This window comes from Streptomyces sp. NPDC012935 (assembly GCF_042900345.1).
Taxonomy (GTDB): Bacteria; Actinomycetota; Actinomycetes; order Streptomycetales; family Streptomycetaceae; genus Streptomyces.
This window is the reverse complement of the sequence record NZ_JBIBBC010000008.1, coordinates 226,745-282,425: the sequence shown is the minus strand read 5'-3', so window position 1 is coordinate 282,425 and position 55,681 is coordinate 226,745. Positions and strand designations below refer to the sequence as shown.

General features: G+C 71.1%; 53 protein-coding genes and 3 tRNA genes (1 of these 56 only partly in view). 25 read left to right on the top strand and 31 right to left on the bottom strand.

All coding sequences use genetic code 11. The features are described 5' to 3' along the window. Positions 1-42: 42 nt before the first annotated feature. Positions 43-564, top strand: coding sequence for a hypothetical protein (locus ACFY5C_RS21630; RefSeq protein ID WP_389446503.1), 522 nt, complete (start codon positions 43-45; stop codon positions 562-564). A gap of 22 nt (positions 565-586) precedes the next feature. On the opposite strand, the gene ACFY5C_RS21625 is transcribed toward ACFY5C_RS21630, so the two are convergent. Continuing rightward, on the bottom strand, positions 587-1,456 hold the full coding sequence (locus ACFY5C_RS21625) for a spermidine synthase (RefSeq protein ID WP_389446501.1): 870 nt from the start codon (positions 1,454-1,456) through the stop codon (positions 587-589). Positions 1,457-1,502: 46 nt separating this feature from the next. Continuing rightward, on the bottom strand, positions 1,503-1,943 hold the full coding sequence (locus ACFY5C_RS21620; protein ID WP_328427460.1) for a hypothetical protein: 441 nt from the start codon (positions 1,941-1,943) through the stop codon (positions 1,503-1,505). Positions 1,944-2,235: 292 nt separating this feature from the next. Between ACFY5C_RS21620 and ACFY5C_RS21615 the strand changes: the two genes are divergently transcribed. Continuing rightward, positions 2,236-3,741, top strand: a complete 1,506-nt coding sequence (locus tag ACFY5C_RS21615) for a hypothetical protein (RefSeq protein WP_389446499.1) — start codon at positions 2,236-2,238, stop codon at positions 3,739-3,741. 54 nt (positions 3,742-3,795) lie between these two features. On the opposite strand, the gene ACFY5C_RS21610 is transcribed toward ACFY5C_RS21615, so the two are convergent. Next, positions 3,796-4,392, bottom strand: a complete 597-nt coding sequence (locus ACFY5C_RS21610) for a histidine phosphatase family protein (RefSeq protein ID WP_389446497.1) — start codon at positions 4,390-4,392, stop codon at positions 3,796-3,798. Positions 4,393-4,578: 186 nt separating this feature from the next. On the opposite strand from ACFY5C_RS21610, the gene ACFY5C_RS21605 reads away from it, so the two are divergent. From ACFY5C_RS21605 to ACFY5C_RS21575, 7 genes are all read left to right on the top strand, one after another. Beyond that, entirely contained in the window at positions 4,579-5,604 is a 1,026-nt protein-coding gene (locus ACFY5C_RS21605) for a phosphatase PAP2 family protein (RefSeq protein WP_389446496.1), read from the top strand. Beyond that, positions 5,555-6,793: a hypothetical protein gene (locus ACFY5C_RS21600; protein ID WP_389446494.1), complete on the top strand. Its 1,239-nt coding sequence runs from the start codon at positions 5,555-5,557 to the stop codon at positions 6,791-6,793. Before ACFY5C_RS21605 ends, ACFY5C_RS21600 begins: the two co-directional genes overlap by 50 nt. After that, positions 6,784-8,388 (top strand): hypothetical protein, encoded by a 1,605-nt coding sequence (locus tag ACFY5C_RS21595; RefSeq protein ID WP_389446492.1) that lies wholly within the window; start codon positions 6,784-6,786, stop codon positions 8,386-8,388. Before ACFY5C_RS21600 ends, ACFY5C_RS21595 begins: the two co-directional genes overlap by 10 nt. Next, complete coding sequence (locus tag ACFY5C_RS21590; RefSeq protein ID WP_389446490.1) at positions 8,385-9,722, top strand: AAA domain-containing protein; 1,338 nt, start codon at positions 8,385-8,387, stop codon at positions 9,720-9,722. The genes ACFY5C_RS21595 and ACFY5C_RS21590 overlap by 4 nt, the downstream gene beginning before the upstream one ends. A 151-nt stretch (positions 9,723-9,873) precedes the next feature. Continuing rightward, positions 9,874-10,239 carry a hypothetical protein gene (locus ACFY5C_RS21585; protein WP_389446488.1) on the top strand — a complete coding sequence of 122 codons (366 nt, stop codon included), beginning with the start codon at positions 9,874-9,876 and terminating at the stop codon, positions 10,237-10,239. A 187-nt stretch (positions 10,240-10,426) separates the two neighbouring features. After that, entirely contained in the window at positions 10,427-11,002 is a 576-nt protein-coding gene (locus ACFY5C_RS21580) for a bifunctional DNA primase/polymerase (RefSeq protein ID WP_389446486.1), read from the top strand. Further along, positions 10,993-11,066 (top strand) — tRNA-Lys (locus tag ACFY5C_RS21575). Before ACFY5C_RS21580 ends, ACFY5C_RS21575 begins: the two co-directional genes overlap by 10 nt. 358 nt (positions 11,067-11,424) lie before the next feature. On the opposite strand, the gene ACFY5C_RS21570 is transcribed toward ACFY5C_RS21575, so the two are convergent. Beyond that, positions 11,425-12,870 carry a M6 family metalloprotease domain-containing protein gene (locus ACFY5C_RS21570; protein WP_389446484.1) on the bottom strand — a complete coding sequence of 482 codons (1,446 nt, stop codon included), beginning with the start codon at positions 12,868-12,870 and terminating at the stop codon, positions 11,425-11,427. A 384-nt stretch (positions 12,871-13,254) separates the two neighbouring features. Between ACFY5C_RS21570 and ACFY5C_RS21565 the strand changes: the two genes are divergently transcribed. After that, a complete protein-coding gene (locus tag ACFY5C_RS21565) occupies positions 13,255-15,084 on the top strand; it encodes a putative bifunctional diguanylate cyclase/phosphodiesterase (protein ID WP_389446482.1) in 1,830 nt (609 codons plus the stop codon). A 9-nt stretch (positions 15,085-15,093) separates the two neighbouring features. On the opposite strand, the gene ACFY5C_RS21560 is transcribed toward ACFY5C_RS21565, so the two are convergent. From ACFY5C_RS21560 to ACFY5C_RS21550, 3 genes are all read right to left on the bottom strand, one after another. Beyond that, on the bottom strand, positions 15,094-16,203 hold the full coding sequence (locus ACFY5C_RS21560; protein WP_389446480.1) for an LLM class flavin-dependent oxidoreductase: 1,110 nt from the start codon (positions 16,201-16,203) through the stop codon (positions 15,094-15,096). Between the two features lie 221 nt (positions 16,204-16,424). After that, a complete protein-coding gene (locus ACFY5C_RS21555; protein ID WP_389446479.1) occupies positions 16,425-17,156 on the bottom strand; it encodes a decarboxylase in 732 nt (243 codons plus the stop codon). A gap of 26 nt (positions 17,157-17,182) precedes the next feature. Next, positions 17,183-17,974, bottom strand: coding sequence for an aspartate/glutamate racemase family protein (locus tag ACFY5C_RS21550; RefSeq protein WP_389446694.1), 792 nt, complete (start codon positions 17,972-17,974; stop codon positions 17,183-17,185). A gap of 181 nt (positions 17,975-18,155) precedes the next feature. On the opposite strand from ACFY5C_RS21550, the gene ACFY5C_RS21545 reads away from it, so the two are divergent. Together ACFY5C_RS21545 and ACFY5C_RS21540 are read left to right on the top strand one after the other, a co-directional pair. Beyond that, a complete protein-coding gene (locus tag ACFY5C_RS21545; RefSeq protein ID WP_389446477.1) occupies positions 18,156-19,151 on the top strand; it encodes a D-2-hydroxyacid dehydrogenase in 996 nt (331 codons plus the stop codon). A 23-nt stretch (positions 19,152-19,174) separates the two neighbouring features. Then, a complete protein-coding gene (locus ACFY5C_RS21540; RefSeq protein ID WP_389446476.1) occupies positions 19,175-20,575 on the top strand; it encodes an amidase in 1,401 nt (466 codons plus the stop codon). Here the strand turns inward: ACFY5C_RS21540 and ACFY5C_RS21535 are convergent. Next, a complete protein-coding gene (locus ACFY5C_RS21535) occupies positions 20,556-21,050 on the bottom strand; it encodes a DUF3830 family protein (protein ID WP_389446474.1) in 495 nt (164 codons plus the stop codon). The genes ACFY5C_RS21540 and ACFY5C_RS21535 overlap by 20 nt on opposite strands. Positions 21,051-21,097: 47 nt before the next feature. Between ACFY5C_RS21535 and ehuB the strand changes: the two genes are divergently transcribed. The 6 genes from ehuB to ACFY5C_RS21505 all read left to right on the top strand — a co-directional run bounded on the left by ehuB (position 21,098) and on the right by ACFY5C_RS21505 (position 25,274). After that, positions 21,098-22,027: an ectoine/hydroxyectoine ABC transporter substrate-binding protein EhuB gene (gene ehuB, locus ACFY5C_RS21530; RefSeq protein ID WP_389446472.1), complete on the top strand. Its 930-nt coding sequence runs from the start codon at positions 21,098-21,100 to the stop codon at positions 22,025-22,027. Further along, positions 22,024-22,743 carry an ectoine/hydroxyectoine ABC transporter permease subunit EhuC gene (gene ehuC / locus ACFY5C_RS21525; protein WP_383239146.1) on the top strand — a complete coding sequence of 240 codons (720 nt, stop codon included), beginning with the start codon at positions 22,024-22,026 and terminating at the stop codon, positions 22,741-22,743. The genes ehuB and ehuC overlap by 4 nt, the downstream gene beginning before the upstream one ends. After that, on the top strand, positions 22,743-23,393 hold the full coding sequence (gene ehuD, locus ACFY5C_RS21520; protein ID WP_389446470.1) for an ectoine/hydroxyectoine ABC transporter permease subunit EhuD: 651 nt from the start codon (positions 22,743-22,745) through the stop codon (positions 23,391-23,393). The genes ehuC and ehuD overlap by 1 nt, the downstream gene beginning before the upstream one ends. A gap of 10 nt (positions 23,394-23,403) precedes the next feature. Then, complete coding sequence (ehuA, locus tag ACFY5C_RS21515) at positions 23,404-24,180, top strand: ectoine/hydroxyectoine ABC transporter ATP-binding protein EhuA (RefSeq protein WP_389446468.1); 777 nt, start codon at positions 23,404-23,406, stop codon at positions 24,178-24,180. Positions 24,181-24,353: 173 nt separating this feature from the next. Next, positions 24,354-25,112, top strand: a complete 759-nt coding sequence (locus ACFY5C_RS21510) for an IclR family transcriptional regulator (protein WP_389446466.1) — start codon at positions 24,354-24,356, stop codon at positions 25,110-25,112. Between the two features lie 88 nt (positions 25,113-25,200). Further along, positions 25,201-25,274 (top strand) — tRNA-Lys (locus tag ACFY5C_RS21505). Here ACFY5C_RS21505 and ACFY5C_RS21500 read toward each other — a convergent pair. The 5 genes from ACFY5C_RS21500 to ACFY5C_RS21480 all read right to left on the bottom strand — a co-directional run bounded on the left by ACFY5C_RS21500 (position 25,240) and on the right by ACFY5C_RS21480 (position 30,958). Next, complete coding sequence (locus tag ACFY5C_RS21500) at positions 25,240-26,892, bottom strand: long-chain-fatty-acid--CoA ligase (RefSeq protein ID WP_389446465.1); 1,653 nt, start codon at positions 26,890-26,892, stop codon at positions 25,240-25,242. The genes ACFY5C_RS21505 and ACFY5C_RS21500 overlap by 35 nt on opposite strands. 45 nt (positions 26,893-26,937) lie before the next feature. Then, complete coding sequence (locus ACFY5C_RS21495) at positions 26,938-27,453, bottom strand: hypothetical protein (RefSeq protein ID WP_389446464.1); 516 nt, start codon at positions 27,451-27,453, stop codon at positions 26,938-26,940. A 96-nt stretch (positions 27,454-27,549) separates the two neighbouring features. Continuing rightward, the gene (locus ACFY5C_RS21490) at positions 27,550-28,155 is read right to left on the bottom strand and encodes a lytic polysaccharide monooxygenase (protein ID WP_389446463.1); all 606 of its coding nucleotides are present in this window, start codon (positions 28,153-28,155) and stop codon (positions 27,550-27,552) included. Between the two features lie 133 nt (positions 28,156-28,288). Further along, a complete protein-coding gene (locus ACFY5C_RS21485) occupies positions 28,289-29,431 on the bottom strand; it encodes an SPFH domain-containing protein (RefSeq protein ID WP_389446462.1) in 1,143 nt (380 codons plus the stop codon). Positions 29,432-29,488: 57 nt separating this feature from the next. Beyond that, positions 29,489-30,958 (bottom strand): peptidoglycan-binding protein, encoded by a 1,470-nt coding sequence (locus tag ACFY5C_RS21480; RefSeq protein WP_389446461.1) that lies wholly within the window; start codon positions 30,956-30,958, stop codon positions 29,489-29,491. A 184-nt stretch (positions 30,959-31,142) separates the two neighbouring features. On the opposite strand from ACFY5C_RS21480, the gene ACFY5C_RS21475 reads away from it, so the two are divergent. The 4 genes from ACFY5C_RS21475 to ACFY5C_RS21460 all read left to right on the top strand — a co-directional run bounded on the left by ACFY5C_RS21475 (position 31,143) and on the right by ACFY5C_RS21460 (position 36,321). After that, positions 31,143-31,216, top strand: a tRNA-Lys gene (locus ACFY5C_RS21475). A 132-nt stretch (positions 31,217-31,348) separates the two neighbouring features. Continuing rightward, positions 31,349-32,065: a FadR/GntR family transcriptional regulator gene (locus ACFY5C_RS21470; protein ID WP_389446460.1), complete on the top strand. Its 717-nt coding sequence runs from the start codon at positions 31,349-31,351 to the stop codon at positions 32,063-32,065. Between the two features lie 324 nt (positions 32,066-32,389). Then, positions 32,390-34,387: a glycosyltransferase family 2 protein gene (locus ACFY5C_RS21465; RefSeq protein WP_389446459.1), complete on the top strand. Its 1,998-nt coding sequence runs from the start codon at positions 32,390-32,392 to the stop codon at positions 34,385-34,387. Then, entirely contained in the window at positions 34,384-36,321 is a 1,938-nt protein-coding gene (locus ACFY5C_RS21460; protein ID WP_389446458.1) for a galactose oxidase-like domain-containing protein, read from the top strand. Before ACFY5C_RS21465 ends, ACFY5C_RS21460 begins: the two co-directional genes overlap by 4 nt. A 58-nt stretch (positions 36,322-36,379) precedes the next feature. On the opposite strand, the gene ACFY5C_RS21455 is transcribed toward ACFY5C_RS21460, so the two are convergent. Beyond that, positions 36,380-37,411 carry a glycoside hydrolase family 6 protein gene (locus ACFY5C_RS21455; RefSeq protein ID WP_389446457.1) on the bottom strand — a complete coding sequence of 344 codons (1,032 nt, stop codon included), beginning with the start codon at positions 37,409-37,411 and terminating at the stop codon, positions 36,380-36,382. Positions 37,412-37,572: 161 nt separating this feature from the next. Here ACFY5C_RS21455 and ACFY5C_RS21450 point away from each other — a divergent pair, with 161 nt between their 5' ends. Further along, complete coding sequence (locus ACFY5C_RS21450) at positions 37,573-38,352, top strand: GAF and ANTAR domain-containing protein (RefSeq protein WP_389446456.1); 780 nt, start codon at positions 37,573-37,575, stop codon at positions 38,350-38,352. Between the two features lie 222 nt (positions 38,353-38,574). Here ACFY5C_RS21450 and ACFY5C_RS21445 read toward each other — a convergent pair whose 3' ends face one another. The 13 genes from ACFY5C_RS21445 to ACFY5C_RS21385 all read right to left on the bottom strand — a co-directional run bounded on the left by ACFY5C_RS21445 (position 38,575) and on the right by ACFY5C_RS21385 (position 51,426). Beyond that, on the bottom strand, positions 38,575-39,240 hold the full coding sequence (locus ACFY5C_RS21445; protein WP_389446455.1) for a class F sortase: 666 nt from the start codon (positions 39,238-39,240) through the stop codon (positions 38,575-38,577). Between the two features lie 2 nt (positions 39,241-39,242). Further along, complete coding sequence (locus ACFY5C_RS21440; protein WP_389446454.1) at positions 39,243-39,797, bottom strand: hypothetical protein; 555 nt, start codon at positions 39,795-39,797, stop codon at positions 39,243-39,245. A gap of 113 nt (positions 39,798-39,910) precedes the next feature. Further along, positions 39,911-40,690, bottom strand: coding sequence for an HAD-IIA family hydrolase (locus tag ACFY5C_RS21435; protein ID WP_389446453.1), 780 nt, complete (start codon positions 40,688-40,690; stop codon positions 39,911-39,913). A gap of 75 nt (positions 40,691-40,765) precedes the next feature. Then, the gene (locus ACFY5C_RS21430; protein ID WP_389446451.1) at positions 40,766-42,298 is read right to left on the bottom strand and encodes an alkaline phosphatase family protein; all 1,533 of its coding nucleotides are present in this window, start codon (positions 42,296-42,298) and stop codon (positions 40,766-40,768) included. A gap of 103 nt (positions 42,299-42,401) precedes the next feature. Continuing rightward, a complete protein-coding gene (locus ACFY5C_RS21425) occupies positions 42,402-43,457 on the bottom strand; it encodes a 2-aminoethylphosphonate ABC transporter substrate-binding protein (RefSeq protein WP_389446449.1) in 1,056 nt (351 codons plus the stop codon). 69 nt (positions 43,458-43,526) lie between these two features. Next, positions 43,527-44,324: an ABC transporter permease gene (locus ACFY5C_RS21420; protein ID WP_389446447.1), complete on the bottom strand. Its 798-nt coding sequence runs from the start codon at positions 44,322-44,324 to the stop codon at positions 43,527-43,529. Continuing rightward, positions 44,311-45,207, bottom strand: coding sequence for a 2-aminoethylphosphonate ABC transporter permease subunit (locus tag ACFY5C_RS21415; RefSeq protein WP_389446445.1), 897 nt, complete (start codon positions 45,205-45,207; stop codon positions 44,311-44,313). Before ACFY5C_RS21415 ends, ACFY5C_RS21420 begins: the two co-directional genes overlap by 14 nt. Further along, the gene (locus ACFY5C_RS21410) at positions 45,200-46,258 is read right to left on the bottom strand and encodes an ABC transporter ATP-binding protein (RefSeq protein ID WP_389446443.1); all 1,059 of its coding nucleotides are present in this window, start codon (positions 46,256-46,258) and stop codon (positions 45,200-45,202) included. Before ACFY5C_RS21410 ends, ACFY5C_RS21415 begins: the two co-directional genes overlap by 8 nt. Beyond that, a complete protein-coding gene (locus tag ACFY5C_RS21405; RefSeq protein WP_389446441.1) occupies positions 46,255-46,950 on the bottom strand; it encodes a phosphonatase-like hydrolase in 696 nt (231 codons plus the stop codon). The genes ACFY5C_RS21410 and ACFY5C_RS21405 overlap by 4 nt, the downstream gene beginning before the upstream one ends. Beyond that, positions 46,947-48,071 carry a TIGR03364 family FAD-dependent oxidoreductase gene (locus tag ACFY5C_RS21400; RefSeq protein WP_389446440.1) on the bottom strand — a complete coding sequence of 375 codons (1,125 nt, stop codon included), beginning with the start codon at positions 48,069-48,071 and terminating at the stop codon, positions 46,947-46,949. The genes ACFY5C_RS21405 and ACFY5C_RS21400 overlap by 4 nt, the downstream gene beginning before the upstream one ends. Positions 48,072-48,212: 141 nt before the next feature. After that, the gene (locus ACFY5C_RS21395) at positions 48,213-48,968 is read right to left on the bottom strand and encodes a GntR family transcriptional regulator (protein ID WP_389446438.1); all 756 of its coding nucleotides are present in this window, start codon (positions 48,966-48,968) and stop codon (positions 48,213-48,215) included. Between the two features lie 31 nt (positions 48,969-48,999). Then, positions 49,000-49,890 (bottom strand): hypothetical protein, encoded by an 891-nt coding sequence (locus ACFY5C_RS21390; RefSeq protein WP_389446436.1) that lies wholly within the window; start codon positions 49,888-49,890, stop codon positions 49,000-49,002. Between the two features lie 294 nt (positions 49,891-50,184). Continuing rightward, positions 50,185-51,426: an ROK family protein gene (locus ACFY5C_RS21385; RefSeq protein ID WP_389446692.1), complete on the bottom strand. Its 1,242-nt coding sequence runs from the start codon at positions 51,424-51,426 to the stop codon at positions 50,185-50,187. A 92-nt stretch (positions 51,427-51,518) separates the two neighbouring features. Between ACFY5C_RS21385 and ACFY5C_RS21380 the strand changes: the two genes are divergently transcribed. Next, complete coding sequence (locus ACFY5C_RS21380) at positions 51,519-52,592, top strand: Gfo/Idh/MocA family oxidoreductase (RefSeq protein ID WP_389446434.1); 1,074 nt, start codon at positions 51,519-51,521, stop codon at positions 52,590-52,592. Beyond that, positions 52,592-53,107 (top strand): heme-degrading domain-containing protein, encoded by a 516-nt coding sequence (locus ACFY5C_RS21375; protein ID WP_389446432.1) that lies wholly within the window; start codon positions 52,592-52,594, stop codon positions 53,105-53,107. Before ACFY5C_RS21380 ends, ACFY5C_RS21375 begins: the two co-directional genes overlap by 1 nt. A 96-nt stretch (positions 53,108-53,203) precedes the next feature. Here ACFY5C_RS21375 and ACFY5C_RS21370 read toward each other — a convergent pair whose 3' ends face one another. From ACFY5C_RS21370 to ACFY5C_RS21355, 4 genes are all read right to left on the bottom strand, one after another. Further along, positions 53,204-54,061, bottom strand: a complete 858-nt coding sequence (locus ACFY5C_RS21370) for a fumarylacetoacetate hydrolase family protein (protein WP_389446431.1) — start codon at positions 54,059-54,061, stop codon at positions 53,204-53,206. A gap of 171 nt (positions 54,062-54,232) precedes the next feature. Further along, positions 54,233-54,946 (bottom strand): YidC/Oxa1 family membrane protein insertase, encoded by a 714-nt coding sequence (locus ACFY5C_RS21365; RefSeq protein WP_389446429.1) that lies wholly within the window; start codon positions 54,944-54,946, stop codon positions 54,233-54,235. A 117-nt stretch (positions 54,947-55,063) separates the two neighbouring features. Further along, the gene (locus ACFY5C_RS21360; RefSeq protein ID WP_389446427.1) at positions 55,064-55,375 is read right to left on the bottom strand and encodes a DUF6412 domain-containing protein; all 312 of its coding nucleotides are present in this window, start codon (positions 55,373-55,375) and stop codon (positions 55,064-55,066) included. Positions 55,376-55,498: 123 nt separating this feature from the next. After that, positions 55,499-55,681, bottom strand: partial view of a winged helix-turn-helix transcriptional regulator gene (locus tag ACFY5C_RS21355; protein WP_389446425.1) — the end only. 372 nt of this gene lie beyond the right edge of the window; only the last 183 of its 555 coding nucleotides appear in the window; its start codon lies beyond the right edge, outside the window — the gene reads right to left on this strand; its stop codon occupies positions 55,499-55,501.

Genomic DNA, 55,681 nt, shown 5'->3' with positions numbered 1-55,681 from the left:
CCGCGCGACACGTCCGGGACGCGTGAGGCAGTATGGCCCGCGATGCGCAGAGGACTCGTACACGTACTGGCTTGGTCGCTCGCCACGGGCGCGGCGGTCACGCTGTCGTGGTGGGGTGTCCACACGGTGATGGCCGGCACGGTGTACGACCGGCCGCGCGCCCTGCCCATCACGGCGGCCGAGGGGACGACCCAGGAGTCGAAGCCGCTGGCGTCGTCCACGAACCGGCCGACCCCCTCGGAGGGTCCCTCCAGTGCTTCGCCGAAGCCGACCGGGACGCCCCGCACGCCGGACCCGTCGAAGACACCGCCGAAGAGCACCAGCCCCTCCCCCACCACGTCCGGCCAGGTCAAGAGCTATGACACGGACGGCGGCCGCGCGGTCTTCGACATCGGCGAGACCTCCGCGACCCTCGTCTCGGCCACCCCGGGTGCGGGCTGGTCGATGCAGGTGTGGAAGACGGAGACGTGGATCCGGGTGGAGTTCGGCTCCGGCGCGGACCGGGTGTCGGTGTTCTGCACCTGGCACGACGGGCCACCGCGGGTGGAGATCGGAACCTACTGACTGCCCCTGCGCTGCCGCCGGCTCACCTGAAGACGGAGGCCGGCGGCGCCGGTGAGGCGACCGCCGCCGCGTCGGTGACGGCTGCGGCGCCGCCGGTGAAATCGGTGAGGGACCCGCCGTGTTCGACCCGGGCCGGATGCGGGTCGGAAGCGGCGAGGCGGGTCAGCTCGGCGATCGGGAGGGGCCGGTCGGCGGCGACGAGAACCGCGTTGCCGAAACGTTTGCCGCGCAGCACCGCCGGGTCGGCGACCAGCGCGCACTCGGCGAACCGGGCGGCGGCGGTGGCGATCTGGCCGCGCAGATGCGCGAGCGGCGGCCCGTCGGCGAGGTTGGCGGTGTAGACGCCGCCGGGTCCGAGGACCCTGCGTACCTCGTCGAGGAACTCCGTCGAGGTCAGGTGGGCTGGGGTGCGGGCCCCGCTGAACACGTCGGCGATGACGAGGTCGGCCCACCCGTCGGGCACCTTGGCGAGCCCGTCCCGGGCGTCCACCGACCGCACCCGGATCCTGGCGTTCGGATCCAACGGCAGCTCCCGCCTGACCAGTTGGACGAGGGCACCGTCCCGCTCGACGACCTGCTGGGTGGAGCGGGGGCGGGTGGCGGCGACGTAGCGGGCGAGCGTGAGGGCGCCGCCACCGAGGTGCACGGCCTGCACGGGTTTGCCGGGTGGGGCCACGAGGTCGATGACGTGCCCGAAGCGGCGCTGGTATTCGAAGGAGAGGTAGGCGGGGTCGTCGAGATCGACGTGCGACTGCGGAGCGCCGTCGATGAGGAGCGTCCAGGCCCGGGCACGGTCCGGGTCGGGGATCAGCTCGGCGAGCCCGCCGTCGACCTGTTCGACGACGGCATCGGCTGCGGCCGACCGGCGCCGGGCTTTCCTGGGCTTCCTCATTGGGCCATTGTCGCAAGTGGGCGGCGGTGCCGCCCGGGCAGCCGCGTCAGCTGCAGTTGTCCGCCGCCTCGATCAACCGCGCGGCCTCCCCCAGTGCCTTGCGCAGCACCGCGGGATCCGTCGCCAGGTCGGCGTCCCCGGGCGGCAGGAGCCAGTCCGAGCCCTCGACGGGCGGCTCGGGGTTCAGGTTCAGGCTCATCCCGCGGCCGTCGGTCTCCGTACAGGTGCTCCCGGGCACGTCCCAGGCGGCCGCCGTGCCCGGCGGGACCACGAAGCCCAGCGTGTCGCAGTCGTCGTCGTGCAGGACGGGACCCACCGCCTCCCCGGTCGCGCCCCGCCGCAGGATGTCGACCGCCTCCAGGCCCTGTCGCGCCGGAACCGTGACCACGTCGCAGCCCGCCTCCGGCGGCTCGCTGCACTGTGCGGTCGGCGCGTGCCCCACCGTCGTCGACGGCGTATGCGGAGCGATGCTCTGGCTGGTCTCCATCCCGACCTCCACCACGGAACCCCTTTTGCAGTCCGAAGAGTTCAACGCGGCACGACGTCAACGGCTACGGCGGAAGTCCGCCGCAAAGGATGGCAGTTCATGGCGGATCCTGCATGAGATATCCGTTTTGTAGCCAAACACTGCGTGGCGACTCCGCTACAGCAGGTACGTTCATGCCCGCTGGAAGCAAGGGCACCACACGGATATTCGGCACAGATACCCGGTACGGACATTCCGTTCAACTCGCCTCGATTCCGGCATGGTTCGACGGTTCGCACGAGAGGACCCGGCCATGGCGTCGTCAGAGCTGACCTCGTCCCAGTCCCCCAGGCCGCCACGGCCGAATCTCGCGTTCCGGCAGTTGCGCGGACAGCGCTCGCCGGCCGAGTTCGCCGCGGCGGTACGACGGGCCGCGCGCGAGATCGGCGAGCGGGTCAGCTGTGACGCGCGTTACGTCGGGCGGGTCGAGGCAGGCGAGATCCGCTGCCCCAACTACGCGTACGAACGGGTGTTCCTGCACATGTTCCCCGGCCGCACGCTCACCGACCTCGGCTTCGCGCCCCGCTCGTCCGTACGCGGACGCCGGGCGCACGTGGACGAGGACGCGCCCCTCGTGCACATCACGAGCCCGGTGTGCGCCACCCGTGAGACGTGGGGGGCCGACGAGCCGTATGACCAGAAGGACTCGCTGAACCCGCAGGACCCGCACGACCCGTATGCCGCCTACGCCGCATGCGGAGCACAGCAGAACCACGAGAACGACGAGATCCACGAGGAGAGCGACGTGCTGCGTCGCGCATTCATGACCGGCGGGGGCGCCACGATGGCCGCCGCCTCGCTGGGCCCCCTGGGGCTCACCTTCGACGCCGCGGCCGCGCAGCGTCCCCTCAGACGTGTCGGGGGCCGCGAGGCGGACGCGCTGGAGGAGGCCGTACGCCGCATCCGGCTGCTCGACGACCGGCACGGGGCCGACGGCCTCTACCGGCGCGCGGCCGCTCCGCTGCGTGCCGCGTACGAACTGCTCGATGCCGGTACGACCCGGCAGGCAACCGGCGAACGGCTCCATTCGGGCGCCGGTGAACTGGCCATCTCGGTGGGGTGGCTGGCGCACGACTCGGGGCGGTTCGACGACGCGCGCTCGCACTACGCGGAGGCGTTGGCCACGGCCCGGATGGCGGGCGACCCGGCGCTGGAGGCGCACGCCTTCTGCAACACCTCGTTCCTCGCGCGCGACGCGGGCCGGCCGCGGGAGGCCGTGCGGGCGGCGCAGGCCGCGCAACGCGTCGCGCGGCCCCTGGGATCCTCGCGCCTGATGTCCCTGCTGGCGCTGCGCGAGGCCGGCGGCTGGGCGGGACTCGCCGACCGCACCGGCTGCGAACAGGCCCTCGCCCGTGCGCAGGCCCTCTACGACCGGGGCCGCTCGGACGCCGACCCCGAGTGGATGAGCTTCTACGGAGAGGCCGAGCTGGAGATCCTGGAGGCGCAGTGCTGGTCGATGCTGGGCAACTGGCAGCGGGCGGCACGGCACGCGGGGCGGGCGGCCCAGCTCCAGGACCCGCACTTCACGCGCAACATCGCCCTCTACACGGCGGAACTGGCGGACGATCTGGCCCGTGGGGGCCGCCCCGATGAGGCCGCGACAGCCGGGATGCGCGTGCTGGACCTCTTGGACCAGGTGCAGTCGTCGCGGGTGCAGACGATGCTGGCGGGGACGGCGCGGGTGCTGCTGCCGCACCGCCGGGCGCGTGGGGTGTCGGCGTTCCTGGAACGCCACGCGAGCGTGCCGCGCACGGCGTGACGGCCCGCGGGGTACGCCGCCGGGTAGCGCCCTATCCGGGCCGCCGGGAGCGCCCTATCCGGCCAGATGCCCCGAGTCGTTCCAGCTCTCGATCGCCGGCTCCCCGTAAGCCCACCCGAGCACCGACAGCGACGTCGGGTTCAGCCGTATCCGTGCCGCGAAGTCCAGCGGCAGCCCCAGCCAGCGCGCGCCTATGGAACGCAGGATGTGCCCGTGCGCGAAGACCAGCACGTCACGGTCCTCCTCGCGCGCCCATGCCACCACCTCGTCGGCCCGGGCCGTCACCTCGGCCAGGGTCTCGCCCTCGGGCACGCCGTCGCGCCAGATGAGCCAGCCGGGGCGGACGGCCTGGATGTCCGCCGGCGTCATGCCCTCGTAGGCGCCGTAGTCCCATTCCAGGAGCGTGTCCCAGGTACGCGCGCGTTCCCCGAAGCCGGCGAGTTCGCACGTCTCACGCGCGCGTGACAGCGGGCTGGTGCGGATCTCGACACCCGCCAGCCCGTCGTACGGCGACCCGTGCAGGCGTTCGCCGAGCAGCTTCGCGCCCTGGCGGCCCTCCTCCAGGAGCGGCACGTCGGTCCTGCCCGTGTGCTTGCCGGACAGCGACCACGCCGTCTGTCCGTGCCGGGCGAGCAGGATGCGCGGTGCCATGAACGGGGCCTTTCCCGGGAGGAACGAGAGGCGGAACCCCTCCATCATCGCGCACGCTGTGCCGGGGCAACCCGGTGGGCGATCTCTGCGTCTTGAGGGCCGGGGCGCCCGAAGGGGGCTCGCGCATACACCGTAAAGTGGTACGACCGGTCAACCGGGCGCTGACAAGAAGGGGGAGGCGATCGGATGCCACACGCCGAAATAGCTGGCGTGGAGGCGACGCCGCGGACCCGCCTGCGCTGGTGGACCGAGCTGCCGCTGATATTGCTGGTCTACGCCTGCTACTCGGCGGGCCGGCTGCTCGCCCGGGGCGACGTCTCGCACGCCGTCGACCACGGCCTGGCGATCCTGGACATCGAGAAGGCGCTGTACCTGAACGCGGAGCACCCGCTCAACCGCCTCTTCACGCGCGAGCCGTGGATCGGCGTCCCGGCGGACTTCTGGTACGCGTCGCTGCACTACCTGGTCACGCCCGTGCTGCTGGTCTGGATCTTCAGGTCCCGCACCGTGCACTACCGCGCGGCCCGCACCTGGCTGATGACGTCGACCTTCATAGGCCTGATCGGCTTCACGCTGCTGCCCACCTGCCCGCCCCGGCTGCTCGACGGGCGCTACGGCTTCGTGGACACCATGGCGCAGTACAGCTCGTACGGCTGGTGGGGCGGCGAGGCGAGCGCGCCCAAGGGCCTCGGCGGCATGACGAACCAGTACGCGGCCATGCCGAGCCTGCACGTCGGCTGGGCGCTGTGGTGCGGGGTGATGCTGTGGCGGTACGGCGGGACGCGCCTCACGAAGGTCGCGGCCGTCGCCTACCCCCTGATCACGACGATCGTGGTGATGGGCACCGCCAACCACTACTTCCTCGACGCGGTGGCGGGCGCCGCCGTCATGGGCGCCGGGCTGCTGCTGACGCCGTACGTCATGCGGACCGCGGACCGGGTCCGGGCGCGCTTCGGGGCGGTGGCCGCACCTGTCGCGACAGCCCCCGTCGGCACGGTCACGACGGCGGCCGACGCCCTGGTCCCGAGCCGCGCCGGTGCCACGGTCACGAGCGGCTCTGCCGACGCTTCTTCCTCAATTGTCAGTGGCGGATGCCAGACTTCCGCGGGTGAGCGAATTCCACGGCAGCGCGAGTCCCGGTTCGGAGTCGGAGCCGAGCCGAGTGCCTCTCCCCAGGACGCGGGGGACGGCGCTCCGGCACCGGCTCGCTGAGCTGCGCGGTCCCGATGTCCCGGCCAAGGCGTTGGACGCGCGCGCCCTGGCCGCCCTCGCCGCCAACCCCGGCTGCAAGCGCAGAGCGATCCTGGACGGCGCCGGGGTGAACAAGGCCGCGCTGGCGAGCGCACTGGGCTCGCCGGCGGTCTTCGGGCAGTCACAGTTCGCCTTCACACGCGGCAACGCCTTCGAGGCCAAGGTCAAGGCGGACGGCGGCGCCGAGCTGCTGCGCCTTGTCCACGAGAAGCTGGACCGCGCTGCCGAACCGCCCGCCCACGCGCACGTGCCCGAGCTCGTCGCGTCCGGCCCCGAGGGCCGCACGGCCCGTACGGCACTGGCGCTGCGCGAGGCCACCGAGGCCCGCGGCGAGTGGACCCTGCTGGACCACCCGATGCTCGCGCTGGACGTCGCCGGGTCGCCCGCCTTCCTGGAGCCGGACGCGGTCGTCGTGCACCCGGACGGCAGCTGGACGGTCGTGGAGATCAAGTCGTTCCCGATGCTGGACGGTTCGGCGGACCCGGCGAAAGTGGGTGCGGCCGCGCGGCAGGCGGCGGTGTACGTACTGGCGCTCGAGCAGATCGCCGGCCGGCTCGGCGCGGAGCCGGCGGGTGAAGTCGAGGCCGACGCGCCCCACAGGCGGAGCGCCTCGGACAGCGCCCCCGCCCCGCGCGTGCGCCACCGGATCCTGCTCGTCTGCCCGAAGGACTTCTCCAACCTCCCCACCGCCTCGGCCGTCGACGTCCGCAAGCAGCGCGCGGTGACCTCCCGCCAGCTGGCCCGCCTCACCCGCATCGAGGACATCGCCGACATGCTCCCGGCCGGCACCTGCTTCTCCCCCGAGCTGCCCGAGACCGATCTGACAACCGCCGTCGAGTCGGTCCCGGCGACCTACGCGCCCGAGTGCCTGTCCGCCTGCGAGCTGGCCTTCCACTGCCGCGCCCGCTCGCGCGCGGCCGGCGCGGTGACGTCGCTGGGCCGGTCGCTGCGTGCCGAGCTGGGTGACCTGACGACGGTCGACGACGTCCTGTCGGCGGCCCGCGGCGAGTCCGGCGACCCGGACGACCCGGCGGTGGCGGCCCTGCGCAGGGCCGCGCGGCTGCGTGCCGAGGCCCTCGGTCGCGACGCCCGGGACCTCGGTCAGGATGCCGGCACCGCCGGCGAGGAGGCGGTGGCCGCGTGTCACTGATCTCCACCCTCGCCCGCCTCGAAGCCGTCAGCACGGGCCGCGCCCAGCCGGCCGCCACCGTCCGCCACCGGCGCCTGTCCGAGCGGCCCTTGGTCTTCGTGCCCCTGACCACCGCCGGTGAGGCAGGCGCCCCGCTCGGCGCACTCGTCGGCACGGACCGGGACGCCCCGCACCTGCTGGTCGTACCGCAGCCACGCGACCGGGACCTCAGGTTCGCCTTCCTGTCCGAGCTGGCGGACGTCGTCCTGCCGTACATCGACGCCTTCGCCGCGGACGTCGAGGCCGCCGAGCGGGGCGAGACCGATCCGGAGACCGGCAAGCGCGTCAAGGTCGAGGTCGAACTGTGTGCGGACGCCCCGCAGTTGATCGTGCCGAGCCGCGCGGGCGTCGACTTCGTCCGGCTCCTCGGCCGCTCCATGCGTTTCAGGCGTACGGCGGAACAGGACCCGGAGACCCCCTATCCCGCGCCCCCGCGCGTGCCGTTGCTCGGCCGCTGGCTGACCCACTTCGGCGAGCGGGCCCGGGTGCCCGGCTCCTCGCTGCTGCTGGCCATGACGGACGTACTGACCCGGCACTGGGCGACCGGCCAGTCCACCCTGGAGGACCAGCACCTGGGCGCCCTGCTGGCGTGGATCGCCCCGCCGGAGGGTGAGACGGGCGCCGAGGCGGCACTGCGGGCGGAGCTCGCACGGGACCGCGACGGCCAACTGCTGTGCCCGCCCGCCGGTCCCGCCACCGACCCGGCCTTCGACAACAAACTGCTCGCCCCCGCCATCGAGCGCTACGACCGCGCGCGTACCGCCCTCGCCGCCGCCGAGGACGGACTGGAGGCCGACGACCGGCTCGGGGATCTGACCGCCGCCGAGCGGGAGATCCGTGCCCTCGTCGCGAGCCGGACCCGGCCCACCTGGGACGCGGTGTGGCGGGGCATCGACCTGATGCGCGAACTGCCCGAGGCCGGGCGGGTCGAGGAGCGGTGGACCCGGGACCGCTGGTCGTTCACCGGCCACCGCGACCGTGTCGTGGCCGGCGAGCCGCCGCAGCCGCGCCGCGACGACGCGGTCACCGCCGCCAACAAGCTCGCCGCGCGCGAGCGCGAACAGGCCCGGCTGGAGGCGCAGGAGGCGCTCGACGACCCACTGGTGATGGCGGGGCGGCGGCTGGCCGGGGAGGCGTTCGCGGGCGAGGTCACCGATGTCGTCATGGCGTACAGCGAGGGCAAGCGGCCGAGTCCGCGCCCCCTGGTCACCGTTCGCACGGATGACCGGCCGCATTTGGGCGAGCGCGCGAAGGTGTTCCGGTCGCTGAGTGGGAAGCCTCAGTCGGCGGAGTTCGTCGGCTACGAGGGGGACTTCGGGGATGACGGCGCGCTGATGGTGCTGCGGGTGCTGGACAAGATGGGCCGCGGCAAAGAACCGGAGGAGGGGTCGGTGCCGGAGAAGGGCGACCTGGTCTGCTTCACGCTGTTCGAGCACGAACAGCGCGGCGGCGCGAAGCTGCCCGACCCGGAGGAGACGCCGTGGACGCACGGCGGGCCGCCCGGGGAGCAGGTCTCCGAGGCCGCCGATCCGCTGACCCAGGAGGACGTCCTGTGACGGCCGTGTTCGACCCCGGCGCCGCGGCGACCGAGGCCACCGACGCGATCCTCCACGACACGCTGCACGGCACCGCGCGCGGTGTCGTCGTCGACTCCCCGCCCGGCGCCGGCAAGTCCACGCTCGTCGTCCGCGCAGCCCTCGAACTCGCCGACGCCGGACGCCCGCTGATGGTCGTCGCGCAGACCAACGCCCAGGTCGACGACCTGGTGCTCAGGCTCGCCGAGAAGAACCCCGAGCTTCCGGTGGGGCGTCTGCACAGCAGCGACGCCGACCCGTACGACAAGGCGCTGGACGACCTGCCGAACGTACGCAAGTCGGCGAAGGCGGGCGACCTGAGCGGCCTGTCGGTCGTCATCTCGACGGCGGCCAAGTGGGCGCACGTCAAGGTCGACGAGCCCTGGCGGCACGCGATCGTCGACGAGGCGTACCAGATGCGCTCGGACTCGCTGCTCGCGGTGGCCGGCCTCTTCGAACGGGCACTGTTCGTCGGCGACCCGGGGCAGCTGGACCCCTTCTCCATCGTCGGCAGCGAGCAGTGGGCGGGCCTGTCGTACGACCCCTCGGGGTCCGCCGTGACGACCCTTCTGGCCCACAATCCGGAACTGCCCCAGCACCGTCTGCCGGTCTCCTGGCGCCTCCCGGCCTCCGCCGCCCCCCTGGTCTCCGACGCCTTCTACCCGTACACCCCCTTCCGCAGCGGCACGGACCACGGCGCCCGCAGCCTGGGCTTCGCGGTCCCGTCGGACGGGTCGGGCCCGGACCGGGTGATCGACGAGGCGGCCCAGTCGGGCTGGGGCCTGCTGGAGCTGCCCGCCCGGCACACCCCGCGCACGGACCCCGAAGCGGTACGGGCGGTCGCGACGGTCGTACGGCGCCTCCTCGACCGGGGCGGCGCGGCGACGTCGGAACGCTCGCCGGATCCCACGCCCCTCACCGCCGACCGGATCGCGGTCGGCACGGCCCACCGGGACCAGGCGGCGGCGGTCCGGGCGGCACTGACCGAGCTGGGGGTGACGGACGTCACCGTGGACACGGCGAATCGCCTCCAGGGCCGTGAGTACGACGTGACCGTGGTCCTCCACCCGCTCTCCGGCCGCCCCGACGCCACCGCCTTCCACCTGGAAACGGGCCGCCTGTGCGTCCTGGCCTCCCGCCACCGCCACGCGTGCATCGTGGTGTGCCGGGCGGGGGTGAGCGAACTGCTGGACGACTATCCGTCGACAGAACCGGTGCAGCTGGGGACGGTGGTGAAGTTTCCGGATGGCTGGGAGGCCAATCACGCGGTGCTGGCACGGCTGGCCGAGCATCGGGTGGCGTGGCGGACCGGGTAGAAACCGGCGACCGTCCCTCTGACCTGGGCCCGATGCCCACTTGCGTGGGCGCGGGACAATGGACGGTGGGCCGGTCCGCTGGGGACGCCTCCGCTTGCGGGGGAGGGGGACGGTGACCTTCGAGATCGGTGACGTACGAGGAGGACAAGACATGGCGGAGCCCACGCCGCGTCGGAACGAACCGCGGCTACGCCCCGCGCCCCTGCTCTTCGAGCCCGCGCAGGCAGCCTCCGACCCGGAGCACTTCTTCGACCTGGAGTCGATCGACGACCCGCGGGAGCTGCTGGCGCGGGCGACCGAGCTGACGCAGGCGTTCCGGGCGGCGACGGACCGTGCGATGGAGTTCCAGGCCATCGCGGCGGCCCAGCTGGCGGATCCCCGGCGCTTCGACCGGCTGACACCCGCCGACATCGCCGCGCAGGCCGAATGGACCGAGGACTACGCCAAGAAGATGGTCGAGTTCGGCAGGGATCTGATGCGGGGGGTCGAGGGACCGGGGCACGTCGACCCGGTGTGACCGACGGGACCGGTGTGACCGACAGGACCGGTGTGACCGACCGACAGGACCGGCGGGACCGACCCGGGCGTACACCCCCATGGCATATGCCAGGCGGGCGGGCAAGATACGCCCTGCCACCCCGCCCTGTCCTGGATTCCGGGAACTCTCGGGAAGCAAGCGCTCACCCTCGGTAGATGTATCTGCCATGAGCAGCGCACGCAACGCCCCGTTCTCGCCCGCCTCCCTCACCGCGGACGGCGCCGCCTGGCTCGCTTCCGCAGAACCGTATCCGCGCAGTACCCGGGCGCTCTGGGACGAGCAGCCGACAGCCCCCGTGGTCCTGGGCTGCGGTTCCGTCTTCGACGTCGTGAGCGCACCCGCGATCTTCGGCCGGCGCATGGTCGACCGGCTCTGGGAGGAAGGGCCGGGATCGGGACCGGTGGCGATGCTCCGGGGCCGGATGCTGCTGTTCGCCGCGCCCGGCACGGCCCAGCGGCTGCCCTCGCTGCTGCAATGGGAGGAGTTCGGCCGCGTGCGCGACGTCCCGCCCCTCCTGTGCCACGGCGCCGGAGACGCCGTGACCGTCCCGGGCGGGTACGGCAGCGACACCCCCTCCGGCTCCCGCTGGCTGGTCGCCCCCGACACCCGTGATCCCTGGCTGCCGGGCCCCGAGGTACTGCTCTGGGCAGCCGTGCGGGCGGCTCGCGCTGCCGTTCGGATATCGATTTTTCCCCACCCCGATCAGGGTGCTAAGGTCTACGACGTCAGCAGGCGCCGCTAGCTCAGTTGGTTAGAGCAGCTGACTCTTAATCAGCGGGTCCGGGGTTCGAGTCCCTGGCGGCGCACAGACAGTGAAGGCCCCTTGCGAAAGCGGGGGCCTTCTCCTTTGAGGAGAAATCTCCCGGTCCCGCAGGGGCGGCTGGGGGTCTGGGGGTCGTCCCCCGGGAAATGCAGCACCAGCGGGTCCGGGGTTCGAGTCCCCTGGCGGCGCACAGACAGTGAAAGCCCCTCGCGGAAGCGAGGGGCTTTTCGCGTGCCCCCCGCGCGCAACCCGCTCGCCGGGCGCACAACCGGCCGGTCCGGCACACAACCGGCCCACGGCACGGACTGCTACCGCCCCGGCACACCACCGGGCACCTGGCGTGCCCGTACCACCCCGGCGCACACCCGAGCGGCTGAGCGACCCGGCACTCGGCGCACGCGCTACCTGACCGTCGTGATCTTCACCGTCCACGCCCCCGCAGCCGTCCGCCCCTCCACGTCCACCCGCACGGCCTCCTCGCGCACCGTGAAGCTCTCACCGAGCCCCACCGGCGCGTCCGCGAGCGGCGGATACACGGACTCCTCCCAGCAGGCCTCACTGTGCGGATGGGCGTCGATCACCTCGACCGGCCCGCCCCCGGACTCGGTCTCGCTGCGCACCCGATACACCAGCACCCCCTGCCGGCAGCCCTGCACGTCATTGCCCACCGAGCCGCGCACCTCGAAGGCGAGGGCGCTCTCCGGCCCGGTGGGCACGACGGCGAGCTTGATGCCGCGGCCCAGCCCGAAGCCCGGGACGGCCGCCCCGGGCGAACTGCCATACGCACCGCCGTACGCACCGCCATACGCACCGCCATACGCACCGCCGTACCCCCCATACGTACCGAATGCCCCGTACGGGCCGGGTGCCCCGGCCGCCCCCGTCTGCGCCGGGACCCCGGGCCCCGCCGACAGCGGCTCCAGCGTCAGCCGCGTGGAGCCGGCGCCCTGCCCCTGCACGCACACCACCTGCCGCGGCTCCAGCCACCCGAGCTTCCACTTGTGCCAGCCGAACAGATCCGGCGCCATGCCGAACTGGCTGCCCATCAGGTCCCAGTCGCCGACGTGGGTGTCCCAGTCACCCTTGCCGTCCACCGGCCGGTGGTACAGGTCCGGCAGGTCGAAGACGTGCCCGGTCTCGTGGGCGAGGACCAGGCGGTCCGGTGGATGGTTCTCGAACACCGTGACGACGCGCCGGATGTCGGTGCCGTCGGCGTGCAGCGGGGTGTCCAGGTTGACGACTTTCGTGGCGTCGGAGTCGACGCCGGGCGCGTCCGGGTCGGCGACGAAGTAGACGATGTCGTAGCGGGAGAAGTCCACCTCCCGGTCCGCCACGGCGAGCGCGTCGCGCAGGTAGGCGGCCCGGTCGGTGACGCGCCAGTCACGCTGTATGGCGTACGCCGTCGACGGGCGTGGCATGCGGAGCCAGTGCCGGAGCGGATGCGGGCGCAGGGTGAATCTGCCGTAGGAGGCGCGTTCGAAGAAGCGGGTGGTGGCCGGGAAGTGGTCGGCCGTCAGTTCGGCGGGGGTCGTCAGGGGGGCCGAGTCCGGGAAGGACAGGAACACCATGACCGCGTCGAGTTCGCGGGTCGGGCGCGGATAGGCGGCGTTCCAGGTGTCCAGGCCCTCGGAGTGGTGGGCCGCGGTGCGCTTGAGGGCGCACGGCGCGGGGTCGAACGGTTCCGCGACCGAGGGGCCGGCCACCAGGGAGGTCGCGGCGAGCGCCGACATCGTCGTGAACACGGCGGCGGTGCTGCGCAGTCGGGGCCGGTCCCGCAGCAGGCCCAGCCCACGGAGCAGGGGGAACTGACGCGGCACGTGGACCTCCGGGAGCGGTTCGCGGGACACCGCACCCAGCCTGTGTCGGATTGTCGTACTACGTCCTGTTCAGCTGCACCAGATGGGTGAGAGGGACGAGGGATCGTCAGAACCGACACCCCCGAATCGCTCACGGAACGTCACAACTGGTCGGGGGTCCTAAGAAGCCGTCCACGTGCGGGCAGAAACGATCTGTCAGAAGCGCGCGTCACGCGGGAACACTGAACAGTAGGTGGAAGGCCCTCGGGCCAGCCTCTATGATCGGCACACTTTCCTGACACTTTCCTGCACGGACACGGCCCGGTGGCCGCCCCCAGGGCTCAGCTTCGCCCGAGCACGGGGGCACCCCCTTTCACCCGGCCGGCCATTCCGATGAGACCCATCCGAAGAACGAGTGCACTGCGGGAGCGAGCGGTGAGCGGAACGTCCGAAGGGCCGACGCCCGCGGCAGACCTCATCGGGGCAGCCGTGACAGAGAGTAACCAACAGCCATCCCCCGGTACTGCGGCGCCGCCCCACCCCGCCGCCTCCGCAGCCTTCTGCGCCGCCCCCCTGGCGATGGCCGTGGTAGACCGCGAGGGCCTGGTGACCGGCGCCAACCCGTCCTTCGCCGACCTGCTCGGCACGACCCCCGAGGATCTCGCCGGGGCGGTCGCCGCCGATCTGGTGGACCTCGCGTCCGACGCCCGCACCTGGCACACCTATCGCGAGGTGCTGCGCGGCCGGCAGGCCGAACTGAGCTGCACGCGCCGCATCAAGCACCCGGACGGAAGCTCCCTGTGGGCACAGGTCACGGTCGCGCCCCTGCCCGGCGCGGAGCCCGGCGGCGTCCTGTTCTCCGTCGCCGACATCAGCTCGCAGCGCGAACTCCAGGCGCGGCTGCGGCACTTGCAGATGCACGACCTGGTGACCCGGCTGCCCAACCGCACCCTGTTCTTCGAGCGGCTGACGGCCGCGCTGGAGGTGGAGTCGTACGACGAGAGCGGCACCACCGGCCGAATCGGCCTGTGCTACCTGGACCTTGACGGCTTCAAGGCGATCAACGACACCCTCGGCCACCGGGTCGGCGACAAGCTGCTGGCCGCCGTCGCCGAGCGGTTGACACACTGCGCCGAGGAAGCGGGACACACCAGGTCGATCCCACCCCTGGTGGCCCGGCTTGGCGGTGACGAATTCGCCCTGCTCGTCGAGGACTCGACAGGCACCGAGCAACTCGCCGACCTCGCCGAGTCCGTGCTCGAATCCCTGCGGGCCCCCTTCGAGATCTGCGGCCGGCGCCTGTCGGTGTCCGCCTCGATCGGCGTCGTGGAACGCCACGCGGCCGGCACCACCCCCACCGCCCTGATGCAGGCCGCCGACACGACGCTGTACTGGGCGAAGGCCGACGGCAAGGACCGCTGGACGCTCTTCGACCCCGAACGCAACGCCCACCGCATGACCCGCCAGGCCCTCGCCTCCACGCTCCGGCCGGCGATCGAGCGCGGTGAGTTCGCGCTGGAGTACCAGCCGTTGGTGAGCATGGACGACGGCCGGCTGCGCGGTGTCGAGGCGCTTGTCCGCTGGAATCATCCTCAGTTCGGCGTACTGGCGCCGAATCGGTTCATCGGACTGGCCGAGGAGGACGGCTCGATCGTGCCGCTCGGCCGCTGGATCCTGGAGACCGCCTGCCGCCAGGCCCAGTCGTGGCAGGAGGCCCATCCCGACGAGCCGCCCATCTTCGTGAGCGTGAACGTGGCCGTCCGCCAGGTCTGGGACTCCGACCTGGTGGCGGACGTGGCCCGGATCCTCGACGAGACCCGACTCGCCCCGCATCTGCTCCAGCTGGAGCTGACCGAGTCGGCGGTCATGGGGTCGGCGGGGCGCCCCCTCCAGGACCTCCAGGCCCTCAGCGACATGGGCGTACGCATCGCGATCGACGACTTCGGCACGGGCTACTCGAACCTCGCGTACCTCAGCCGGCTGCCGGTCTCCGTCCTGAAGCTGGACGGCTCCTTCGTACGGGGCTTCCAGTACGAGAGCGACAACAGCGCGGCCGTCCCCCCGAACCCTGCCGACGAGGTCGTGGTCGAGGCGATGATCCAGCTGGCCCACCGGCTCGGCCTGACGGTCACGGCGGAGTGCGTGGAGACGCTGGCGCAGGCCTCACGACTGCGGCGGATCGGCTGCGACACCGGCCAGGGGTGGCTGTACTCACGGCCGGTGTCGCCGGATCGTATCTCCGAGTTGCTGGGCGTACGGGTGTAGCTGATCGGGTCAGACGGTCGGCAACCCGTAGGCATCCGCGATGAGTTCGTACGAGCGCAGGCGTACGTCCATGCCGGGCGCGTTGCTCGTGATCATCAACTCGTCGGCGCCGGTGCGCTTTTGGAGGTCGTCGAGGCCGGAGCGGACCTCGTCGGGGGTGCCGTGGATGACGTTGGCGTTCCAGGAGTCGGCGAACTCGCGCTCCATCGGCGTGAATTCGTAGGCCTCGGCCTCCTCGGGCGCCGGGATGAGGCCGGGGCGGCCGGTGCGCAGGCGGACCATGCCGAGGGCGGCGGCCTCGACCTGCCGGCGGGCCTCCTTCTCCTCGTCGGTGGCGAGCGCGGAGACACCGATGAGGGCGTACGGGCGGTCGAGGACGGCCGAGGGCTGGAAGGACTCTCGGTACAGGTCCAGGGCCGGGATGGTGTTCCTGGCCGAGAAGTGGTGCGCGAAGGCGAAGGGCAGGCCGAGGACGGCGGCGAGGCGGGCGCTGAAGCCGGAGGAGCCGAGCAGCCAGATCGGGGGGCGGTGCGGGGACTGGACGCCGCCGGGTGACGTCGCCTGGACGGGGCCGGGGACGGCGTGGATGCGGCGGTAGGGGTGGCGGTCCGGGAAGTCGTCGTCGAGGAAGCGGGTGAGCTCCGCGAGCTGCTCGGGGAAGTCGTCGGCGCCCTCGTTCAGGTGATCGGTCCGGCGCAGGGCGGCTGCGGTGGCGCCGTCCGTGCCGGGGGCCCGGCCGAGGCCGAGGTCGATGCGGCCGGGGGCCATGGCCTCCAGGGTGCCGAACTGCTCCGCGATGATCAGCGGGGCGTGGTTCGGCAGCATCACGCCGCCCGAGCCGAGGCGGATGCGGGTGGTGTGGGCGGCCAGGTGGGCGAGGATCACCGCGGGGGAGGACGAGGCCACGCCCGGCATGGAGTGGTGTTCGGCGACCCAGTAGCGGTGGAAGCCCCGGGCCTCCGCGAGGCGGGACAGCTCGACGCTGGTGCGGAGGGCTTCGGTGGCCGTGTGACCGGAGCTGACCGTGACCAGGTCCAGTACGGAGAGGGGGACGGGGGCGGTGCCCTGTGCTGTGCCCCGGATCCCGTCTGCCGGGCCCCGGTTCTCGTCTGCCGCCACGTGTGCCTCCTGCGTTGTGCCGTGCGGTGTCCGTCCGGCATTAACAGGAGGGTGACTCCGGTTTATTCCCTCGCCCCCGCCGCCCCTTCCCGTGCCGCCCCTGGGGGCTGCCGCCCCCAGACCCCCGCTGTCGGCCTGAACGGCCTCGTCCGCTAACACCGGACGGGGCTGGATCGTGCCGGCCGGAGCCGGGGTCTGGGGCGGACGGAAGGGCGCGGGCGCTAGGCCTGCACGATCGGCTCCTTGGTGAACAGTGCACCCAGCGCCGGGGCGTTCACCCGGCGGGCCGTGAGCCGCAGGGCCTCCCAGACCGTGACCTGGTTGGCGGTGAGGACCGGCTTGGAGAGGTGCTGCTCCAGGGCCGGGATGTGGGACGCGGTGTGCAGGGCCGTGTCCGGGAGGAGGACCACCTCGGCGTCGGGATGGTCGGCCTCCTTCGCCAGGGCGAACACTTCCTTCTCGCCCCAGGTTCCGACCTCCGCCGCCGTGATGATGCCGGAACCCCGGACCGACACCACCTCCACATCCCCGGCACGCAAGAAGTCCGAGAAGAGACCGGCCACGTCGTCGGGGTACGTCGCGCCGATCGCCACCCGCCGCACCCCGAGCTCGTGTACCGCATGCGCGAAGGCGAAGGACGTCGACGACGCCGGCATGCCCGCCGCGACGGCCAGGGTGCGCACCTGCTCGTGGGCGCCCTCCCAGCCGTAGACGAAGCTGCCGCTCGTGCACGCCCACACGACCGCCTCGGCGCCCGTCAGCCGCAGCGCCTCCACACCTGCCGCGAGCCGCTCGGCCGAGCCCATCCGCAGCAGCGCGTCCACCCGGTGCGCGTCCTCGCCGATGTCGGTGTGCACCAGGTCGAGCCGGATGTCGCTGGCGATCAACTGCTCGATGCGTGGGTAGTCGTCCTCGGCGGAATGGCCCGGGTAGAGGAATCCGAGTGCCGTCATGTCAGCCTTCCTGCTGCTTGCTGCTCCTATTGCTGTTCCTGCTCTGGTACATCCGGTACTTCCGGAAGTGCCGCACCGCCACGCGCCGCCGGTTCGATCAGCGCCTGATACGGCCCCACCGCTCGGGTACCCAGTCGGCGCAGCGCAGCCCACATGGTCACCTGGTTGGCCGAGAGCACCGGGATGCGCAGCTCCGCCTCCAGCTGGGGGATCACGTCGTAGGTGGGGAGGTTGGTGCAGCTGATGAAGAGGGCGTCGGCGGCACGGCGTACGGCCTGGCGGGCCATGTCGGCCACATCGCGGTACGGCACCTTCCAGATGTGCCGGGTCAGTCCCATGAACGCGCAGCCCGTGACCACGGTCCCGGCCTCCGCGACGTACTCCTCCAGCGCCCGCGTCACCGACACGGTGTACGGCGTCACGAGCGCCACCCGCCGTACGCCGAGCTCGGCCAGTGCCTCCAGGAGCGCACCGGACGTGGTGATGGACGGCACCGCGCCCGCCCGGGTCATCGCCGCGCACATCGCCCTCTCGCCCGCGATGCCGCCGACGAAACTGCCGGAGGTGCAGGCGTAGGCGATGACCTCGGGGGCAATCGCGTTCAGAGTGCGCACACCCTCGCTCAGCGTCTCGTGCTCGCTGACCAGACGGGCCAGATCGAGGCTGACCTCGACCGGGACGAACGGTGTGCGGGTCAGATGCAGCGAGACCTCGTCCGGCACCCAGCGCCAGAGTTCCCGGTCCAGCGCGAAGTCGAAGGGGGCGACGACTCCGACCCCACGCTGGGGTCGAGGTCCGCCGAGGAAGGAGATGTCCAGGGAGCTCATTGCAGGCACCGCCCTCACTACGAGAAACAGGTGAGCAACGGACCGTACGCACGCCCGTGTTGACGAAGGTAGGTTCGGGTGCGAGCGTGGTCAAACCTCGCATGTCAGACGGCCATCCGATACAGCAGAACTCCGAGAACCGCCCCCGCAGACCCCGGAGAGACGACCCCGTATGACCGCACCCACCCCCGGTCCGACACCCGCCTCCGACTCCCGGTCCGACACCACTCCGACGCTCCTCGTCCTCGACGCCGAGCCCCTCCCCCGCCTCGGCCGCCTCACCGGTCGCGCCCGCGTCGAGCACGCGGACGAGTCGACCCTCGCCGACCGGCTGCCGCACGCCGACGTGCTGCTGGTCTGGGACTTCAGCTCCCACGCCGTACGGCACGCGTGGCCGGGTGAGGGGCCCCGGCCGCGCTGGGTGCACACCGCCAGCGCGGGTGTGGACCATCTGATGTGCCCGGAGCTCACCGAGTCCGACACTCTGGTCACCAACGCGCGCGGAATCTTCGACCAGCCGATCGCCGAGTACGTCGCCGCGCTGGTGCTGGCGATGGCGAAGGACCTGCCGAGAACCCTGGAGCTGCAGGGCGCCCGGGAGTGGCGGCACCGGGAGGGGCAGCGCGTCGCCGGCACACGCGCGTGTGTGGTGGGATCCGGCCCCATCGGCCGTGCGATCGCCCGCACGCTCAAGGCCCTCGACATCACCACGGCGCTGGTCGGCCGGACCCCGCGCACCGGTATCCACGGCCCCGACGACCTCGACCGGCTGATCGCCCGCGCCGACTGGGTGATCGCGGCCGCGCCGCTCACCGACCGGACGCACGGCATGTTCGACGCCCGCCGCTTCGGCGTCATGCAGCCCTCCGCCCGGTTCATCAACATCGGGCGCGGGCAGCTGGTGGTGGAGGACGCGCTGGCCGAGGCCCTCGCCAAGCGCTGGATCGCGGGTGCGGCGCTCGACGTCTTCGAGCATGAACCCCTCACCCCCGAGAGCCCGTTGTGGCAGCTCCCGAACCTGATCGTCTCGCCGCACATGAGCGGGGACACGATCGGCTGGCGGGATGAACTCGGGCTTCAGTTCGTGGAGTTGTACGAGCGGTGGGAAGCGGGCAGACCGCTGCTGAACGTGGTCGACAAGCAGCGCGGGTACGTACCCGGACGCTGATGTCTACGGCTGGAGGGCGACGCATGACGGATCTGACCGAACTGACCGCCGTACAACTCCTCGACGGCTACCGCAAAGGAGAGTTCAGTCCCGTCGACGCCACCCGCGCGACCCTGGAGCGGGCCGAACGGATCCAGCCGGAGGTCAACGCCTTTGTGCGGCTGACCGCCGAGGAGGCACTCGCACAGGCCGGCGCGTCGGCGGACCGTTGGCGGCGCGGCGAACCGGCCGGGCTGCTCGACGGCGTTCCGGTCACCGTGAAGGACATCCTGCTGATGCGCGGCGGACCGACGCTGAAGGGCTCGAGAACCATCTCCGAGGCGGGCAGCTGGGACGAGGACGCCCCCTCGGTGGCCCGGCTGCGCGCGCACGGCGCCGTCTTCCTCGGCAAGACGACGACCCCCGAGTTCGGCTGGAAGGGCGTCACCGACTCACCTCAGTCCGGCGTCACCCGCAACCCGTACGACCCGACCCGCACCGCGGGCGGCTCCAGCGGAGGCGCGGCGGCGGCCGTGGCGCTCGGGGCGGGGCCGCTCGCGCTGGGCACGGACGGGGGCGGCAGTGTCCGTATCCCGGCGGCGTTCTGCGGCATCTTCGGCCTGAAACCGACGTACGGCCGTGTCCCGCTGTACCCCGCGAGCGCCTTCGGGACTCTGGCGCACGTCGGCCCGATGACCCGCGACGCGGCCGACGCGGCCCTGCTCCTGGACGTCATCGGCACGCCCGACTCGCGCGACTGGTCGGCCCTTCCGTCGGCGCCGGGTTCCTTCGTGTCGGGCCTGGCCGGCGGGGTGCACGGGCTGCGGGTCGCCTACTCGCCCTCGCTCGGCGGCCAGGTGGCGGTGCGCCCTGCCGTCGCGGCGGCGGTACGGCGGGCGGTGCAGCGGCTGGCGGGGCTGGGGGCGTACGTCGAGGAGACCGACCCCGACTTCACCGACCCGGTGGACGCCTTCCACACCCTGTGGTTCACCGGAGCCGCCCGGGTGACCCAGCATCTGGGGCCGCACCAGCGCGAGTTGCTCGATCCGGGCCTGAAGGAGATCTGCGACGCGGGCTCGCGCCTCACCGCACTCGACTATCTGGCCGCGGTGGACGTCCGGATGGAACTGGGCCGCCGTATGGGCCACTTCCACGACACCTACGACCTCCTCGTCACCCCGACCCTCCCGCTCACGGCCTTCGAGGCGGGCGCCGAGGTCCCGAAGGGCTCGGGGCATCGCAGGTGGACGGGCTGGACGCCGTTCACGTACCCCTTCAACCTGACCCAGCAGCCGGCGGCCACCGTCCCCGTCGGCACCGACGGGGACGGCCTGCCGATCGGCCTGCAACTCGTGGCCGCCCGGCACCGGGACGATCTGGTGCTGCGGGCGGCTCACGCGCTGTACGAGACCGGCTGGGCCGGGCTCACGCCCTCCGGAAGCTGAGCGACTCCCCCAGCGCTCCCGAGCGCCACAGGTCGTTGCAGCCCTGGGCCATCTCCTCCAGACCCTCCACGATCTGGCCCCAGACGATGCCGGGCACCCAGCCCACGTCGCCGTTCAGGAGCAGGTTGTTGCGCTCGTAGAACAGGGCCAGGTCGACCACCGTCGTGCCGGGGCGGACCTCACGGTCGTAGCCGTAGGACTTGGTGCCCAGTTCCGTTCCGGCGAAGGCGAAATAGCACAGATCGCCCGGAATGGGGGTGACTGTCGGGTTTTCCAGCGGCGGCTCCGTTTCCGCGAAGGGCGGGAAGAGGGCGTAGATCTCGTTGCGGGCGTACTTGGCGTGGTAGACGTCGCCGGTCAGGGGCAGGGCGTCCCAGACGGCCGCGCAGGTGAGCGGGGCGCGATCGTCCAGGAGTTTGGCGGTGCAGTGAATGCCCCGCTTGACCAGCGACACCTCGATGAACCGTTCAGTCATGCATTCCAGGGTGCATACATCGCATGGTCTCGGGTAGCCGCGCGGCCATGGCTCCACCTATGGAACATGTCCGAACACAAGTCGAACACAGATCCGGGACCACACGCCGGTCGCTGCTCGCGGGGGTGGCGGCGCTCGGCGCGCTGGGCGCGGCCGGCTGCTCGCGTGTGGCAACGGCCTCCACCAAGGAAGGCGGCGAGCTGCTCGACCGGCTGCGCGCCGCCGGCGTCGTACGGCTCGGAATCGCGGGTGAGATTCCCTTCGGGTACATCGACAAGAACGGTGAACTCACCGGCGAGGCGCCCGAGCTGGCGAAGGTCATATTCAAGCGGCTCGGCGTGGACCGGGTGCAGCCCGTGCCCACCGAGTTCGGGTCGCTGATCCCCGGGCTGAACTCCCAGCAGTTCGACGCGGTCGCCGCCGGGATGTACGTCAATCCCGAGCGCTGTGAACAGGTCATCTTCTCCGACCCCGACTATCAGATGCTCGACTCCTTCATCGTGCGCAAGGGCAACCCGAAGGGCCTGCACAACTACAAGGACGTCGTCGAGAAGAAGGCCAAGTTCGCCACCGGGACCGGCTATGCCGAGATCCAGTACGCCGTCGAGGCGGGATACAAGGAGAGCGACATCCTCATCGTCCCGGACCAGGTCGCGGGGCTGAACGCGGTCGAGGCGGGACGCGTGGACGTCTTCGCCGGTACGGCGCTGACCACCCGTGAGGTCGTCAAGAAGTCGGCCAAGGCGGAGTCCACCAAGGCCTTCGCGCCCCTCGTCGGCGGCAAACCGCACGTCGACGGCGGCGCGTTCGCCTTCCGGCGGACCGAGACCACGCTGCGGGACGCCTTCAACGCCGAGCTGCACAAGCTGAAGAAGAGCGGCGAACTGTTCCGCATCCTCAAGCCCTTCGGCTTCACCGAGGCCGAGATGACCGACCTCACCGCGAAGGAGCTGTGCGGCGGAGGGAAGAGCGGATGACCTCGGGACTCTGGGAACTCGTACTCCAAGGAATCTGGATCACCGTCCAGCTGCTGGTGCTGAGCACGCTGGTGGCAACGGCGGTCGCGTTCGGGGTCGGCATGGCCCGCACACACCGGCTGTGGATAGTCCGCTTCCTCGCGGGCGTCTACACCGAGGTGTTCCGCGGGACCTCCGCCCTGATCATGATCTTCTGGGTGTTCTTCGTGCTGCCGGTCGCGTTCGGCTGGCAGTTGGTGCCGCTGTGGGCGGGCACGCTGGCACTCGGACTGACCTACGGGGCGTACGGCGCCGAGATCGTGCGCGGCGCTCTCAACTCCGTCGACCCGGCACAGCGTGAGGGCGGCATCGCGCTCAGCTTCACGCCGTGGCAGCGGATGCGGCTGATCCTGCTGCCGCAGGCGATACCGGAGATGATCCCCTCCTTCAACAACCTGCTGGTGGAGCTGCTCAAGGGCACCGCGCTGGTGTCCGTCATGGGCATGGGCGACCTGGCCTTCAGCGCCAACCTGGTGCGCCTCGCGCTCCAGGAGAGCGCGGAGATCTACACGTATGTCCTGGTGATCTACTTCGTCATCGCCTTCCTCCTCACGCGGGGGATGCGTGGACTGGAACGCAAGCTCAAGGCCGGTGTCGGCAAGTCCGTCGGGCGCACGCCCGACCAGGAGCTGCACCGTCCTGAGACGACCGGCGTCGGCGCGGGAGGTGCCCTCTGATGACCTGGGACTGGGGCGCTGTCGCCGACTTCATGCCGCGTTTCTGGGACGGACTGCTGCTCACCCTGCAGATCCTGGCCCTCGGCTCGCTGATCTCGTTCGCGCTGGGCCTGGTGTGGGCGCTGCTGATGCGCGCACCGAGCCGCTTCGTGCGCTGGCCGGTCGGGGCGGTCACGGAGTTCATCCGCAACACCCCGCTGCTGGTGCAGCTGTTCTTCCTCTTCTACGTGCTGCCCGAGTGGGGCATCACCGCCTCGGCGCTGACCACCGGCGTCTTCGCGATCGGGCTGCACTACTCGACGTACACGATGCAGGTCTACCGGGCCGGCATCGAGGCGGTGCCCGTCGGCCAGTGGGAGGCCGCGACGGCACTGAACCTGCCGGTGACCAGGACGTGGCGGGTGGTGATCCTCCCGCAGGCGATCCGCCGGGTCGTGCCCGCACTCGGCAACTACGTCATCGCGATGCTCAAGGACACCCCCATCCTGATGACGATCACGGTCATGGAGATGCTCGGTGAGGCGCGGCTGTTCGCGCAGGACACCTTCCAGTTCACCGAGCCCCTGACGGTCATCGGTGTGGCCTTCATCTTCATCGCCTACCCGGCCTCCCTTCTCGTACGAGCCCTGGAGCGACGCCTTGTCCGCTGACACCCCTCTGATGAAAGATCCCGACGCGAGCGCCAACCCGCCGGTGGACGGCAGCGAACTGATCCGCTTCGACCACGTCACCAAGCGCTTCGGGTCCAACACGGTCCTCGACGGTCTCGACTTCTCCGTCGAGTCCGGCAAGCACGTCACACTGATCGGCCCGTCCGGCTCCGGCAAGACGACGATCCTGCGGCTGCTGATGACCCTGCTCAAGCCGGACGAGGGCACCATCACGGTGGCCGGGGACAAGCTCTTCCCGGCACCCGAGAAGCAGGTCCGCGAGGTCCGCAAGAACATCGGGATGGTCTTCCAGCAGTTCAACCTCTTCCCGAACATGACCGTGCTGCGGAACATCACCGAGGCCCCGGTCACCGTCCTCGGCCTGCCCAAGGACGAGGCGGAGGCGCGCGCCCGCGAGCTGCTCGACCTGGTCGGCCTCGCCGACAAGTGCGACGCTCGCCCGACACAGCTGTCCGGCGGCCAGCAGCAGCGGGTGGCGATCGCACGGGCACTGGCGATGCGCCCGCAGGTGCTGCTGCTCGACGAGGTCACCTCCGCGCTGGACCCGGAGCTGGTCGCGGGCGTCCTCGACGTGCTGCGGGACATCGCCCGCACCACCGACATCACCATGCTCTGCGTGACCCACGAGATGAATTTCGCCCGGGACATCTCGGACCAGGTCCTGATGTTCGACTCCGGGCGGGTGATCGAGTCCGGCAGTCCGGAGAAGATCTTCAACGACCCCGAGAACGACCGCACGAGGGAGTTCCTCAGCGCTGTGCTGTGACTTCGGGACCGGCCATTGACGTGGGCATATGCCAGAGTGCTGGTACCGCGGTCGGGGGCGTCGCAATCTCGTCAACAACCGCTCACTACCAGCCTCTTGCCCGTTATCGTGAAGGAGATTGGCTGACCCGAACCCGGCCCAATGAGAAGCGACGTGCGACCGCAGGGGGAACCGTGGCGCTGCAGCACGAGCCGACGACGCCGTACCACTCGGCCCAGGACGCCCTGCGCGTCCTGGAGACCGTGGCGCGGCACAGCACCGGAGTCACCGACGCCGAGCTCGCGCGGCACACGGGTATCGGCCCCGAGCGCCTGACCGGCCTCCTGCTGATGCTGCGCCGCGAGGGCTACGTCGAGCAGGTAGCCGACGGGGCGTACGTCACGGGCGAGGCCCTGGCCCGCCTGGGCTCCGCGCAGGGCCGCGAGCAGGCCCTGCGCGAGAACCTCCAGCGCACCCTCGACCGGCTGCGCGACTCGGTCGGGGCCGCCGTCTACATCAGCCGGTACGTCGACGGCGAGATCAAGATCGACCAGTACGCGGCGGGACCGGCCACCCCCGTGGTCAACGAGTGGGTCGACTTCCGCTTCTCGGCCCACGCCACCGCGATCGGCAAGAGCCTGCTCGGCCAGCTCGACCACAACGGCCGGCGCGATCACCTCTCCCGCCACAAGATGGCCCGCCTCACCTCGCGCACGATCACCAGCGACCGGGTCCTGCTCTCCCGCCTGGAGTCCCAGCCGCCGACGGTGCCCCACCTAGACCTCCAGGAGTACGCGGTGGGCACGGTGTGCGCGGCGGTCCCGATCACGGCCGGGTCGTCGGTGGGCTGCCTGGCCCTCTCGCTCCCGCTCGAGCACGCCCACCGGCTGCGCCAGGCGGCGGACGCGCTGAACCGGAATGCGGCGCCGGTGCTGCTCAGCCTCGCCATCTGACGGTGGTCGGAAGCACCCCCGCGGACCAGGTAGTATTTTCTCCGTCGCCAGCCGCGGGAGCACAGTGAACGCGGTGGGCGCGAGTCATGCGCCGCTAGCTCAGTTGGTTAGAGCAGCTGACTCTTAATCAGCGGGTCCGGGGTTCGAGTCCCTGGCGGCGCACCGGTGAAGGGCCTCTCGTGGGAGCGGGAGGCCCTTCGGCGTCTTCCAGTCTCCGATACGTCCGTTCTCCGGGCGGCCGCCACCACACCGGGTCGGCGCACCGCACGCCTTCCCTCCGCAGACCCGCCCGGTGAATCTTGTTCGTGGCCGTGACCGGCATCCGCGCCACCACCCGCACGAACCGTGGCGCCATCTTGGTCCCGAGATCGGGCTGAGCGGCCAGAAAGTCCGCGAAGGTCACCGGATCGAAGGTGCCGGCGATCGTCGCCATCACCTGGTCCCCGGTCACCGGGTCGGGCACGGCGTACACGGCTACGGCGGACGCCCCCTCGTACCGCGCGAGGATGTTCTCGATCATCGCGGCGGCCAGGTTCTCGCTGTCGACGCGGATCCGGTCGTCCGTGCGGCCGGCGAAGTAGAGATAGCCGTCACGGTCCCGGTAGAACAGGTCGCCGGTCCAGTACCAGCCGTTCCGCCGCCGCTCGGCTTCCGCCTCGGGATTGCGCCAGTACCCCTCGAAGGGGTTCGGCGCCCGGTTCACCAGCTCTCCTATCGCCTCGTCGCCGTTCAGCAGCCGCCCGGCCGGATCGAAGACCGCGGGCGGGCACTCGTTTCGCGTCTCGGCGTCCAGTACGACGAGCCCGGCCCCCGCCCGGCCCACCGCCCCCTGGGGAGTCCCGGGCGCCCACGGGATCGCGGCCCCGCCCTCGGAGGAGCCGTAGCCCTCGACCAGTCGCACCCCGAACCGCCGCTCGAAAGCCGCCGCGTCCTGCGCCCCCGCCTCCGTCCCGAAGCCGAGCCGCAGCGGATTGTCCCGGTCGTCGGGGCGCGGCTCGGTGGCGAGGAGGTACTGGATCGCCCGGCCGACGTAGGTGAAGTACGTCGCCCGGTAGCGCCGGACGTCCGCGAGGAAGCTCGACGCCGAGAACCGGCGCCGCAGTGCCACGCCCGCGCCGGCCGCGAGGGCGGGCGCCCAGTCGGCGATCACGGCGTTGCCGTGGAACATCGGCATGCAGACGTAGTGCACGTCGTCGGGCCGGACGCGGAACTGGCCGGCCAGGGAGTACCCGGCCGCGGCCAGCCGTCCCTGGCTGCAGATCGCGGCCTTGGGGGCGCCGGTCGATCCTGACGTGAAATAGAGCAGGAGCCGGTCGTGCGGGGCGGCACGGGAGGGGTCGGGCCGGGCTTCGGCGTACGGGGCGAGCAGGGCGTCGTACTCGGGCGTCCCGGTCAGCAGCAGGCGTACGCCGGGCATCTCGAGGCCCTCCAGCAGAGGCAGATGGGCCTGCTCGGTGACCAGGACCCCGCACTCGGTGTGCAGGATGTCGCGGGCCAGTTCGGCGCCGCGGCGGGTGGGGTTGATCCCGGCGACGGCGGCCCCGGCGAGGGCGGCCGCGCTCAGCCACAGGGGGTACTCGGGGGTGTTGTCCAGCAGCACGCCGATGTGCGGCTCGGCGCCGTTCGGCAGCAGGTCGGTCAGGAGCGCCGCCCGGACGGCGGCCCCGGCCGCCATCTCGTGCTGCGTCAGCATCCCGCCCTCGAACCACAGCCCCGGCCGGTGGTCGTCCCAGCGCGCCGCCACGAGCTCCGCGACCGTGTGTCCTGTAGTGGACTCCATGGCGGCGCACGCTAATTGATGGTGCGTCAGATGTGGAGGGTCATGTCACGGCGTCATCGTGACGCCGTCGATGACGACCGTGTCCACCGGTTCGTCGGTGCCCTCACCGAAGCCGAACTCGTCGGACATCTGGTGGTACGTGACCATGAAGCCCACGCAGAACACCGCGGCCACACCGAGGAACGCCAGCACGCCGACGGTGGACGCGGCCAGCACGGCGCGGCGCGGCGCCTTGGCCGTGGCGACCACGTCGCGCCCTTCGGCGTAGTGGACGGTGACGATGTCGCCCTCGAGGACGGTCGCCGGGCCGTCCTCCTCCTCGAAGCGGACGACGCGGCCGTCGCGGGCGGTGAACTCGTAGACGTGGTGCAGCGTGGTGCTGACGGACGTGTCGCCGCTGCCGCCGTGGGTCGTCGTGAACATGCGCAGACAGCGCGCCTGGGCCGTCAGTCCGCTGTTCCAGGCACTACGGATCTGCAGCGAGCGGCGCACCACGCGGTACGCGCCGTAGAGCACGACGCCCAGAATGAGGCCGGGCACCAGGTAGAAGAACAGGTCCATAGCGCTTCCCCCGAGGTCAGGTACTGCTGGTGCGGTGAACCTACCCTCGGGGGAAGCACGTCTGTCTCAAGTAACGCTCAGAGATCCACGGCCGGATCAGAACGTGACGTCCGAGCAGGCGTAGAACGCGTTGCTCGTGTCGGCGATCGTCCACACCGCGAGGATGACGTGGTGGCCGCTCAGCCCGGACGGCAGCCTGCCACTGTGCGAGAGCGTGGACGGCGGCCGCTGCCCGTTGTACGGGACCGTGAAGAACGGCGTGAGGTTGAGGTCGGAGCGGGACAGGTTGTGGTTCTGGTTCCAGCCCGGCTTGGTGACGTAGTACCGGAAGTCGGTCGTGGCGTGCATGGCCGTGAACTGCCAGCGGAAGGTGTAGTTCTGACCGCCGGTCACCTTGGTGGTGGGCCAGGCGCCGCCGGACGGCGTCTTCGGCGCACTGAGCTGGCTGAACTGGCCCAGCCCGCCGTTGCATATCGACCCGTCGGCCGGGCCTGAGCCCGGGAATCCCTTGGGGCCCTCGACGCTCTGCGGCTCCCACTGGATGGAGCCGCAGTTGGTCACGGTGCCGTTCTGACAGAGCTTCTGGCGGCTGATGGGGAGGTCGGTGTAGCCGTGGCCGGACGCGCCTCCGGCGGAGAGCACGAGGGCTCCGGCCGTGGTGAGTCCGAGTGCGGCGGCGTACAGCTTGGTCTTTCTGCGCATGCTGCTGCTCCTGGGAACGTGGGGGAAGTTCGGCGAGCTTGCAGGTCTAGACCAAGTCCCAGATTATTGCTGACTGTTGAACATGTCCATACCAATCGACGAACATGTTCGACGTGCCGTCAGGTTCGCGCCGTCAGACCGCCGTCTCCCCTCGCCCGGCGCAGAACGCCACGGTCAAGTCCTTGACCAGCGCCTTGCGTTCGTAGTCGTCGAGTTCGACCAGGCCTCGCATGGTCAGCGTCGTCACCGTGTCCTCCACCGAGTCGACGACCGAGGTGAGCATGGTCGCCCGGGCCTGCGCGTCCAGCGCGGCGATACGGCGGCGGTGCATCGCGGCGGCGACCTCGGGGGCGTACTCCACCCGCACCGGCCGCACCGAGTACACCTCCAGCCCGACCGCGCCCGCGTCCCGCACGACCGTCCGGGTCAACGCGTCCGCGGTCACCTCGGCACAACCCCGCGTGGCGCCCGGCATCTCCACCGGCACCCGGGCGAGCGCCGCCTCCACGCACTCGCGCAGGTAGAGCTCGTGGTCCTCCACCCCGAGCGTCGCCCGTGCGGTGTCCTTCACCCGCCACACCACCAGGACGACCACCCGCAGCGCGACCCCGTTGCCGTCCGCCGCCTGCATCGTCTCGCTGCGCCAGTGCCGCAGCCGGACATCGACCCGGCGGCGCAGCAGCAGCGGGTTGACCCACAGCAGTCCGGTGCGCCGGACCGTGCCCTGGTAGCGGCCGAACAGCCCGAGCACCCAGGCCCGCCCGGTCCGCCCCCGCGCGAGCCCGCCCAGGCCGACGCACCCAAGGGCTCCGGCCCCCGCGTACGCCGCCCACTGCGCGGGCCCCAGCCCGGCCCCGGCTGACGCCGGCAACCGCAGCGCCTCCACCGCCAGCAGCGGCAGTACCCCGGCCCACCACGAGGTGGCCAGGCACCCGGCCGCCCCGCAGGCACCGGCGAGCACCCCCGCCGCCCCGGGCAGCACCCGTGCGGGCCGCTCCACCAGGTCCGGGTCGACCTCCGGAGCGGAACGCGGCTTCGGCTGCATCGGCCGGCGCAGCCGCGGCTGCTCCCCCGTACCCTGCCGGCGTGCCACGACAGTCGGCCTCAGCGGCACCGACACCGGGCCTGCCTCGTCGCGGAACAGCAGATGGACGGGGATCTCGGTGGTCACCTCGTTCTGGATCAGCCGCGCGGGCCGGACAGGCACGTCGGCCTGCACCTCGAGCCCCGCGGCGAGCCCCTCGGGTTCGGGCGTGTGAGAAGTGGTCGTGGTCATGCGTGCCTCCAGCCTCCGCGCCAGATGCGTCACAGCAGTGGTTGTCGGATCGCGGCGTTACGAGAAGAGCCGCCGCCAGGTCTCCGGCCCCGGAAGGCCGTCCGCCGCGCCGCCCCGCCAGCCCTGGGCACGCTGGAAGGCCTCGACGCCCCGCCGGTCCGCCTCGCCCCAGCGCGGTCCCGGCCCGGTCTTGTAGTGCTTGCCGAACCCCTTCTTCACCAACTGCCTGCCCAGCCGGGTGACGTACTCGTTGTCGGCGCCCGGCCGGAACATCGCCCGCCCCGGATAGCCCGGCACCCCGTGCGACGCCGGCTGCACGGGCCCGGCCGCCGCCCCGCCCGGCACGTCCTTGCCCCTGCCCGTCACCAGCAGCAGCCACGTCTGCGGCCCCGGCAGCCCGACCGCGTCCTGGCCCCGCCAGCCCTGCGCCTGCTGGAAGGCCTGCGTGGCCCTGCGGTCGGCGTCCGTCCAGCGCGGGCCGGGACCGGAGGTGTAGTACCGGCCGGCGCCGCGCTCGACGAGGAGGCGGCCCAGCCGCTCAACGTGCTTGTTGTTGGCCCCCGGGCCGAAATACGCCCGCCCGGGGTACGCCGTCGCGCTCTGCGGGGCCCCGGGCTTGGGGGTGACCGGCTGAGCGGCGGTCGGCTTCGCGGTGGCCGGCTCGGGGGTAGCCGGCTCGGGCGTGGCCGGTTCGGCGGTGTCCTGCTTCCCGGTGGCCGGCTTCGTGGTGGCCGGCTTCACGGTCTCCTTCTCCCCGGTCTCCTTCTCGCCGGTGGCCGGTGTCGTATCCGTCGTGGCGCTCTTGAGCCCCTTGTAGCGGTAGGGCACGTAACGGTCGGAGTTGCTCGAGTAGGCATACGGCGTGGTCTTCCGGCGGGCGTGCGGCGGTGTCGACTCGTAGGCGACGTAGTAGGTGTGCGTGTGGTCCGTCCAACCGCCGAAAATGACGACGTGCGAGCCTTTCTCGGGGTCCGCCGGATTGTGGAACAGCAGAATGTCGCCGGGCTGCAGGTCCTTCTTGGCGATGCGTACGCCGTACTCGTGAAGGCTGCCGGTCCATTCGTTTCCGGGGAGGTTCCAGGCCATCGAGACGAAGCCCGAGCAGTCCTGCCGGTATCCGTCCGACCAGTACTTGGACATGCTGTACGGAACCTTCGCGGCGACCCATTTCTTGGCCCGCGTGATGATCTCCGCGCGGGTGGTCTCGGGCGTCTTGATCGGGCCGGTCGGCGGGGCCGGCTGCCCACCCGGCCCGTGCAGCGGGGCCGGGGCTCCCTGGGGTGTAGGGGGCTCGTCAGCTGCGGGAACGCCCGGGCGTTCGGTGACGTGGGGGGCGGCGAGGGCCGGGGCCGTATGGCCTACGGCAAGGGTTGTGGAGGCGGCTGCGGCGAGGATCAGCGCCCGGTGGGCGGCAGGGTGGCGGCCGGTCGTGGAATGCGGCAGAACGCGTCTCCAGTGGACGCATCCCGGGCAGTCGCAGTCACTCGCAGGGTCGAATTCCTCGAATACCGGAGTCCGAGTCTCCATGCGATTCCCCTCACACTCCAGTTGGATATCTCCGCGGCAGTACACCCCGCCAGTCTCACAACTGTCTTCCGGACTCGCATGTTGACGGTCCGAATGGTTTACGGCCGCCCCGGCCACCCCAGGCCGCCCTGCACCCGCGGTCCGGACCACACCCGCAGGTCATGTAGAGTTACGCCGTCAGCAAGCGCCGCTAGCTCAGTTGGTTAGAGCAGCTGACTCTTAATCAGCGGGTCCGGGGTTCGAGTCCCTGGCGGCGCACAGACAGCCAAGGCCCTTCGCAAGCGCGGAGGGCCTTCGCCTTTGGGGCGGGCCCCTGGCGGTGCACAGGCAGTGGAAGCCCCTCGTGCAAGCGGGGGGCTCTTCCCGTGTTTGGCCGGATACTCTCTGGCCATGGCAGCGCGTGACCTCCAGGAGCGGATCAAGAAGCTCATCATCGACCGCCGGCTGGCCTCCGGGGCCCCGCTGCCGACGGAGCCCAAACTGATGGCTCATCTGGGTGCCAGCCGCAACTCCGTGCGCGAGGCGCTCAAGGGGTTGCAGGCGATGGGCATCGTCGAGATCCGGCACGGCTTCGGCACGTATGTCGGGACCATGTCGCTGGCGCCGATGATCGAGGGCCTCGCCTTCCGCACGGTCGCCGGGCACTACCGGGGCGAGGACACCCTGCTCCAGCTGGTGCAACTGCGCGAAGCAGTGGAGACGGGACTGGTGTCCCGGCTCGCGGGGCGGATCCCGGATGCCGACCTCATTGAACTGGATGCGCTCGTCGACCGTATGGAGGAGCAGGCCGCGCGCGGCGGTGACGGCATCGCCGAGACCGACCGGGCGTTTCACGCCACCCTCTACCGGGGGCTGGACAACGCGCTGCTGGGTGAGGTCATGGAGGCGTTCTGGGACGCCTTCCACCGCGTCCACACCGATCTCGGGGGTGCCCCGCAGGATCCGCTGGTCACGTGCCGGCAGCACCGGGAGATCGTGGACGCGGTGCGGTCGGGCGATGCGATACGGGCAGAGGGGGCCATACGGGAGCACTTCGGCAACATCCGCGCACGGGTATCCACGACGGGTACACAACACCCCCACAGGTGCCACAATGAACGCGTATGACCGGTAAACACCTCGTTTCGCATCTTGCGATCATGCGGAACGGCGTAGAACTCTGGTGATTGGTTTTTCAAGATGCTGCGGATACGCGGCAGTTGGGGGGCAAGGAGCCGGTTGCCGGTTTTCGCCGGGGGTAGGGGCCCCGTTCATGACCGCATGCCGAGGGGGGCATGATGCAACCGGAAGGTCGCTGTTCCATGTCTAAGGTGTGGAAGACGTGGTGACTGCGGCCCACCACTGATACGTCTGTGAAGGTCGAGGGGGACCGGAACAGTCGTCAAGGAACCGACAGACACGTGGGGTTACCCGCGTGTGGGGGGATGACTCATGACGTCGACGCCGACGGGCGCCCGGCAGAACTTCGACCCGTCTCAGACCACCCAGCTAAGGGTGCCTTCGCAAACCCGGACCGGCGCGTTCCGCCGGATCAAGAAGACGCTGCCGAAGTACGACTACGAGCACTACAGCCGGCTGGCCGGCCCCCTCACCCAGCCCGACCCGAACAAGCCGTACCGGGTCGAGTACCGCTCACTGATCTCGCAGGAGCCGCACCGGATCAGAGTCGCGCTCATGCTGGCGGCAGCTCCGCTGCTGTCGCTGGTCCTGCTGTTCTGGCTGCTGCAGCCCGAGCACTGGACCGAACGCGACTATCCCGCCTTCGACTTCCTGCCCGCGCTCGACATCGTGATGCTCGTCTCGATCGGTCTGATCGAGTTCTTCCGCTGCATGAACGTGCTGTCGAACGCGCACGCCACGCTGGTCGCCCGCGACCCGGTCCCGGTGGTTCCCGAGACCGGCACGAGAGTGGCCTTCCTGACCTCCTTCGTGCCCGGCAAGGAGCCGCTGGAGATGGTGACGAAGACCCTGGAGGCGGCCGTCAAGCTGCGCCACCGGGGCCTTCTGCACATCTGGCTGCTCGACGAGGGCGACGACCCGGAGGTCAAGGAGGTCTGCAAGCGGCTCGGCGTGCACCACTTCTCCCGCAAGGGCGTCGCCAAGTGGAACCAGGCCAAGGGCCCGCACCGCGCCAAGACCAAGCACGGCAACTACAACGCCTGGCTGGACGCGCACGGCGACGACTACGACTTCTTCGCCTCCGTCGACACCGACCACGTGCCGCTGCCGAACTACCTGGAGCGGATGCTCGGCTTCTTCCGCGACCCGAACATCGGCTTCGTCATCGGCCCGCAGGTGTACGGCAACTACGACAACTTCGTCACCAAGGCCGCCGAGTCACAGCAGTTCCTCTTCCACGCCCTCATCCAGCGCGCCGGCAACCGCTACGGCGCCCCGATGTTCGTGGGTACGTCGAACGCCGTACGCATCAAGGCGCTCAAGCAGATCGGCGGTCTGTACGACTCGATCACCGAGGACATGGCGACCGGTTTCGAGATCCACCGCCACAAGAACCCGGCGACGGGCAAGAAGTGGCGCTCGGTCTACACGCCGGACGTGCTGGCCGTCGGTGAGGGCCCCAGCGCCTGGACGGACTTCTTCACCCAGCAGATGCGCTGGTCGCGAGGGACGTACGAGACGATCCTCAAGCAGTACTGGAAGGGCTGGTACTCGCTGCCGCCGAGCAAGCTCTTCAACTACACGATGATGATCATCTTCTACCCGATGTCGGCCCTGAACTGGATCCTGGCGGCGCTGAGCTGTGCGCTGTTCCTGGGCTTGGGCGCCTCGGGTGTGAACATCGACCCGACGATCTGGCTGATGCTCTACGGCAACGCCTCCGCGCTCCAGATCGGCCTGTACGTCTGGAACCGCCGCCACAACGTCTCACCGCACGAGCCCGAGGGCTCCGGCGGTGTGGCCGGCATGGTGATGTCCGCGCTGTCGGCGCCGCTGTACGCGAAGGCGCTCATCGACTCCGCGCTGCGTAAGAAGAGCAAGTTCGTGGTCACCCCCAAGGGCGATTCCGCGAGCCCCGACCGGTGGTTCGGGACCTTCCGGTACCACTGGTACTTCATCGGGATCTTCGGCGCCTCGATCACCGCCGGTTTCGTGTACGGGCACGCGCACCCGGCGATGATCATCTGGGCGACGTTCGCCATGCTGATCACCGCGACGCCGATCTTCGCCTGGCGCTACATGCTGCGGCAGGAGAAGAAGAAGCCCGCCGAGGCGGTCCCGGCGCAGCCCGCGCCGGCCCAGGCCGCCCCGTATCAGCCGGAGACGCAACCGCTGCCCGCGCAGCACGCGTCCCCTGCCCCGCACGCGGCGCACGCGCCGCAGCACAAACCGAGTTGGGCCGCCTCCGGCAGCGGCACCGACCAGACCATGCAGATTGCCCTTGGTGGACTTGGGGGACGTAAGGAATGAACGACCGTGCAGGCCGCCGCCGCGCCCGTCGACTCGCGATAGGTACGGCGGTGGTGCTCGCGCTGGCCGGAATGAACGGGCCGTGGCTGTATCGCGTCGGCACCGAGAAATACCACCAGTACCAAATCAACAAGCCCGAGTACAAAGCCGAGAACGGCAAGTGGGAGATCGTCGAATTCCCCGAGGAGTACCGCCTCAACACGATCCACGCGGCGCTCCTGCACACCGGCAAGGTGCTGCTCATCGCGGGCTCGGGCAACAATCAGGACAACTTCGACGCGAAGAAGTACGACACCCGGATCTGGGACCCGGTCAAGGGCACGATCAAGAAGGTGCCGACGCCGAACGACCTGTTCTGCACCGGCCACACCCAGCTGTCCAACGGCAACCTGCTGATCGCGGGCGGTACGAAGCGGTACGAGAAGCTCAAGGGTGACGTCACCAAGGCCGGCGGCCTGATGATCGTCCACAACGAGAACCCGGACGAGCCGATCACGCTGCCCGCGGGCACCAAGTTCACCGGCAAGGAGAACGGCAAGACGTTCGTCTCCAAGGACCCGGTGCTGGTGCCGCGCGCGAAGAAGGTCTTCGACAAGGCGACCGGCGAGTTCCTGCGCAACGACCCCGGTCTCGGCCGGATCTACGTCGAGGCGCAGAAGAAGGGCGCCAAGCACGAGACCGGCACCCAGGACAACTACCGGGTCCAGGGCCTGACCGGCGCCGACGCACGCAACACGTACGGCATCGCGCAGAAGCTCGCCCTGGACAAGAAGGACTTCCAGGGGATCCGGGACGCCTACGAGTTCGACCCGGTCGCCGAGAAGTACATCAAGGTCGACCCGATGCACGAGGCCCGCTGGTACCCGACGCTCACCACGTTGGGCAACGGCAAGATCCTCAGCGTCTCCGGCCTCGACGACATCGGCCAGCTGGTGCCGGGCAAGAACGAGGTGTACGACCCGAAGACCAAGAAGTGGACGTACCTGACGAAGGTGCGGCAGTTCCCGACGTACCCGGCGCTGTTCCCGCTGGAGAACGGCAAGATCTTCTACTCGGGTTCGAACGCGGGCTACGGTCCCGACGACGTGGGCCGCGACCCCGGCATCTGGGACGTCGAGACCAACAAGTTCAGCAAGCTGCCCGGACTGAGCGACCCGAAGCTGCTGGAGACCTCCGGCACCGTGCTGCTGCCGCCGGCGCAGGACGAGAAGTACATGGTGATCGGCGGCGGTGGCGTCGGCGAGTCCAAGGAGGCGAGCGAGAAGACGCGGCTGATCGACCTGAAGGCCGGCAGTCCGAAGTTCGTGGACGGGCCTTCGCTGGAGAAGGGCACCCGGTATCCGCAGGCTTCGGTGCTGCCGGACGACACCGTGCTGGTGTCGGGTGGCTCGGAGGACTACCGGGGCCGCGGCGACTCCAACATCCTCCAGGCGCATCTCTACCGCCCCGGGGCGAAGGCCCTCGACCGGGTCGCCGACCCGCTGGTGGGCCGCAACTACCACTCGGGGTCGATCCTGCTGCCCGACGGCCGTGTGATGTTCTTCGGCTCCGACTCGCTCTACGCCGACAAGGCCAACACCAAGCCGGGCAAGTTCGAGCAGCGGATCGAGATCTACACGCCGCCGTATCTGTACCGGGACGCGCAGCCGTCGCTGTCGGGTGGTCCGCAGACCATCAAGCGGGGCGGGACGGGCACGTTCACCTCGCAGCACGCCTCGTCCATCGAGAACGTACGGCTGATGCGGCCGAGCGCGTCGACGCATGTCACGGACGTGGACCAGCGGTCGGTGAAGCTGGACTTCAAGAAGTCCGGTGACAAGATCACGGTGGATGTGCCGACGAACCGGAACCTGGTTCCGTCAGGCTGGTACATGCTCTTCGTGACGGACGACCAGGGCACGCCGAGCAAGGCGCAGTGGGTCAGGGTCCCGTAGCGGACACGCAATTGGGGGCGCCCTCCACGACGGAGGGCGCCCCCAATGCACGTAGGAGCTACTTGCTGGCCTTCGCGAGACCCAAGGCGTACTGGGCCCACCACTCGCCCGCCTTCGGGCCGCCCTTGCACTCGCCGTCCGACTCGCCCGGGCGCTTGACCCACACGTATGCGTCGACCAGCGGGTCGGCGGTCTTGGTCGTGGGCGTCTCCCCCAGGGCGCGGCCCGGCGGGTTGCACCAGCGCTCGTCCGGGTTGCCCTCGATGTAGGGGCCGTTGCCGTTGCGGCTGGTGTCGATGACGAACGGCTTGTTGCCCACCTTGGTGGAGAGCTCCTTGCCGTACTTGATCGAGTCCTCGGTCGTGTAGAAGTTGGAGACGTTGACGGAGAACCCGTCGGACTGGTCGATGCCTGCCCGCTTCAGGGGCTCGAAGATCTGGTCGGGGTGGCCCCAGCCGGCGTTGCCCGCGTCGACGTAGACCTTGGTGTTCTTCAGGGACTTGAGCTTGGTGATGGCGCCCTTGAGGAGGTCGTAGCGCTCCTCGTGGAACTCGCCGGGGGTGCAGCCGTCGACCAGGTGCAGTACCGCGTCCGGCTCCAGGATCACCGTCGTGTCCCGGTCACCGATGCCCTTGGCCACACCGTCGATCCAGGTCCGGTAGGCGTTGCCGTCGGCGGCGCCGCCCTGGGAGTACTGGCCGCAGTCGCGGTGCGGGATGTTGTAGAGGACCAGCAGGGCCGTACGGCCCGCCTTGTCGGCGGCCTCGGTGAAGCCGCGTGCCTCCTCCTCCGGGCTCTCCGGGCCGATCCACTCGCCCGTGGGCTGCTCCGCTATCTTGCGGATCTCCTCGGCGTCCTCCTTCTTGCCCGCCTTCATGTAGGCCGCCACCTGCTCGGCCGCGTTCCCGTCCGGGTTCACCCAGAACGGGTCGGTCTCCTTGGGCTGTTGACTGATTCCGGCGCCGGCGTTGTCATCGGGGTCGTCGCCGTCCCCGGCGGACGAACAGCCCGCCATCAGCAGTGCCGCCCCCAGCACCACCGCGGACGTCCGCGCGCGAGCCCCCCGCCAGGCCCCCCTGTTCAGGTACATCCAGCTCCCCCTCGGGTGCACTGTTCCAAGTCTCAATCCTGACATACGTGTCGTGGGGCACACGAGTTCGCCGAGCCTTGTCGGGGAGCTGTTACAGCCACTATGACGGCTGCCACAACGACAGGGGAAAACGGGCGACAGGGGAAGGGGAGGGTGCGGTCATGCACCAAGGCACCCGGGAGATCCGGCTGGCGGAGGCATTGGTGGAGTCGGCGGACACGCTCGTCGACGACTTCGAAACCGCCCACTACTTAACGGGCGTCGCCGACCACTGCGTGGGGTTGCTGGCCGCACGGGGCGCGGGGTTCATGCTGATCGACGACGGCCGGGCGGTGTCGCTGGCGGCGGGCGGCGCGCAGCGGGAGGTCGCCCTGGAGCTGCTGCGGGCCCAGTACGGCGGCGGGCCCTGTCTGGACAGCTACAGCTCCGGGCGAGCGGTGCCGCCGGTCTCGATCGGGGCGGCCCGGACGGACTCCCGCTGGCCCGAGTTCACGGAGCGGGCGCTCGCCCACGGCATCGGTACGACGTACGCGGTCCCGCTGCGCCGCCGGGACCGGCTGCTCGGCGCGCTCAACGTCTTCGGCGCCGACCGCACCGGCGGCTCCCCGGCCGAGGACGGTACGACGCTGCGACTGGCCCAGCTCATCGCCGACTGCGCGGCCCTGGGTCTGGAGAACAACACGACGTACGTCCAGTGCCGCACTCTCGCCGGTCAGTTGCAGCAGGCGCTGTCCAGCAGGGTGCGCATCGAACAGGCCAAGGGCATGCTCGCCGAGCGCTGGCACACTCCCGCCGACCATGCCTTCGTGGCGATGCGGCAGTACGCGCGCCGGCGCCGGCTGCCGCTGGACCGGGTCGCGCAGGAGGTCATCGACCGGGTCGTGGACGACGCCGAACTGCGCCGGGAGGCCGGGCGTGAGGACGACGAGGGACTCGTGTAGCCCCGCGAACTTCCTCTAGGCCGCGGCCGCCATCCGCTCTAGAGTCATTTCCGGACGACCCCAGCCCCCGGTCGGACGAGCCCCCCAACTCTGGTCACACAAAGCCTCCCGCGCCGGTCGCCGGGTTACTCCCGCAGCCCGTGCGCGCGCGGTCGAGGACCAGCCCGGTCGGCGACTTCGGGGGAGCGGTCGTCGGCCGGGCCAGGTGAACGGCCACGGCCGTCACAGCCCCGACCCCGTGAGATACCCCGACACGATCACGTTCGCCGTGTAGGTGCGGGTCGTGCGGTCGAAGGTGCCGCCGCAGGTGAGCAGGCGCAGTTCGGCGCGGCCCTCATGGTGGGTGCCGTAGGCCTGATGGGCGTCGAAGCGGTTGCGGGGGACGATGTCGACGTCGTCCACGGTGAACTCGGCGACCTTGCCGTCGTCGCGGAGCACCCGCACGATCGCGCCCGGCTTCAGGGCACGCAGACGGTGGAACACGGCCGGCCGGCGCTCGGTGTCCACGTGACCCACCATCAGCGCGGCACCGGCGGCCCCGGGCTTGACACCCGCCGCGTACCAGCCGACGTCGCCGGCCTGGACGTAGGGCGGTGGATCGATGGCGCCCTGCCGGTCGAGGCCCCGGGCGACCACGGGTGCCTGGATGCCGAGCCCGGGAATGTCGAGGCGTTGCGGCAGCGCGTCGCCCAGCGGGCGTGCGGCGGGCGGCAGGTCCACCTGCGGAGGCCGGCCGACGGCGGCGACGTCGCCGGCCACCGGGGCGGACATGCCCTGCTGTACGTCGGTGACCTCGCGCCCCCAAAGCCACAGTCCGAGCAGCAGCACGGTCCAGGCCACGCCCATGAGCAGGCCGCCCCCGTAGGCGGGGCGTTCGTGCTCGGACATGGTCAGTGCGGCCTGCGCTGCTCGCGGCTGCGGCGGGCACTGCGCAGCGCCACGGCGGTCGCGGCGACGCCGGCGAGGATCAGCCCGGTCACGGTGTGCGCCGTGCCGGGCCCGGCCTCACGGGCGTCCACGACGGCGAGCCGGGCGGTGCCGCCGCCGCCGGCGGGGACGGGCGCCACCGGCGAGGCGTGACCCGACGGCTGCGCCCCGTGCCGCGCGCCCTGCGGTCCTGCGACCGTGACCGCGCCCGTGCGTGACGCCTCCCCGCAGGCGACCGTCACGTCGTACGTGCCCGCCTTGAGCGTGGAGCGGACGCGGCTCTCGCCGGTGAGGGTGCCGTCGGCCCCGACGGTGAGGCGGGCGTCGGCGACGAACGCCTCGGAGACGGCCTTGGCGGCCCGCTCCGGGCATCCGCTCACTCGCAGCGCGATGTCCCCGCCCGGGCGGGGAGACGACGGGCTGACCGAGACACCCCCGTCCGCCGCGTATGCCGCCGGAGTGGCGGCGACCGCGCCCAGAGCGGCCATCGCACAGAGAGTGACCCGCAGTGATCCCATCGTGAACCTCCAGTTACCTGGAGACTCCCCCCGGGGCATCGGCCCCGCATCCTCAGCGGGGCCGCACTGCTCCGTACGGGTCGTGTTGCGCCCCGTTTCCCCGCCTCCGGGTTTCAGATCCGGTCGACGAGGTCCGCGATGGAGTCCACGACCTTGGAGGGCCGGTACGGGAAGTTCTCCACCTGCTCGGGCCGGGTCAGTCCGGTGAGCACCAGGAACGTCTGCATCCCGGCCTCCATGCCGGCCAGCACGTCGGTGTCCATGCGGTCGCCGATCATGGCACTGGACTCGGAGTGCGCCCCGATGGCGTTCAGGCCGGTCCGCATCATCAGCGGGTTCGGCTTGCCCGCGAAGTACGGCTGCTTGCCGGTCGCCTTGGTGATCAGCGCGGCGACGGCACCGGTCGCGGGCAGCGGCCCCTCGGTCGACGGACCCGTCTCGTCGGGGTTGGTGCAGATGAAACGGGCGCCGGCGTTGATCAGCCGGACCGCCTTGGTCATGGCCTCGAAGGAGTAGGTGCGGGTCTCGCCGAGGACGACGTAGTCCGGGTCGTGGTCGGTGAGGATGTACCCGATGTCGTGCAGCGCGGTGGTCAGGCCGGCCTCGCCGATGACGTACGCCGAGCCGCCCGGGCGCTGCACGTCGAGGAACTTGGCGGTGGCCAGCGCCGAGGTCCAGATGTTCTCGATCGGCACCTCCAGGCCCATGCGGTTCAGCCGGGCGTGCAGGTCGCGCGGGGTGTACATCGAGTTGTTGGTGAGGACGAGGAAGGGCTTGCCGGACTCGCGGAGCCTCTTGATGAAGGCGTCGGCGCCGGGAATCGGAATGCCCTCGTGGATGAGCACGCCGTCCATGTCGGTGAGCCAAGACTCGATGGGCTTGGGGTCTGCCATGTTGCTCTGCTCCTGGCCTGCGTACGGGATGAGCTGGGGCGCCGGAACCACGGCGTACCGACGCCCCCAGAGTAGTCAGGAGTGGCTGATCCTGACCCCGTCGATCACCCAGTACCAGTTGTTGGACCCGGTGTAGCGGAACCGGAAGCTCACGCTGGAGGCCCCGGAGGGGACGTCGACGGAAACGGACTGCGGCTGCGAGACGACGTCCGAGGTGTAGCTCTTGACGACGGTGGGCGTGCCGCCGTTGAAGGACGCGAGGATCCGGGCCGTCTGGGAGCCCTCCTGCCGGTAGAGGGTCGTGAAGTCCAGCCGCACCTTCGTCTTCCCGGTGACGTCGTAGGCGGGGGTGACCAGGGTCGAGTCGTACGTGCCGGAGAAGCTCTTGTCGGCCCACTCGTCGGAGTCGGCGACCGCGAAGACGCCGCGGGCGCGGACGTTGAGCTCACGCCACTGGTCGCGCTGGGTGCGGGACCAGAACTCGTCGGTGGCGAACGCCCAGCCGCGCCACTCGGTCATGCCGCCGGTGCCCATGGCGTTGTTGATGACGGACCAGCCGCTCGGCGGGGTGTGGGTGTAGCCGCGGACGGACGACGGGATGCCCGTCTCGTCCGTGCGGGTGGACAGGGTGAGAGCGTCGAAGGGGTCGCCGGAGCGCTCCTGGACCGGCTTGCCGTCCAGGCCCCAGGCGGGGTCGACGGGGATGCCGAGCTGCCGGAAGACGGTGGGTGCGACGTCGACCAACCGGGTGTCGATCGGGCGGGCGCCCGCGGCGATGCCGGGGCCGGTGGCGAGGACGAACGTGCGCCGCTCCTCGATCGAGGACCCGCCGTGGCCGCCCGGGTCCGTGTGGCCGTGGTCGGTGGCCACGATGACCGTCCAGCGCTCGGTGGCATAGCTGGGCCGGGCCTTGATCGCGGCACGCAGCCGGCCGACGAACGCGTCCTGGACGGCGATCTGGTCCAGGTAGGCCTGGCTGCCCGCGCCCTGGTTGTGGCCCACGATGTCGGACTGGCCGAAGTAGACGAACAGGACGTCCGGGTTCTGGTTGCGCAGGAGCGCCTCGGTCTCGGCGGCGATGGTGGCGTCGTGCCCGGTGTAGCCGTCGGCGTCGCCGTCGAGGACCAGCTTCGCGTCCGCGCCGGGGGTGACGGTGCCCTGGGTGTCCAGGGGCTTCCAGTCGACGGCGGCGTAGGTGGACAGGGCGGGCCGGACCTGGGCGAGGCGGGCGAGGAAGCCGGGGTAGCGGGCGTAGTTCTTGCCGATGAAGGTGTTGTCCTTCACGCCGTGCTTGTCGGGCCACACGCCGGTGGCGATGGTGGACCAGCCGGGGCCCGAGGAGGTGGCGGCCATCGGGCCCGAGTACAGCAGCGAGGTGCCGTACGTGCCCTCGCTCATCATGGCCTTGAGGTGCGGGGCATTGGCCGCGTCGATGCGGTCGTGCCGCAGGCCGTCCATGCCGATGACTAGCACCTTGTCGTTGCTGGTGCCGTTCGGGAGCGTGGGCAGGGCGTGCGCGCCGGGCGCGGTGGAGGCGCCGAGTGCCAGGGTGGCGGCGGTCGCCGTGGTGGTGGTGAGGACGGTGCGGCGGGACAGGTGTGACGTCACGTGATCCTCCTGAGCGGGTGCGAGCGGGCATGGCGACGCCCCCGGTGTGGTGCCAGGGGCGTTGCGTGGAGCGGTCCGTACGGGGTGGGCCGGCTGTCGTGGGTCAGCTGTCGGTGGCCGACTTCCAGGCGTCGACGTACGAGGTCAGGTTCTTGTCGATGTCGTCCCAGTCGGGCTCGAAGACCTCGACGCCGTCGATGATCTCGGCGAGCGCGGTGGCGTTGGCGTCGGTGGCCTTGACGTCCTGGCGGGCGCTGAAGCCGCCGCCGATCTCGCTGACCTGCTTCTGGGCGTTCTGGCTCAGCATGAAGTCGAGGAGCTTCCTGCCGTTCTCGGTGTGGGGGGCGTCGGTGACGAGACCGGCGGCGTAGGGCAGGGCGAAGGTGGTGGGCTTGCCGCCGTCCTTCGCAGGGAACCAGATGCCGAGGTTCGGCATGGTCTTGGACTGGGCGAAGTTCATCTGGACGTCACCGTTGGCGACGAGCAGTTCACCCTTGTCGACCTTGGGCGCCAGCTTGCCGGTGGAGGCGGAGGGGCCGACGTTGTTGGCCTGGAGCCCCCGGAGATAGTCCATGGCGGGCTTCTCGCCGCCGAAGTCGTGCATGGCCTTGATGAGCACGGCCGTTCCGTCGCCGGCGACGCCCGGGGTGGAGTACTGGAGCTTGTTCTTGTACTTGCCCTCCAGCAGCTCCTCCCACGTGGTGGGCGCCTGCTTCAGCTCGTTCTTGTTGTAGATGAACCCGAAGTAGTTGTTCACGACCGAGGTCCAGGTCGCGTCGGCGGCCTTGTCGGCGGCGCTGACCTGGTCGGAGCCCTTCGGGGCGTACTTCTGCAGCAGGCCCTTGCCGTCGGCCTGCTGGATGAAGGGCGGGAGCGTGACGATCACATCGGCCTGCGGGTTGCGCTTCTCGCGGGCGGCGCGCTGCACCATCTCGCCCGAGCCGCCCTCGACGTACTCGACCTTGATGCCGGTCTGCTTCTCGAAGTCCTTGAAGATCCGGTCGTACCAGCCGTCGCCCTTCTCGCCCTTGAGGCCGTCGGCGCTGTAGACGGTGACGACCTTCTCGTCGGCGGCGGCGGAGTTGCCGCCGCAGGCGGCCAGGACCGGGGTGGCGAGGAGGGAGAGGGCTGTCGCGAGCTTGAGGGTGTTTCTGGGCATGGCGGAGGAACTCCTTGCGCGTTGAGGGTTCTTGCGAGCTGGATCAGCGGGGCGGGCCGGGGCTGCGGGTCAGCGGTACGAGGCTCGGGTGCGGATGCGGGAGACGGCGAACAGCGCGAGCAGCGTCGCCGCCATGAGGACCACCGCGAGGGCGGAGCCGGAGAAGAGGGCACCGCGGTCGGTGGCCGCGTAGATCAGGACGGGCAGCGGGGTCCAGTCGGGCGGGTAGAGCATCATCGTGGCGCTCAACTCGCCCATGGACAGGGCGAAGCAGAGGCCGGCGGCAGCGGTGAGGGACGGCAGGAGGAGGGGGAGCCTGACCCGCCACAGCACGTACGCGGGCCGGGCGCCGAGGGATGCGGCGGCCTGTTCGTACGCCGGGTCGAGGCGGGCGAGGGCTGCGGACACGGACTGGTAGGCGAAGGCGGTGACCAGGACGGTGTGGGCGAGGATCACGATCTGGCGGGTGCCGTTGAGCAGGAACGGCGGCTGGGAGAACGCCACCAGGATCGCGAGGCCGACGACCACCGAGGGCACCGCGACCGGCAGCACGAACAGCGCGTCCAGGACCCTGCGATACCGCTTGTTCAGCCCGGCCGCCGCGAGGGCCGCCCAGGTCCCGGCGACCAGGGCGAGCAGGCTCGCGGCGGCGGCCGTGACCAGGCTGGTGGTGAGGGCCTGGAGGGCCTCGCCGCGGGTGGCTGCGCTGTAGTGGCCGGTCGTGAAGCCGGAGGGCAGCACGCTCGACCAGTTGGTGGCGAAGGAGGCGCCGAGGACGACGAGCAGCGGAAGGGCGAACAGGGGCAGGAACAGGACGAGGAAGACGGCCCATACGGCCCACTTGGCCCCGCGGCTATGCACGAGCACGGCGGCTCACCACCCGGTAGAGGCCGTAGAGGCCCACGGAGATCAGGACGTTGACGACGGCGACCACACACGCGCCCGGGTAGTCGGACTCCAGGATCGCCTTGCTGTAGACGAGCATCGGCAGGGTCGTGACCCCTTTCGCGCCGGTGAACAGGACGATGCCGAACTCGTTGAGGCACAGGACCAGCACGAGGCTGCCGCCGGCGGCGAGGGCGGGCAGCGCCTCGGGGAGGATCACCCGGCGGATGATGCGCAGGGGGCGCGCGCCGAGCGAACTGGCCGCCTCCAGCTGGGCGGTGTCCAGCTGGGAGAAGGCCGCGAGCAGGGGCCGTACGACGAAGGGCGTGAAGTAGGTGATCTCGGCGAGCAGCACGCCCCAGGGGGTGGTGAGGAACTGGAACGGGCCGTCCCTCGCGCCGGTGACGTCGGTCCACAGGCCGTTGGCCATGCCGACCGTGCCGTAGATGAACAGCAGGGCCAGCGTGATCAGGAAGGACGGGAAGGCCAGGAAGACGTCGATGAAGCGGGCCACCGCCCGTGCCCCGGGAAAGGGCACGAAGGCGATGACGAGCGCGATCACGAATCCCAGGACCAGACATCCCACGGTCGCCCCGGCCGCCAGCCAGACGGTGGTCCACAGCGCCTCGCGGAAGGAGTCGGAGGCAAAGACATCGGCGTACGGCTGGAAGGACGTGCCGCCGGAGTCGGGCTGAAAGGACTGCTGGACGACGAGAACGAGGGGGTAGAGGAAGAAAAGGGCGAGCAGGGCAACTGGCGGGGCGGCAGCCAACCAGGGGCGCGGGGCCCTGTTGAATTTGCGGCTACCGCCGCACGGGCGTGACCAGCCCCCACCGCGCCGCAGCCGACGAACGGCCTCAGTCATGGCCCACCCCTGCGGCCAGCAGCGTCGCGTCCTCCGGGGCGAAGTGCAGCGTCACCTCGTCGCCGTGGGCCGGCGGCTCCCTCAGTTCCCGCAGGTCGGCGATGACCCGGTGGCCCTCGACCTCGACGTACAGCCGGTGGGTGGCACCGCGCCACTGGATCTCCGTCACGGTCCCGGACAGCCCGTTGGGCCCGGCGCCGAGGCCGACGAGATGGGGCCGTACGCACAGCGTCGCCTTCGCGCCCGGCGCCGCACCCTCCGTGTCCACCTTCAGCTCGCCGCCGCCGAAGGCGACGCCGCCCGAACCGACCGTCACCGGCAGCAGGTTGGCGTTCCCGACGAAGGACGCGGTGAACTCGTTGGCCGGCGCCCGGTACAGCTCCCGCGGGGTGCCGCAGGCCTGGAGCCGGGCGCTGTCCATCACCGCGATCCGGTCGGCGAGGGTGAGTGCCTCGACCTGGTCGTGGGTGACGTAAAGGATCGTCACGTCCGGCAACTCGCGGTGCAGTCGGGCGAGTTCGGCGAGCATGCCGGAGCGCAGGCGGGCGTCGAGGGCGGAGAGGGGTTCGTCGAGGAGGAGGACGCCGGGGCGGATGGCGAGCGCGCGGGCGATGGCGACGCGCTGCTGCTGGCCGCCGGACAGCTCGCGCGGGTAGCGGCGGGCGTACGCCGCCATGCCGGTCATCTCCAGGGCCTCGCCGACCCGGGTGCGGATCTCGGCCTTGGAGACCTTGGGGGCCTTCTGGGCCTTCAGGCCGAAGGCGACGTTCTCCTCGACCCGCATGTGCGGGAACAGCGCGTACTGCTGGACGACCATCCCGATGCCCCGCCGGTACGGCGGCAGGTCCGTCACGTCCTGTCCGCCGAGGAACACCCGCCCGGAGGCGGGCCGTACGAACCCGGCGACCGCCCGCAGCGCGGTGGTCTTGCCGGATCCGGACGGCCCGAGCAGCGCCATGACCTCGCCGGGCTCGACGGTGAGGTCGAGGGAGCCGAGGACGACGTTGCCGTCGTAGGCGACGCTGACGGAGTCGAAGCGGATGCCGCTCATGTCAGCACTCCTGGCAACTCCGCGACGGAGCCGAGGATATGGGAGGCCCCCGCCGCCCGCAGCGCGTCCGCGTCGTGCGCGCCGGTCAGGACACCGGCGACCAGGCCCGCGCCCGCGCGGACGCCGCTGAGCATGTCGTAGGAGGTGTCGCCGACGACGGCGATCTCCCGGACGTCGTCGGCGGCCGCCGTCCGCAGCAGCGCGGTGAGGACCATGTCGGGGTACGGCCGCCCCCGGCCCCCGGCGTCGGCCGGGCACAGGGTGAGGGGGACGAGGTCCTGCCAGCCGAGCGCGTCGAGGATCGCGTCCTGGGTGACCCGGGCGAAACCGGTGGTGAGGACGACGCCGCGGCCACCGGCCTGGAGTTCCTCGATGGCCTCACGGGCGCCGGGGACGGGTGCGACGAGTCCGCCGTCGACGAGTTCGCCGTACGCCTTCTCGAAGGCCGCGTTGGCGCGCTGGGCCCGCTCCTCGTCGCCGAACAGATGCCGGAAGACGGAGATCTTGGACTCGCCCATGGTGGCGCGGACGTAGGCGAGCTTGTCGGCGTGGTCCGGGGAGCCGGGCTCGACGCCCAGTTCCGCGGAGGCCGCCGCGAAGGCCCGCTCGACGAGGCCGCCGTCGGCGACGGTCGTACCGGCCATGTCGAGCACGACCAGCCGCGTCTGCTGATTGTTCGTCAACTTCGTCACCAACCCAGTTCGTTCGCGGTCGTCTCGGCTATCGCGGGCGAGCAGGTCATCCCCCGCCCGCCGGGTCCGGTCACCAGCCACACGCCGTCGCGCACCTGCTGCCGGTGCACGACCCGGGAGGAGTCGGTGCACTGCGCGTACACCCCGGCCCAGCGGCGCCGGATCTTCGGCAGCGGGCGGCCGAGGAAGGACTCGACGACCTCGGTGAGGTGGTCGTAGGGGTCCTCGAGGGTGTCGAAGGCGAAGGGGTGCTCGTACTCGTGGGTGTCGCCGATGGTCAGCCCGCCGTCGGCGCGCTGCACCATGAGCAGCTGCATACGGTGGGCCGCGGCGGTCTCGGCCTGCGGCTGCCCGGCGCCGAGCGCGTCCAGGGCGGCGGAGCCGTACGCCGGGTAGTAGCGGAAGCTGTCCGCGTCGGCGACCGAGGTGGTCAGCGGTTCGCCCAGCGGGTCGGTCTGCATCATCTGCAGGCGTACGCGGCGTACGGGCAGGTCGGGTCCGGCCAGCTCGCGGACCAGGCCGCCGAGCCAGGCGCCCGTGCACAGGACTACGACGTCGCCGCCGTGGACGTCCCCGTGGTCGTCGCGGACGGCCCCGGCGCCGATGACCTCACGGACCTCCCGGCCGGGCTCGAAGGTGTAGTTGGGGGACTTCAGCAGCTCCTCGCGCAGGGCGAGCTGTGCGGTGCGCGGCTCGACGGCCGCGTCCCGCTCGCAGTACAGGGCGGCGGTGAAGTCGCCGCGCAGGGCAGGGTTCACGGCGCGCGCCTCGTCGGGCGTCAGCAGCTTGTGTCCGCGGGCGGCGGCGTCCTCGCGCGCCACGGCGGCCTCGGCGACGGCGAGCTCCAGGTCGCCGCGGACGGGAGTCAGGGAGCCGTTCGGCCGGAAGCCGAGGCCCGGCACGCGGGCTCCGATCCCCTCCCACAGCTCTCGTGCCCTGAGCGCGGTTTGCAGCTCCTCGCCGCCCGCGCGTCCGCTCACCCAGATCTGTCCGAAGTTGCGCAACGACGCGCCGCGAGCCTCCGCCTCGCGCTCGATCTGTACGACCTCGTGGCCGCGTTCCACTGCCTGCCAGGCGTGCATGGTGCCCACCACGCCGGCTCCGACGACTATCACTCTCACGACGGCCACGCTCCTCGGGATTGGGTAACCGGAAGGGTCCGGCTGACAACGAGAGCGTGAACTGGCCATCACGTTTGGGCTAGACCCGTTACTCTTTCGTGATATCCAATGGCGTGACGAACAGGCCGAATTCCGGACTTTTCAGCCGCGCAGATGGGTGGTGAACGAGAACCGGTCCCCCCGGAACAGCGTCCGCACCCGCTCCAGCGGCTCCCCGTCGGTGTCCCGTGAGACCCGGTGGATCAGCAGCATCGGGAGGGCGGGTGGTGTCCCGATGAGCAGGGCCTCGCGGGGGGTGGCCAGCACGGTCTCCAGGCGCTCGTCGGCGTCGCCGAAGACGATGCCCTGTCCGTTGAGGAAGGCGTAGAAGGAGGAGTCGGGGTCGAAGTCGGCGTCCAGCCGGGGCACCCGGGCGACGGCGACGTACGTGCTCTCCAGGCCGACCCGCTCGTCGTCGGCGAGCAGGACGCGCTCCATGTGCCAGACGGGCTCGCCGCGTACGAGGCCGGTCTCGGCGGCGAGGGCGGCGGGGCACGGGAAGCGGTCGAGGGTGACGAGGCTACGGCCGGGGGTGCGCCCCTGCCGCCGTACGCCCTCGGTGTAGCTGGCGAGGGAGAGGGGCTGTGCGAGCTTGGGCCCGGCGACGACCGTGCCGCGCCCCCGCCGCCGCAGCTTGCCCTCCAGCACCAGCTCGCGGATCGCCTGCCGGACGGTCTCGCGGGCGACCTCGTACTCCTCGGAGAGGTCACGCTCGGTGGGGAGGGGGTCGCCCTCGCCGAGTTCGCCGACGAGGAGGTCGAGCCGGGCCTTCACCGCGTAGTACTTCGGGATCCGGCCGTGCTCCGGGATGCCCTGGCGCACGGGGGCGCCGGGGGCCTGGTTGTTCGGGTAGTCCACGCAGGGATCGTCGCAGACGGGGCGGGCGTCCTCAGCGGCGCCTCCGGGCGATGAGCAGGGTGATGCCGGCCAGGAGCAGGGCCGCGGTGGTGGCGAAGGTGGCGCCGGGGGGCGTGAGCCCGGTGCGGGCCAGTTCGTCGGCGAGGGTGAGATGGCCGCGGGGGTTGTCGGCGCCGGGGGTCGCCGAGGGGTTCGCCGCGGCGGAGGCGGCCGGGGAGGCCGAGGACTGGCGGTCGGTCTGGCCGGTGGGGGCGGTCGTGTCGGCCGGCTCGGCCTTACCGGGCGGGTGGTTGGGGTCGGCGGGGTCGGCGTCGATGGTGAAGCGGTAGTCGTTGGACTGGCCGACCCAGTCGCCGTCGCCCTCGTGACGCTGGACGACGGCCGCGTTGGCGGTGACCTTGTTCGGTACGGCGTCCGAGGTGACGGCGAGCCGGACCTTCACGGTGATCGTCCTGCGGGGGCCGACGGTGAAGCCGGGGAAGTCGCCGGAGCCGCCGAAGGCACCGACGAGTTCGTCCTCGTCGGTCGCCTCGAAGCGGACGGGGTGGGGGCGGGCACGGTCCGGGCCGTCGTCCGCGCCGCCCTTCGGGCTGCTGCTCGGACTGCCGCTCGGGCTGCCGTAGAACTCCATGCGGGGCTGGGACGGCTTGAGGGCTCGCTCGGCGTCGACGAGGACGACGACGGGGTGGATGCCGGTGCAGGTCCGGCCGGTCTTGTTGGTGAGGTCCAGATACCAGGTGCCGAATCCGCCGCCGGCCACGTAGGAGTCGGGGCCGCCGTGGAGGCGGGTCGTGAGAGGGAAGGCCCGGTCGTCGGTGGCGCAGCTGGGCAGCTCGGCCGAGGGCTCCGCGTGCACCGGGGGCGCTGCGGCGAGGAGGGCGGCTGCTGCGAGGCAGAGGGAAACGGGTGAGTGCAGTCGCATGAACACATGACCATGCCGGGTCGGGTCGGCTTCCGGGCGGTGCCATTCCGTACGGCTTCGCAAGTCCGCTCGATCAGCGCACGCCGCCGACGCGTACGGTCCTCGATCAGCGGGCGCCGCGGACGCGTACGGCTCTCGCTTTGCGCACGCCGCCGACGCATACGTCCCCGATCAGCGGGCGCCGCGAACGCGTACGGCTCTCGCTCAGCGCACGCCGCCGACGCATACGTCCTCGATCAGCGGGCGCCCGCCGCCGGGACCGAGGGCGCCGCCCTGAGCCTCAACGCCGCCGCCCTACCCCTCCGCCCGCCCGAACAACGGCGCCAGCAGCAACTGGGCCGCCCCCTCGGCGACCACGCGCTCCCCGCCGGCGGCGAACCGTACCGGCACCGCGTCCTCGCCCGCGCGCCGGGCACGCGCGTCGAGGACGGCGGCGACCCCGCGTACGAAGGTCTCCGGCGCGGCGGCGACCGTACGGCCGCCCAGCAGCACGAGGTCGACGTCGAGCAGCGCGACCAGGTTCCCTGCGGCCGTGCCCAGCACCCGGGCCGCCTCCGCCAGGTCACCGCGCGCCACGGCGGCCAGGCACAGCGCCTCGACACAGCCACGGTTGCCGCACCCACAGGGCGGGCCGTCCAGCTGAACGACCTGATGCCCGAACTCCCCGGCTCCGGTGCGGGTCCCACGGTGCACGACTCCCCCGATCACGAGCCCCCCGCCGAGCCCCGCACCGAAGTGGAGGTAGGCGAAGGAGGCGCCGGATGGAGCTGCGATGGGGGCGGGGGAGCCGGAGGCGGGAGTGACCGTCGCGGCGGTGCCTGACCCGCCCAGGACGGGCGTCATGGTGCCGGACGTCGCCCCTCCCCCAGCCGCGCCCCCCACCGCAAGCCCGAGGGCCGCCGCGTTGGTGTCCTTGTCGACCACGACCGGCAGCGAGAGGCGCCGCGCGAGCGCGTCCCGCAGCGGGAAGCCGTTCCACTCCGGGAACCCGGTGACCCGGTGCAGCACACCGCGCCGGTGGTCGAGCGGCCCCGGCAGCGCTACGCCGACGCCGAGTACGGCACCCGGCCGGCCGCCCCCGGCCACCAGCTCCTCCACCTCCCGCACGGTCCGCTGGACGACCGTCTCCGCACCGGCTCCGAGGTCCAGCGGCGTCCGGCGCCGGGCGACCACGGCACCGGTCAGATCGCAGAGGACGGCCGTCAGCTCGTCCCGGTCCAGGTGCACGCCCACCGCGTGCCCGGCCTCCGGCACCAACCGCAGCACCGTGCGCGGCTTGCCTCCCGTCGACGCCCGGCGCCCCGCCTCCGCCGCCAGCCCGTCCTCCCGCAGCCTGGCGGTGATCTTGCTGACCGCCTGCGGGGTGAGGCCGGTGCGCTCGGCGAGTTCGAGCCGGCTGATGCCCTCGGGACCGGCCGTGCGCAGCAGGTCGAGCACGAGCGCGGTGTTGTGACTACGCAGCGCGCCCAGGTTCACGCCGCCGAGCCCGACGCCGCTGCCGCTGCCGGCAGCGGCGCCACCCTTCGACCTGTTCACGCCACCCACCACGCCACTGTCCACACCACGCTTCACGCCCCCATTGTCCCCGGCGCTTGCACTTTGGCAACAGCGTTGCGAAAGTGGGATTCATGAGTGCTACTCCCCTCCGCGTCGGCCTGGTCGGCTACGGCCTCGCAGGCTCCGTCTTCCACGCCCCGCTGATCGCCACCACCGAGGGGCTCGCCCTGGACACGGTGGTCACGTCGAACCCCGAGCGGCAGAAGCAGGCCCGCACCGAGCACCCGGACGTACGCGTCGCCGCCACGCCCGACGAGCTGCTCGCCCGAGCCGACGACCTCGACCTGGTCGTCATCGCGTCCCCGAACAAGACGCACGTCCCGCTGGCGACCGCCGCCCTGAAGGCGGGCCTCCCCGTCGTCGTCGACAAGCCGATCGCCGGCACGGCGGCCGAGGCACGCGAGCTGGCGGCACTGGCCGAGGAGCGCGGCCTGCTCCTGTCGGTCTTCCAGAACCGCCGCTGGGACAACGACTTCCTGACGCTGCGCCGGCTCCTGGCCGAGGGCGAACTGGGCGACGTATGGCGCTTCGAGTCCCGCTTCGAACGCTGGCGCCCGCAGCCCAAGGGCGGCTGGCGGGAGTCCGGCGACCCGACAGAGATCGGAGGTCTGCTCTACGACCTCGGCAGCCATGTCGTCGACCAGGCACTGGTGCTGTTCGGCCCGGTCACGCAGGTGTACGCCGAGGCGGTCGTCCGCCGCGCCGGCGCGCAGACGGACGACGACACGTTCATCGCGCTCACGCACGCGAACGGCGTCCGCTCCCACCTGTACGCCTCCGCGACGACCGCCCAACTGGGCCCGCGTTTCCGGGTGCTGGGATCCAAGGCGGGCTACGTCAAGTACGGCCTGGACCCGCAGGAGGCGGCACTGCGGGAGGGCCGGCGCCCGGACACGACGGCGGACTGGGGCACGGAACCCGAGTCGCTGTGGGGCCGGGTCGGTTCCGGCGAATCCCCGCTGACCGGCGGCGGCCGCGCCGAACCCACCCTCCCCGGCGACTACCCCGCCTACTATGCGGCCGTGGCGAAGGCCCTGCTGGACGGCGGCCCCAACCCGGTGACGGCTCTGGAGGCGGCATCCGCCCTCGACGTACTGGAAGCGGCGCACCGTTCGGCACGCGACGCAGTGGTGGTGAAGCTGTGATGACCAACAAGGCACACAACCCGGAGATCACCCCCAAGTTCCACCCGGAGATCACCCCGTCCCTGGAGGACCTGGAGGCCCAGGAACGCCGCCTGGTCTTCCGGCAGTTCACCTACGAGGACGCGTGGACGCTCGGCTCCCTGCTGGTCGAGATGGCCCGCGAGCGCCAGGCCCCGGTCGCCATCGACATCCACCGGGCCGGCCAGCAGCTCTTCCACGCGGCCCTGCCCGGCTCCACCCCCGACAACGACGCCTGGATCGCCCGCAAGCGTCGGGTGGTGGAACGCTACGGCACGTCCTCCTACGTCGTCGGCGCCCGCTTCCGCGCCAAGGGCACGACCTTCGAGGACTCCTCCCGCCTGGACCCCGACACCTACGCGGCGCACGGCGGCTCGTTCCCCATCAACGTCGAGGGCGCGGGCGTCATCGGATCAGTGACGGTGAGCGGCCTGCCCCAACTGGAGGACCACCGGATGGTGGTGGAGGCGCTGGAGCACTTCCTGGAGAAGCAGTAAGGCAACGCCCTGCTTTTGTCTTTTAGGGGCGCGGGGAACTGCGCGAGCAACCACGGACGGCCCGCACCCGCCGTACACGCGCAGCCCCCACCCCCTCTAGGCGTCTTTGAACTCTTGCCGCTGCCGACCGAGCCCCTGGATCTCCAGCTCGACAACATCCCCCGCCCGCAGATACGGCTTCGGCTCGGGCTGCCCCATGGCAACCCCCGCCGGCGTGCCCGTGTTGATGACGTCACCGGGATACAGCGTCATGAACTGGCTGACGTACCGCACGACTTCGGCGACCGGAAAGATCTGCTCGGCCGTGGTGCCGTCCTGCTTCAGCTCGCCGTTGACCCACAGCTTCAGCGCGAGGTTCTGCGGGTCCGGCACCTCGTCCGACGTCACCAGCCAGGGCCCCAGCGGGTTGAACGTCTCGCAGTTCTTGCCCTTGTCCCAGGTCCCGCCCCGCTCGATCTGGAACTCCCGCTCGGACACGTCGTGCGCCACCGCGTACCCGGCGACATGCGCGAGCGCCTCCTCGGCCGACTCCAGATACCGGGCCGTACGTCCGATGACGACCGCGAGCTCGACCTCCCAGTCGGTCTTCGTCGACCGGCGAGGGACCAGCACGGTGTCGTTCGGCCCGACGACCGTGTCCGCGGCCTTGAAGAAGATGACCGGCTCGGCGGGCGGCTCGGCGCCGGTCTCGCGGGCGTGGTCGTGGTAGTTCAGCCCGATGCACACCACCTTGCCGATGCGCCCCAGCGGCGGCCCGACCCGCAGCCCGGTCGCGTCCAGCTCGGGCAGCTCACCGGCGTCCGCGGCAGCGCGGATCCGGCCGAGCGCGGCGTCGTCGGCGAGCAGCGGTCCGTCGATGTCCGGCACGACGCCCGACAGATCCCGCAGGGTCCCCTCGGCGTCCAGCAGCGCGGGCCGCTCCGCTCCCGCCGTACCGACTCGCAGCAGCTTCATGATCACAATCTCCCTCGATCGCGGGCGCCCGCCGACGGGTGCAGCCATCGGAGGACTGGTCGATCCTCCAAGGTCCAGGGCCAGTCCGCAATACCCGGTTCACGTACTGGACCGTAGGCACGAGGGCCGCAGGCCTCGAAGGATCGAAGATCAGCAATGGAGAGCCGGCGTTCAGCGGTAGAGCACGGCCCGCTCCACCGCGCTCCACGTCGTGCTGGTCACGACGTACAGAGCGGCCGCCAGCGGCACCACCGCCACGGTGAAGAGCGTGAAGAAGGACATGAACGGCATGACCTTGCTCATGGCCCCCATCCCCGGCACCGGCTCCCCGTCGACCACCGGCACCGCCGGATTCGCGGCCATCATCCGCTTCGTACGGCTGTAGTTGAACGCGGCGACGCAGGCGACGACCACGAACAGCCCGACGTACACGAGCCCCGCACCGCCGAACGCCCCACCGTCGCCCAGCGCGTCGGCCCACCGGTCTCCGAGAGGTGCGGCGAACAGCTGGTGCGACAGCAGCTCGTTCGCCTTGCCGCCGATCGTCGTGTTCGAGAACAGGTGGTAGAGGAGGAAGAAGGCGGGCAGCTGGAACAGGCTGGGCAGGCACCCGGACAGCGGCGACACCTTCTCCTCGGCGTGCAGGTCCAGCACGGCCCGCTGGAGCCGCTCCGGGTTCTTCGCATGCTTCTTGCGCAGCTCGGCGATCTTCGGCTGCAGTTCGGCCCGCGCCTTCTGCCCGCGCGCGGAGGCCCGGGACAGCGGATGCACCAGCAGCCGTACGAGCGCGGTGAACAGGACGATCGCAGCGGCGGCCGCGGTGGCGCCGAACAGTGGCTGGAGCAGGTCGGCAAGTTGCTGAACAAGGTCGGCGAAAACGGACATGGGTGAGCCCTCCGGGGGTCTCGTCGTGCCGGTGGAATCAGAGAAATGCCGGAAATCGGCATGGCGGCATGACGACCCGCGCGGGGTCACACGTGGCAGCTGTCAGAGGTGCGTGCCCTACGCGGCGGTCGCCGGGAGGGCGTGTCCGGGTGCCCTGGGCCGGGGCCGGCCCGAGGCGTCGGGGTCGCGTTGCGGCAGGAATGCCGTACGGCGGGCCCGGTCGCGGATGGCGGTGCGCACGCGTGTCGGCGCCACCGCGGGCGCGGCGCGCGAGGCGAGGAGCGAGCAGAGGGCGAACGCGGAGCCGGCGGCGGCGGTCGCGGCGAGCGCGACGGTCGCGGAGAGGCTGCCGGTGTCGAGCAGCGCGATCTCGAGGAAGAGCAGCACCAGCGCGGCGGCGGGACGCAGACGCGTCCAACTGCGGATCATCGGCGGCCCTCCCCTCGTGAGCACTTGCCCTGACGCACTTGCCCTGACGCACTCGTCCTGACGCACTCGTCCTGTCAGACGTGTCCTGACGGATGTGTCCTGACGAACTCGTCCTGATGTTCGTTATACAGGATGCACAGGATCCGCCACGTCGGCCGGTTCGGCGTCGATGGGCTGCAGCAGGCGCTTGGGCTTGAGCAGCGCCCGGCTGACCGGATCCGCCGGGTCCGGATCGAGTCCCGGTCCCGGCACCATCTCGACGTCCGGGACGGGTACGACGGTTCCGCAGGCGGGGCATTCGCCGTA

Coding starts and splice junctions, on each gene's coding strand:
- ACFY5C_RS21380 (WP_389446434.1), top strand. CDS start 51,519: ATGAGTGCTACTCCCCTCCGCGTCGGCCTGGTCGGCTACGGCCTCGCA.
- ehuC (WP_383239146.1), top strand. CDS start 22,024: ATGACCTCGGGACTCTGGGAACTCGTACTCCAAGGAATCTGGATCACC.
- ACFY5C_RS21415 (WP_389446445.1), bottom strand. CDS start 45,207: ATGACTGAGGCCGTTCGTCGGCTGCGGCGCGGTGGGGGCTGGTCACGC.
- ACFY5C_RS21545 (WP_389446477.1), top strand. CDS start 18,156: ATGACCGCACCCACCCCCGGTCCGACACCCGCCTCCGACTCCCGGTCC.
- ACFY5C_RS21495 (WP_389446464.1), bottom strand. CDS start 27,453: ATGGACCTGTTCTTCTACCTGGTGCCCGGCCTCATTCTGGGCGTCGTG.
- ACFY5C_RS21365 (WP_389446429.1), bottom strand. CDS start 54,946: ATGTCCGTTTTCGCCGACCTTGTTCAGCAACTTGCCGACCTGCTCCAG.
- ACFY5C_RS21615 (WP_389446499.1), top strand. CDS start 2,236: ATGGCGTCGTCAGAGCTGACCTCGTCCCAGTCCCCCAGGCCGCCACGG.
- ehuD (WP_389446470.1), top strand. CDS start 22,743: ATGACCTGGGACTGGGGCGCTGTCGCCGACTTCATGCCGCGTTTCTGG.
- ACFY5C_RS21390 (WP_389446436.1), bottom strand. CDS start 49,890: ATGCGACTGCACTCACCCGTTTCCCTCTGCCTCGCAGCAGCCGCCCTC.
- ACFY5C_RS21630 (WP_389446503.1), top strand. CDS start 43: ATGCGCAGAGGACTCGTACACGTACTGGCTTGGTCGCTCGCCACGGGC.
- ACFY5C_RS21435 (WP_389446453.1), bottom strand. CDS start 40,690: ATGGCAGACCCCAAGCCCATCGAGTCTTGGCTCACCGACATGGACGGC.
- ACFY5C_RS21580 (WP_389446486.1), top strand. CDS start 10,427: ATGAGCAGCGCACGCAACGCCCCGTTCTCGCCCGCCTCCCTCACCGCG.
- ACFY5C_RS21485 (WP_389446462.1), bottom strand. CDS start 29,431: ATGACCACGACCACTTCTCACACGCCCGAACCCGAGGGGCTCGCCGCG.
- ACFY5C_RS21360 (WP_389446427.1), bottom strand. CDS start 55,375: ATGATCCGCAGTTGGACGCGTCTGCGTCCCGCCGCCGCGCTGGTGCTG.
- ACFY5C_RS21620 (WP_328427460.1), bottom strand. CDS start 1,943: ATGGAGACCAGCCAGAGCATCGCTCCGCATACGCCGTCGACGACGGTG.
- ACFY5C_RS21610 (WP_389446497.1), bottom strand. CDS start 4,392: ATGGCACCGCGCATCCTGCTCGCCCGGCACGGACAGACGGCGTGGTCG.
- ACFY5C_RS21450 (WP_389446456.1), top strand. CDS start 37,573: ATGCACCAAGGCACCCGGGAGATCCGGCTGGCGGAGGCATTGGTGGAG.
- ACFY5C_RS21445 (WP_389446455.1), bottom strand. CDS start 39,240: ATGTCCGAGCACGAACGCCCCGCCTACGGGGGCGGCCTGCTCATGGGC.
- ehuA (WP_389446468.1), top strand. CDS start 23,404: ATGAAAGATCCCGACGCGAGCGCCAACCCGCCGGTGGACGGCAGCGAA.
- ACFY5C_RS21480 (WP_389446461.1), bottom strand. CDS start 30,958: ATGGAGACTCGGACTCCGGTATTCGAGGAATTCGACCCTGCGAGTGAC.
- ACFY5C_RS21425 (WP_389446449.1), bottom strand. CDS start 43,457: ATGCCCAGAAACACCCTCAAGCTCGCGACAGCCCTCTCCCTCCTCGCC.
- ACFY5C_RS21375 (WP_389446432.1), top strand. CDS start 52,592: ATGACCAACAAGGCACACAACCCGGAGATCACCCCCAAGTTCCACCCG.
- ACFY5C_RS21535 (WP_389446474.1), bottom strand. CDS start 21,050: ATGACTGAACGGTTCATCGAGGTGTCGCTGGTCAAGCGGGGCATTCAC.
- ACFY5C_RS21470 (WP_389446460.1), top strand. CDS start 31,349: ATGGCAGCGCGTGACCTCCAGGAGCGGATCAAGAAGCTCATCATCGAC.
- ACFY5C_RS21460 (WP_389446458.1), top strand. CDS start 34,384: ATGAACGACCGTGCAGGCCGCCGCCGCGCCCGTCGACTCGCGATAGGT.
- ACFY5C_RS21465 (WP_389446459.1), top strand. CDS start 32,390: ATGACGTCGACGCCGACGGGCGCCCGGCAGAACTTCGACCCGTCTCAG.
- ACFY5C_RS21500 (WP_389446465.1), bottom strand. CDS start 26,892: ATGGAGTCCACTACAGGACACACGGTCGCGGAGCTCGTGGCGGCGCGC.
- ACFY5C_RS21625 (WP_389446501.1), bottom strand. CDS start 1,456: ATGAGGAAGCCCAGGAAAGCCCGGCGCCGGTCGGCCGCAGCCGATGCC.
- ehuB (WP_389446472.1), top strand. CDS start 21,098: ATGGCTCCACCTATGGAACATGTCCGAACACAAGTCGAACACAGATCC.
- ACFY5C_RS21370 (WP_389446431.1), bottom strand. CDS start 54,061: ATGAAGCTGCTGCGAGTCGGTACGGCGGGAGCGGAGCGGCCCGCGCTG.
- ACFY5C_RS21410 (WP_389446443.1), bottom strand. CDS start 46,258: ATGAGCGGCATCCGCTTCGACTCCGTCAGCGTCGCCTACGACGGCAAC.
- ACFY5C_RS21540 (WP_389446476.1), top strand. CDS start 19,175: ATGACGGATCTGACCGAACTGACCGCCGTACAACTCCTCGACGGCTAC.
- ACFY5C_RS21585 (WP_389446488.1), top strand. CDS start 9,874: ATGGCGGAGCCCACGCCGCGTCGGAACGAACCGCGGCTACGCCCCGCG.
- ACFY5C_RS21605 (WP_389446496.1), top strand. CDS start 4,579: ATGCCACACGCCGAAATAGCTGGCGTGGAGGCGACGCCGCGGACCCGC.
- ACFY5C_RS21555 (WP_389446479.1), bottom strand. CDS start 17,156: ATGACGGCACTCGGATTCCTCTACCCGGGCCATTCCGCCGAGGACGAC.
- ACFY5C_RS21440 (WP_389446454.1), bottom strand. CDS start 39,797: ATGGGATCACTGCGGGTCACTCTCTGTGCGATGGCCGCTCTGGGCGCG.
- ACFY5C_RS21455 (WP_389446457.1), bottom strand. CDS start 37,411: ATGTACCTGAACAGGGGGGCCTGGCGGGGGGCTCGCGCGCGGACGTCC.
- ACFY5C_RS21490 (WP_389446463.1), bottom strand. CDS start 28,155: ATGCGCAGAAAGACCAAGCTGTACGCCGCCGCACTCGGACTCACCACG.